Genomic DNA, 55,100 nt, shown 5'->3' with positions numbered 1-55,100 from the left:
GGGCGAGGTCGTCGGCACCGCCCGGATCGCCGCGATCATGGCGGTGAAGAAGACCTCCGACCTGATCCCGCTGTGCCACCCGCTGCCCATCGCCGGCGTGCAGGTCGACATCACCGGCTCCGACGACCGCGTGTTGATCGAGGTGTCGGTCCGAACGACCTCCCGCACCGGCGTCGAGATGGAGGCCCTGACCGGGGCGAGCGTCGCCGCGCTGACGGTGTACGACATGGTGAAGGCCGTCGACCGAGCGGCCGTGATCACGGACGTGCGCGTGCTCGAGAAGCACGGCGGACGCTCCGGGGACTGGAGCAACCGATGACCGCCGAGCCGACCAGGGGCCGGGCCGCCGTCGTCGTGGTGTCCACGCAGGCCGCCGCCGACCCCGAACTCGACCGCACCGGACCCGTCATCGCCGACTGGCTGCGCGAGCACGGGTTCACCACGAGCGAACCGATCATCGTCCCCGACGGCGGCGCGATCACCGAGACCGTCACCGCCGAACTCCTGGCCGACGCCCGGGTCGTCATCACCACCGGCGGCACCGGGGTCACCCCCACCGACCGGACCCCCGAGGCCGTGGCGAGCCTGATCGACCTCGAACTGCCCGGCATCACCGAGGAGATCCGTCGGCGCGGCCTCGCGGGTGCCGGCCCGACCGCGCTGCTCACCCGCGGGGTCGCCGGGGTCACGAACGCCGGCTGCCTGCTCGTCACCCTGCCCGGATCGCGCGGTGGGGTGTCCGACGGGCTCGCCGTGCTCGACGGAGTACTCACCCACGTGGTCGCCCAGGTGCACGGCGAGGGCCACGCCCCGCGGAGCGCCTCGTGAGCACCACCGAGTCCGCCGCACGGGTCGTGCTCGCCGACGTCGTCGACCGCGACATCAGTGTCGACGAGGTCGCAGCCGTGGTCGCCACCGAGCATGACGGCGCCGTGGTGACCTTCGCCGGCATCGTCCGAGACCACGACGATGGCAAGGGCGTCACCGCACTCGACTACGAGCGGCACCCCAGTGCCGACGAGGTCATCACCGAGGTCGCCCGGACCATCGCCGAGGACCACCCCGACGTCCGGATCGCCGTGCTGCACCGGGTCGGGGCGCTCGGCATCGGGGACGTCGCGCTCGCCGCAGCGGTGTCGTCGTCGCACCGGGCGCAGGCGTTCGCGGCGTGCGGTGCCCTGGTCGACCTGGTGAAGGAGCGCGTGCCGATCTGGAAGCACCAGCGGTTCACCGACGGGACGGACGAGTGGGTCGCGGCGCTGTGACATCTGCCGAACGGCCGAACGCCGGACTGACAGCGGTGGAACGCCGGTGGGTCGAGTCCGAGGAACGCGCTCGCGCCGTCTCGGCGAAGTCCCCGGGAGCTGTCCTGCAGGTCCGTTGGTTCGTCCTGGCGACCGTGCTGGTGTTGGTGGTGCTCGGCGTCGGGGCGATCGTCCTGCCCACCGGCTCCGACGCGCGCTTCGCCCTCTCGGCGGCGGTCGCCGCACTGGGCTTCGTGGCCGGTATCAGTGAGGCCGTGCAGGTCGGCATCCGCCGGAGACGGAACGGGGTGGCAGCTCGTCCTGCGCCGGTGCTCGCGCCGTTGCAGCAACGCGAACAGCGCGCGGTGACCGCGGCTGCGACCGGGCGGCGCGCTGCCCCCGCCGATCGGTTGATGATCGTGCGGGCTCGAGCCGTCGAACTGGCCGACGGCACCGGCCTCCAGCTGACCGTGGGACTCGTCGCCGTGTGGGCGGCGTTCGCGTTCTCCGGCGTCACGTTCTGGCCCGTCTACCTGGCGGGTGGCATCGCCGCCGCGGGGCAGTTCGCATGGACGGCACGGTCCGCGGTGCTCGCACGCCGGTACCTCGACGCTGACCCTGTGCACCTTCGCAACCACGACGCTCGTTCGGGGAATGGTGAGACTCCAAGCGGATCCATAGAATCGCGAACATGAGCGTCTTGCTGCCCGGGATCACCGTCATCCTGCTGGTCTTCGCCCTGATCGACATCCTGACGAAGACGGATGACCAGATCCGCGGCCTTCCGAAGATCGCGTGGGTGATCCTCGTGATCCTGGTCCCCGTCGTCGGCAGCATCGTCTGGTTCGCCATCGGCCACGACTGGGCTCCGGGCGAACGGAACCACGGTCGCTACATCGAGCCGACCCGCCACGAGGACCGCTACGCCACCCTCGGCGACGCCCGCAGTGCCCACGGCACGAAGCGCGTGACCGGCACCGAGCAGGAGCTCGCCGAGCTCGAGCGCGAGATCGAGTACTGGGAAGCGCAGGCCCGCTTGAAGCGCGCGAAGGAAGCCGCGGGCGAGGGCGATACCGCTCCCGCGAGCTGAGCCGGGCCTCCAGGCCGACGCACCGTGCGCGGTCCGTCGCCTGGTGCGAGGTTGCGCGCTCCGTGTGCCGCTACAAGCTCGCACCGAGCGGGCCACCTCGCACCACTCGAGCAAGCGCGCACCGTGCGACCAGAGCCGGTCGGCCAACCGCTCCAACCACCCGCCCCGCACCCACCACCCCGCCGCGCCACCTACCCTTGACGCGTGGCACATCTCCTCGGCGCCGAGAACCTGCATCTCGAGTTCCCCACCAAGGTCGTCTTCGACAACGTCACCCTCGGCATCGACGAGGGTGACCGGATCGGCGTCGTCGGCCGGAACGGCGACGGCAAGTCGACCCTCCTCGCACTGCTGTCCCAGCGCCTCGAGCCGGACGGCGGCCGCGTCACGCACCGCCGCGGGCTGACCATCGGCTACCTGGACCAGCGCGACATCCTGCCCGAGGGAGCGACCGTCGGCAGCACCGTCGTCGGCGACCTCGAGGAGCACGAGTGGGCCGGTGACCCGAAGATCCGCGACATCATCGGCGGTCTGGTCTCCGACATCCCGTGGGACGTCAGCGTCGACGAGCTGTCCGGTGGGCAGCGTCGCCGTGTGGCACTCGCGCGGCTGCTGGTCGGCGACTGGGACGTGTTGTTCCTGGACGAGCCGACCAACCACCTGGACGTCGAGGGCATCGAGTGGCTCGCCGGGCACATCAACCGCCGCTGGTCGTCGAACCAGGGTGGCATGGTCGTCGTGACCCACGACCGGTGGTTCCTCGACGCCGTGTCGACCGACACGTGGGAGGTCCACGACGGCGTCGTCGACCCCTTCGAAGGTGGCTACGCCGCGTACATCCTGCAGCGCGTCGAGCGTGACCGGCAGGCGGCCACGATCGAGCAGCGCCGCCAGAACCTGGCCCGCAAGGAGCTCGCGTGGCTCCGCCGCGGTGCCCCGGCCCGCACGAGCAAGCCGAAGTTCCGCATCGACGCGGCGAACGCCCTGATCGACGACGTCCCGCCGATCCGCGACACCGTCGCCCTGTCCCGCACCGCGACCGCGCGCCTCGGCAAGGACGTCGTCGACCTGCTCGACGTGAGCGTCTCGTTCGACGGCACGCAGATCCTCGACCGCATCGAGTGGCGTATCGCACCGGGGGAGCGGACCGGCATCCTCGGCCCGAACGGCGCCGGCAAGTCGACGCTGCTCAACCTGGTCTCCGGCCGGCTGCAGCCGACGAGCGGTCGGGTGAAGACCGGCAAGACGGTGCAGGTCGCGGTGCTCGACCAGCAGCTCGCCGACCTGCAGCAGTTCGCCGACGACCGTGTGCGCGAGGTCGTGGCCCGCAAGAAGACGAGCTACGTCGCCGACGGCAAGGAGATGACGCCGTCGCAGCTGCTCGAGCGGCTCGGCTTCACCTCGGAGCAGCTCTCCACGCCCGTCAAGGACCTGTCCGGTGGGCAGAAGCGGCGCCTGCAGCTCATGCTCATCCTGCTCGACGAGCCGAACGTGCTCATCCTCGACGAGCCCACGAACGACCTCGACACCGACATGCTCGCCGCCATGGAGGACCTGCTCGACACCTGGCCCGGCACCCTGCTGGTCGTCAGCCACGACCGGTACCTGCTCGAGCGCGTCACCGACCAGCAGTACGCCGTGCTCGGCGGGCACCTGCGCCACCTGCCCGGCGGCGTGGACGAGTACATGCGTCTGCGCGAGGCCGGCACCGGTGGCGGGACCGCCTCTGCGGCTGCCGCCGCGTCTGCCGGGAGGCCCGACACCGTCGGCGGGACCGGTTCGGCCGGTGCCGTGGCCGGGTCCACTGCCGCTGGTGCGTCCGCCCTGTCGGGCGCGGACCGGCGAACGGCCGAGAAGGAGATGTCGGCGCTCGACCGGAAGATCGCGAAGGTCGGCGCGGACCGCAAGAAGCTGCTCGACCAGTTCGCGACGCACGACCAGTCCGACTACGCCGGGCTCGGCGAACTGCAGTCGAAGCTCGGTGCGCTCGAGGCCGAGGTCGAGCAGCTCGAGGAGCGCTGGCTCGAGGTCGCGGAGCTGCTCGGGGTCTGAGCCGGGCTACTCGACGGACGCGGGGTCGACCGCGTCCTGGCTTGCGTCCGTCGGTGTCGCGTCCTCGGGCGCCCCACCGCCGGGGTTCGCCACGACCTCCCACAGGTGCCCGTCCGGGTCCTGGAAGAAGCCAGACCACATGCCCCACGGTCGCGTGTACGGCGGCTCGAGCATCGTGGCGCCGGCTGCCTGCGCCCGCTCGAGGAACGCCTCGGCCTCGGCCTGACTGCTCGTGAAGTGCCCGATCGTGCTGCTCGGTGCCGTGGCCAGCTGCACGCCGGAGTCCTTCGCCATGTCGTCACGCGCGTAGACGCTGACGATCAGCCCGTCGTCGAGGGTGAACATCGCCGTGGTGCCGCCGGCCTGCGCCTCGGTGGCCGGGTACTCGGTGCCGATGACGCCACTGCCCTCGATGCCGAGCAGCGCGCGGTAGAACTCGGCCGATCGAGCGACGTCGGCGACGGCGAGGGTGATGGCGTGCATGCGCCGCACGCTACGCCGGGTCCGCTCGGCCCGTGTGACGCTGTCGGTCAGTCCCCGAGGCCCAGGATGAGTCGGCGGAGCAGCCCGGCCAACTGGCCCTGCTCGTCGGCGGAGACCCCGGACAGGATGTCCCGCTCGGCGGCCAGCAGGTCCGCGATCGCCGCGTCCACCGCCACCCGGCCCTGGCTCGTCAGCGAGACGAGGATGCCGCGGCCGTCCTTCGGGTCGGTCCGTCGGCCCACGAACCCCCGTGCCGCCAGACGGTCCACCCGGTTCGTCATCGTGCCGCTCGACACCAGGGTCTGCTGCAGCAGGGTCTTCGGGCTCAGCTCGTAGGGCTCACCCGCTCGCCGCAGGGCCGACAGAACGTCGAACTCCCACGGCTCCATGTCGCTTGCGTCGAACGCCGTCCGCCGGGCACGGTCCAGGTGCCGGGCGAGCCGGTCCACGCGGGACAGCACCTCGAGCGGGCCGAAGTCGAGGTCGGCACGCTCACGACCCCACGCCGCGACGATGCGATCGACCTCGTCCTCATGCGGCATCCCTCCATCTTGGCCGAACCCGGAGCGGACAGCCAGCCTCGTGGGTCGTGGGAAGATGGAGGAGCACCCCCGGGTGCGTTCCGCCTTGGTGTAATGGCAGCACGACGGCCTTTGGTGCCGTTAGGTCCGGGTTCGAATCCTGGAGGCGGAGCGGAGATTGCGCGGGGTTGCCCTTCCCGATCGAGGTCGTCACTATAGTGATGCATGCGTCACGATAGTGACAGTGGTGCTTCGAGGTCAGGAGGGCATCGTGCAGCTGCAGAGCCCATTCGCGGCGTTGTCGAGCGGACTCGATGGTGACGTCTTGATGGTGCTGAGCGGTTTGTCGGACCGACCGTTCACGGTGTCCGCGATCCAGCGGCTCGTGCCGGGCAACCGTTCTCGGAACGGCGTGAAGAAGGTGCTTGACCGTCTGACGGAGCAGGGCATCGTTGTGTTCGACGACATCGGCGGCGTGAGCACGTACGCGCTCAACCGAGACCATCTCCTCGCGTCGGCGGTCCTCGAGGTGGCCGGAGCTCGTACCCGCTTCCTCGACAGGGTCCGCGGGGAGATCGCATCGATTCCGGTCCGCTACGCAGCGTTGTTCGGCTCGGCCGCGCGAGGTGCGATGCGACCGGACAGCGACATCGATCTGTTCTTCGCCGTGGATGCCGTTTCGCGGACGGAAGCTGAGGACCGCATCTACGACCTCACCGTTGCCGTTCATCGGTGGACCGGCAACCAGGTGAACCCCATCGTGTACGACGTCTCGGGGGTCACCTTCGATGACCCGCTCATCGGTTCCATCGCGAGTGAGGGCATTCCCCTCGTGGAAGACCGCCGATGGCTCCAAGCCCACCTCAGGAAGGCCGCACGTTGACTCCACCGAAACTGCCGTCGACCACTGACGGCGACGGCGCTTTCATGCGCGGTCGGCTCGAGAAGGCCAAGGGCTTCCTCGAGTCAGCCGAGACACTGTTCGAGTTCGGTGCCGAGGACGGGATCCTGAGTCCGACGTCTCCTCATGCCAACTCCTTCGTCGACCTGTGCGTCGACGCAGGGATCGCCGCGGCAGATGCCATCTGCATCGGCAAGACCGGAAGGTACAGCAGTGGGGCGAGCCACAACGACGGCGTCTCGATCCTGCGGGATGCGACGGACCGGCCGATCGCGAAGCACCTCGAGACGCTCGTTCGGGTCAAGAACAAGGCGGCCTACAGTGCGAGGTCAGTGGACGCATCGGACATCCACAATGCCGGTGCGGCCGCCCGCGCACTCGTTGCCGTCGCGGAGGATCTGGTCTGACAGCTCACCGTTCGATGCGGAACCAAAAGCAGCTTCCCTGTGGAGTGATATCGCTGTGAAGGTATAGTACTCGTGGGACGGCACTCGTCGCCCCACGAGCAGAGGACCACCCATGGCGACCACGCCGCACCACCGCCCACGCGTCCTGATCACCGGCGCGAGCATCGCCGGCCCCGCGCTGGCGTGGGGACTCGACCGATCGGGCTTCGACGTCACGCTGCTCGAGCGGTCACCGGAGCAGCGAACCACCGGCCAGAACATCGACGTCCGGGGGCTCGGGCGCGAGGTCCTCGAGCGCATGGGTCTCCGCGACACCGTGATGCAGCACCTCACCGGCGAAGCGGGCACCCGGTACGTGGACGAGCACGGCACCCCGTACGCCACGTTCCCGAAGACCGAGGGCCAGGACGGTCCGACTGCCGAGATCGAGATCCTGAGGGGCACGTTCGCCGGGATCCTCGTCGATGCGCTGCCGGACACGATCGACCGCCGCTACGGGGACTTCATCGCGGGCGCCGAGCAGGACGGCACCGGGGTGAACGTCCGCTACGACAGCGGCGCTCCGGAGCGGTTCGACCTGGTCGTCGTCGCCGAGGGCCGCAGCTCGCGCACCCGTCGGATCCTGTTCGCCGACGAGACGGAGTACCGCGACCACGGCGTCAGCATCGCCTACGGCACGCTCGACCGGATCGGCAGCGACACCGACCACTGGGACTGGTACACGGCGCCGCGTGGACGTGTCGCGTCGATCCGACCCGACAACGAGGGGACGATCCGGGCGAGTGTGTCGTTCGAGTCGGAGCCGATGGGCTTCGAGCAGCTCCCCGTCGACGTGCAGCTGCGGATCCTGCGCGAGCGCTTCCGGGGCGCAGGGTGGCAGACGGAGCGGATCCTCGACGGGTTCGGCGAGCGGTCCGACGAGTTCTACACGCAGCGGATGGAACAGGTCGTGGTGTCGCGATGGAGCAAAGGTCGGATCGCCCTGCTCGGTGACGCGGCCTGGGGCTCCGGGCCGACCGGCATGGGCACGACGCTGTCACTGGTCGGCGCGCACATCCTGGCCGGAGAGCTCGCACGGACGGTCGAGCCGGCCGTGGGCGCTGATCACGGGTACTCGATCCCGGACGCCTTCGCGCGCTACGAGGAGATGCTCCGCGGGTACGCCGACAGCGCCCAGGGGCTTCCCCCTGGCGGTGCGCGCCTGCTGCACCCGTCGTCGAAGGCGGGCGTCCGCGCGGTGCGGGCGGCGCTCCGGGTGGCGTCTTTCGGTCCGGTCCGCGGCTTCGCCCAGAAGTACCTGCTGACGAGCGAGAAGCACGTCCCCGTCCTGCCGCACTACCCGACACTGCAAGGGGCCCTGAAGGCGGCAGAATCGATCGCATGACCGACCTGCGCTCCCAGACCCTCGAGGCGCTCCGCCACTACGCCGTCCGGTACCAGGAGTCGGCGCTCCACTTCGCAGCATGGATGGAGCTGCCGACCTCGGACGGCGTCGCGCTGGGGGAGATCCTCTGGGCGGAGACCGAGGGCGAGCCGATGACGGGCACGCGGCTCGCCCGGAGGATCGGGATGACCTCGGGTGCGGCGAACGCGTTGGTCAACCGACTGGAGGAGCGTGGGTTGATCATGCGGAGCCGCGAGAGCGCGGACCGTCGGGTCGTCACTCTCCGCGTCACCGAGCTCACCCGGGAACGCAGCAGTGCGTTCCTCGGGTCACGTGCCGCGGAGCTCGACGAGGCGATCGGTTCGTACGACGACGACACGTTGACGGTGGTGCGCGACTTCCTGTTCCGCTTCGCCGCAGTCCTGCCGCAAGACGACACCGCTCCGTCGAAGCACTGACGGAACCGACCCGGTCAGCCGCTCGTCACCACGAACTCGGCGCGTAGTCCTTCAGGAAGACGCCGAACACGTCCTCGCCCGCTTCACCCCGGACGATCGGGTCGTAGACACGGGCTGCCCCGTCGACCAGGTCGAGCGGCGCGTGGAAGCCCTCTTCGGCGAGCCGGACCTTCGTGGGGTGCGGCCGCTCGTCGGTGATCCAGCCGGTGTCGACGCTCGTCATCAGGATGTTGTCGGTCTCGAACATCTCCTGCGCGCTCGTGCGGGTGAGCATGTTCACGGCGGCCTTCGCCATGTTCGTGTGCGGGTGACCCGGCCCCTTGTAGGCGCGGCCGAACACCCCTTCCATGGCGCTGACGTTCACCACGTAGGTGCGGCGTCCCGTGCTGGCGGCCATCGCGGGGCGGAGCTTCGAGATCAGGATGAACGGCGCCGTGGTGTTGGCCAGCTGGACCTCGAGCATCTCGAGCGGGTCGACCTCGTCGACCTGCTGGGTCCACGAGTTCTCGTCGTGCAGGTCGGGGACCAGGCCACCGGCGTCGATCGCGGTGCCCAGGGCGAGCCGCTCGAGCGAGCTCGAGCCCGGGGCCATGGCCTGTTCGGTCAGCTCGTCGGCACGGGCTGCGGCGGCCGCGAGGATCGGGTGCGCGGCAACTGAACGGGCGAGCGCCAGCGGGTGCTGGTCGTTCGTGTGCCCGAAGGTCACGAGTTCGGGCAGCGGTCCGTCGGGCAGCGGCGCGAGTTCCGCGTCGACGAGCGGCTGGTAGGCGCCGGTCGACCGGCGCACGGTCTGCGTGGCGTTGTTGATCAGGATGTCGAGGGGGCCGGAGGCGGCCACGTCCTCGGCGAGCCCGATCACCTGGGCGGGGTCGCGCAGGTCGATGCCGACGACCTTCAGACGGTCCATCCAGTCGGCGGAGTCGGGCAGGCTCGCGAACCGGCGCACCGCGTCGCGGGGGAACCGCGTGGTGATGGTGGTGTGGGCCCCGTCGCGCAGCAGCCGGAGCGCGATGTACATGCCGATCTTCGCGCGGCCACCGGTGAGCAGCGCCCGCTTGCCGGTCAGGTCCGTCCGGGCGTCGCGCTTCGCGTGGCTCATGCGGGCGCACGCCGGGCAGAGCTGGTGGTAGAACGCGTCGACGACCGTGTAGTGCTGCTTGCACATGTAGCAGGGGCGCGACTTCAGCAGCGTGCCCGCGGTGGTCGACGCGGTCGAGGCGCTGATCGGGACGCCGCGGGTCTCGTCGTCGATCCGGTCGGCGGCCCCGGTGGCGGTGGCGGCGATCACCCGGCGGTCGGCCTCGGCGATGACGCCGCGCTTCTCGAGCCGGTGCGCACGCTTGACGGCCTTGAACATCTTCGCCGTGGCCTGGCGGACCCGGATGAAGTCCGGGTGCGTCTCGTCGATCGACGGCAGCTGCTCGAGCACCCGGAGCGCGACGGTCAGGTCGTCGGGGTCGATGCCGCTGGGTTCGGGGTGCTCGGAGCTCACACGCGATCCTACGTCGGGAGGCAGCGCCGATCAGACGAGCTGCCGCTCCATGCACACGCTCGTCGGGTCGTCGACGTACGGGCCGAACCGGGGGATGTCCGCGTACCCGGCCTTCCGGTACAGCGCGATCGCCGCGGCCTGCGGCAGACCGGTCTCGAGCCGGACGGTGCCGATGCCGACCGCGCGGGCACGGTCGTGCAGGGCGTCGAGCAGCCGCGTCCCCACGCCGAGCCCACGCGCGGCGTCGCTCACGAACATGCGCTTGACCTCGCCGGTGCCGTCGCCGGCGTCGACGAGCGCCACCGTGCCGAGGGCGGTGCCGTCCTCGCGCGCCACCAGGAACGTGACGTCGGGCTGGTCCAGGTCGTCGACGTCGAGGGCGTGGTAGTTCTCGGCCGCGTACAGGCTCAGTCCGTAGTCGTCACCCTGCTGCAGCAGGTGCAGGACGTCGTCCTGCCGGGGGCTCTCGATCCGCACGGTCAGCACCGTCACACAGTAGCGAGGACGACGAGAACAGTGAGCGGACGAGGCCCCGGCCGACGGCGATCATGCGAGGAGTCCCTCGCTGACCGCCCACAGCCGCCTGGCATCGTCGGCGTCGAGCATCGCCGAGTTCGCGTCCGACGGGATGCGGTCCGCGGTCAGGGGCAGGACCCGGTCGTCGATCACGGCGACGTCGCTGTCCTTCAGGTAGACCCCGCCGACGCCGTCGAGCAGCGGGCTCGCGGCACCGAACACGAGTGTCGCTGCGCCCTGCTCGACGGTCTTCTTGCCGACCTCGGGGTCGATGACGGTCACCCCGTGGTCGTCGACCAGTCCCTGCTCCCGGTACGAAGCGATCTGCGAGGCGTCGTGCGGGCCGGGTCCGATGATGACGCCCGGGTGCGCGGCGAAGGCACGGATGCCTTGGCCGGCGTACCGGCGGTCGAGCTCCACCGTGAGCAGGACGTTGGCGCGCTTCGACTGGCCGTACGCGGTGACCGGGTCATACCCGTGTGCGAACGTCAGGTCGTCCCACCGGATCTGCCCGAACCGCGCCGCGCCGGAGGTGACGGTCAGGACCCGCGCACCACGGGCCTCCAGGAGGGCGGGGAGGAGCGCCCGCGTGAGCTGGAAGTGCCCGAGGTGCGTCGTCGAGAACGCCAGTTCGTTGCCGCGGCCGTCGAGCCGGCGGTCCGGGGTGAAGAGCATCGCGGCACTGTTCACGAGCATGTGCAGCGGGCGGCCGGAGGTCGACCAGCGCGCGGCGAAGGCGTCGACCGACGACGGGGCCGTGAGGTCGAGGGCCTCGACGTGGATGCCCGGGATGTCGGCGACGGCTGCGGATGCCCGGTCGACGTCACGGCAGGCGACGGTGACGTCGGCGCCGGCCGCCGCGAGGGCGCGGCTGGTCTCGCGGCCGAGGCGGCTGTGGCCGCCGGTCACGACGACGTTCCGGCCGGTCAGGTCGACGCCGTGCAGGACGTCGGCGGCGGTGGACGCGGCGGTGAAGCCGCTGGGCAGGGGGTGCTGGTCGGTGATCACGAGTGGTGCTCCTTCGATTCGATGCGGCCGACGGCGGTGGCAGGGCCGACGGCGTCGGCGATCGCCGACCACGCGTCGGGGTCGAGGCCGAGCGCGGTCCGGAGGAACGCCGTCGTGGTCTGGCGGACGAGGTCCACACGCTCGGGGCTCTCGTCCGTGGTGGCGGTCGACTCGTAGTCCTGGATCCCGCCGAGCAGGTGCTCGCCGCCGTGGAGTGTCACCAGGTGCCGCGCGCCGGGGCTCAGGTGGTAGACGTCGGTGAACCAGTCCGGGCCTCGCGTCGAGAGCTGGGACTGGTCGTGGTCGCCGGCGACGACGAGTGACGGGGTGTGCAGCTGGCTGAAGTCGGGGCTCATGAACGCGAAGTGCTCCTGCGCGAACGGCACGAGGTCGCCGCGCGCGATCCCGGTGGTGGACAGCAGGACCCCGGCGCGCACGCGGTGGTCGGTGCGGTCCTCGCCCGGCTGTCCGTCGGCGTCCAGGACGCGGGCCCCGAGCAGCATGCCCACGGACTGTCCGCCCCACGAGTGTCCGACCGCGGCGATGCGTGCGGTGTCGACGCGCCCGCTCAGGCCGGGGACCGCGTCGACGATCTGGTCGAGGTCGTCGAGCACGCGCTCGAGGTCGTCGACCCGCGTCCGCCAGATGGTCGGGTAGCGCGGGTCGTCGAGCGTCAGCCCGTAGGACTTCGCGTCGAGGAACGTCGGTTGGACGACGACGAAGCCGTTCGCGGTCCAGTGGTCGACCAGGGGGTCGCCACCGGTCATGGACTGGCCGAAGCCGTGGGCGAAGACGATGACGGGCAGGTCCGTGCCGGGTGTCGGTGCGGTGATCCGGACCTCGAGGTCCTGACCGCGCGCGGGTGCGGGAAGCGCGACGGGGCGCACGCTGATGACCTGTGGTCGGGGTGCTGTGGGTGCCATGTGGGCCTTTCCGGGATGCCGTGTCGCCCGCGGACGGAGCGACTGTCGTCCGAAACGGAGCGACGTTCCGGAACGATACGGAACAACGATCCGGATTACAAGGCGAAGGGGAGCACTGTTCCGCATTGCGTCGGTGTCGTGCGATGATCGAGGCATGAGCACCCCGTCGACCGACCCCGCGCCGCGTCGCCGTCGCGACGTGGAGCGCAACGAGCGCACGATCCTCGACGCCGCTGCCGGGGTCTTCGCCGCCTCGGGCGTCGGTGCACCGGTGCGCGAGGTCGCCACCGCCGCTGGGGTCGGAGTGGGCACGCTCTACCGGCACTTCCCGACCCGTTCGGACCTGGTCGTCGCCGTCTACCGGCACCAGATCGAGGCCCTGGTCGACGCGGGGCCGGCGCTGCTCGGCTCGGAGCCGACACCGTTCGCCGCCCTGCTGCGCTGGGTGCACCAGTTCGTCGACTTCCTCGGCACCAAGCACGGTCTGGCGCGCGTCTGGGAGGGCGACGCCGACGGCTTCACGGCGCTGCACACCCTGTTCGTCGACGAGCTCGTGCCCGTGCTCGGCCGACTGCTCGACGCCGCGCGGGCGTCCGGCGAGGTGGCCGCACCGACCCCGCCGTACCAGCTGCTCCGGGCCGTCGGTGACCTGGTGGCGTGGAGTCCCCAGGACCCCGACTACGACGTCCGGACGATCGTGACCCTCCTGGTCACCGGGCTGCGGCAGGCGCAGCCGACGGTGACCGACAGCGCGTAGCCGGCCACGTGCACCGGTCGCGACCGGCACCGGACTGGAGGCGCGGTGCGGGCCCGTCACGGGCCTCCCGTCCGGCATCGTGACCGTCTCGGGCCGTACCAGCGCCGTCGGAGCGCCCCGCTCAGCGTCGGCCCGGCTCCGCGGGGTCGTGCTCGGTGTCCTCGTGCTCCGGCAGCACGTCGACGTCGGTGACCGTGTACCCGAGGGGCACCTGGCCCAGCGCGAGCAGGAGCGCCGTCCGCCGGTCGTCGTGCTCGGTCTCGATCACCCGCCGCTCGGTCGGCACGACGACGAGCCGGACCCGGTGCGTCACGGGTGCCCCCACGCTGCGGTGCCGCGCAGGCGTCGCCCGGTGCGCTGACCACGTCGCCGACGCAGCAGCAGGTGCCGCACCGCGAGCAGGTGCGGGAACTCGACGAGCATCCCGACCACGATCGCCGTGGTGACCAGGGGCTGGTGGGGGAGCGCGGCGCTCGTCAGCCCGATCATCAGGGGCGCGTTGCGGGCCGCCGTCGTCATCGCGAGCAGTGCTGTCCTCGGGTACGACAGGGCGGCGAGGCGTGACGCGGACTCGGCGGCGACGTACATGACGGCGAAGAACACCACTGCGCACCCCAGCACGGCGACGAACACCGGCAGGTTCGCCAGCAGCAGCCGGATGTGCGAGGCGAAGAGGCCGGCGACCATCGCCCCGACGATCCACGGGATCGCCCGGCCGGGCAGCGCCGCGGCGCGGGCTCGAGTGCCGGTCGGCAGCAGTGCGGTGCCGAGGCGGATCGCCACGGCGATCGCGACGGGCAGGACGAACCACTGCAGCAGGGTGCCGACGGTTCCCACGGCATCGATGCCGGCGTTGCCGCCGAGGACCGTGATCCACACCGGGAACAGGAGCAGCTGGGTGACCATGTTGATCGGCAGCAGGGTCGCGCCCACGGCGGTGTCACCGTCGCTCAGGCGGGTGAACGCCAGGAACCAGTCGGTGCAGGGCGCCAGGAAGTACAGCATCACGCCGAGTTGGACGGCCGGGTGGCCGGGCAGGGCCACGCGGGTCAGCAGGAAGGCGACGAGCGGGGCGAGCAGGAAGTTCATGCTCCAGGCGATGCCGATGACCTTCCACGCGCCCGGTGTCCGGGGCAGGCGGTGGAGCGGGACGTCGACGAACAGGGCGACGACCAGGGTGATCACCAGCAGGTCCACCACGGAGCCCATGGCGTCACCGCTCGACGGCGAGACGCCGCCGATCACCGACCCGAGCAGGATGGCACCGCCGACGATCGCGGGGGTGGCCCAGAGTCGTGCACCGGCGGGGCGGGCGGGCCGCTGTGCCGGCATCAGCACGCGCATTCGACACCGCAGCAGCTCAGGTCGTCGGTGAGCATCCCGGCGTCGTCCCACTCCTGCAGCGCACCGCAGTCACGTCCGGCCCGTTCGCCGATGACGCGGGCGACGTGGGCGAACCGCTGCCGGAACTTGTACACGAAGCAGAACTGCAGCCCACCGTGCCGGAGCGCTGTGCCGGCCAGGAAGAGCCCGGGCGTGGTGGTCGACTCGTCGTCCTCGGTGAGCAGCGGCCACCCGTCCGCGCGGGTGTCGAACAGGCTCGCGGCCGGCCCGAGCCCCGGGCCGTACCCGGTGGCGAGGATCGGTGGTGCGTCCGCCACCAGGGCCGTTCGTCCGGCGACCCCGACGGAGAAACCGTCGCCGGACCGCTTGATGCCGGTGACCTGGCCGTCGTCGACCAGGGTGAGGCGTCCGCTGGCCCGCGCGACGGCGAGCCGCTGGCGGGTCCGCGGGGCGAGTCGGAACGAGGGGTCCGATCCGCTGCCGGCGTCCCAGGGGTGGGACGGGTCGACGACCGTCACCGTCGCCCCCTGTTCGACGTGATGGCACGCCAGGTCGATGCCGGACTCGAACCCGCCCACGACCACCACGTGCCCGGGCCGTGCCACCCAGGCTGCCTCGGCGGAGGCGTGCACTCCGAGCGACGTACCGGCGCAGCGGGGCAGGGTCGGGTCCGAGAACTCGCCGCCGGCCCAGACCACGTTCCGGGCGACGACGGGGCCGCGGCTGGTGGCCACGCGGAAGCCGTCGTCGTCCGGCTCGATGTGCTCGACCTCGGTGTCCGGCAGGGTCGGCAGGTGGAAGGCGGCGACGACGCCACGCAGGTACCGGGCGTACTCCGGCCCCGACGGGTAGTCCGTCGCCAGGCTGTAGGCGGGTGAGGTGCGCGGGTGGACCGCGTTGAGGTCGGTGGCCCCGAACCCGTTGCCGGTGAAGGACGGTGTCAGGAACCGCTGGTGCTCCGGCCATCGCTGGAACGTGTCCCCGACGACGCCGCGGTCGACGACGCCGAACAGCAGGCCGTCGACGGCGTGGAGCGCCAGGCCGGTGCCGATGCCGGCCGGTCCGGCTCCGACCACGAGGGCATCGAGGGTCTCGGTGGGGTGTGGTGCTGGCATGGGGTCGGTCTTCCCAGCAGCTGTGGCTGCGTCGGTGGAACGGCCACCGTGCTGTGACCGATGCGCACCATCTTAGTGAGAACCGTTATCAACATGCCATCGTGGCATCAGCCGACCGGCGACGAGTACAGCACCGCCAGGGCCGCCACCAGCCCGACGACCACGATGCCGAGGTCGAGGACGGCCAGGGTGACGAGTCGGGCCCGTTTCGGCCGGACGGCGGCTCGCACCACGACCATCGTCACGAGCAACAGGGCCACGAGCACCAGGGCGGGCCAGCCGATCGCCGGCGCCCGGATCGCCATGAGCACCATCACGGCGGCGACGATCACGGCCGTGACGGCGCCCCACACGAGCCAGTTCGAGCCCGAGGCCGTGCGGAGCGCGGGCTGGTCGCCGACGCGGGTGGGATCGGGGCGGCGGGGCTGTTCGTCGGACACGAGCCGGACGGTACGCGGCGGACCCTGCCCGTGCCCGCAGCCGCTCGGACACGAGCGGCGGCGCATACCACTCGGCCACGAGAGGATGGGGTGTGCACACCGCCGCGACCATCCTCGACGCCGTCGTCGCCCACGTCGACGCGACGGGGTTCGCCGCACACGGCATCCACGTGCGCACGCGGACCGGGGCGACGGACACCGACGACGTCGCCGAGCACCGCTGGACCCCCGACGTCCGACGCGAGGTCCACTCCGTCGCCAAGGGCGTCTGCGTCCTGGCCGCCGGCATCGCCGCCGACGACGGCCTGGTCGACGTCGACGAACCGATCGCCAGGTACCTGACCGGCACCGGCCTCGCCCTCGGCGACGGCGTCGACCGGGTCACCCTCCGCCACCTGCTCACCATGACCAGCGGGATCGACATGCCCTGGTCGGCGACCGAGCTGACGGACTGGCCGGACCTGGCTGCCGAGTTCCTGCGGCGACCGTCCCGCGGCCGGGTGTTCCAGTACGCGAACGCCAGCACCTACACGGCGATGCGCGTGCTCGAGACCCGGGTCGGCGACGTCGGTGCGTTCGTCTCCGAGCGGCTGTTCGCGCCGCTCGGCATCCAGGACGTCGATTGGCAACGCTGCCCGAACGGGTTCGTCGCCGGCGGTGAGGGGCTGGCGCTCCGCACCGAGGAACTCGCCCGCATCGGACGCCTGATCCGCGACGGCGGGATCATCGACGGACAGCGGATCGTCAGCGCGCGGTGGTGCGACGCGATGCACACCGACTGGGTGGAGCGCGAGGGCACCGGCCCCGGCTACGAGCGGTACGCCATGGCCGGGTGGGGTGGCCCCGGGCGGCTCTGGCGGCTGCACGGTGCGTACGGCCAGATGCTCCTGTTCGACCAGACCGAGGGCGACACCGGCACCGGCACCGTCGTCACCGTCACCGCCGACGACCACCCCGGCGCCGACGCGCTCGCCGCCTTCGTCGCCGACGAGCTGTCCCGGCAGGTCCCCCGCCCCTAGCGGTTCCGACGACCCGACCTGCACGTCCGAGCTCGCCCGGCGTGGGAGGATCGGTCAGTGCAGCAGCAACCCGTCGCGATCATCATCGCGGCCATGAGCGAAGAGGTCTCGGCCTTCGCCGACCTCTTCGGCGGTGTCCCCGTGCTCGACGGCCCCGTCGGTGGCCACGACCCGCACCAGCTGCTCGACATCGGCGGCGCCACGGTCGTCGTGCGCCGCAGCGGCATCGGCTTCACGAACGCCACGGCCGCGGTCGCCCACGGCTTCCACGACTTCGGTCCGGGCATCCCGGTGATCAGCGTCGGGACCGCCGGCGGGCTCATGCACGGTGTCGCCATCGGTGACGTCCTGGTCGGCGACCGGTACGTCAACCTCAACGCCGACGCCACGGCGTTCGGCTACGCCCTGGGCCAGGTCCCCGGCATGCCGACCGGCTACGCGCCGGACGCCCGGCTCGTCGAGCTCGCCATGGGGGCCGACATCGCGTGGCCACTGCGGTCGGCGACGATCGGGTCCAGCGAGGTCTTCGTCACCGAGGGCCGCGCCCGCACTCTCCGGGTCGCGTTCCCCGAGGTGGCCGCGGTCGACATGGAGTCGGCGGCGATCGCGCAGTTCGCCCACGTGCACGACATGCCGTTCGTGTCGGTCCGGTGCATCAGCGACCTCTGCGCGCCGGACGGTGCCGAGTTCCGTGAGCACCTGGACGACGCCGCGGCGCGCGCAGCGCGCGTGGTCCACGACCTGGTGCTCGGCCTGCGTTCCTGAGTCCGCCCGCGCGCTCCCTCAGCGCTCGATGACGCGCCACTCGCTGACGAACGTCGTGACGTCCTTCTCGTTCAGGTCTCGTTCCACGGTCTCGAGGAGCCGTTCGGCCTGATCCGCGTCTCCGGCTCGCGTCCGGAGGACCTCCGCGCCGTCGTCACGACGGCGGACGACCAGGTCGAAGCTCGGCAGGAAGTCCTCACCGGCACCGCCCATCGCGGCCAGGGCCAATGCCGCCGTGGTCCGGGCCAGACGCTTGAACGAGCTCTGCCGGGAGTCCTCCAGGGCCACCTGCAGGACCTCGCCGGCCCGAGTGCCGCCGCTCACGCGACGACTCCCACGGCACGGAGGCGTCGGACGGCGAGCCGGTCAGCAGCTCCGGGCGCTGCGCCGAGGGCGTGCGACGCGACCGTGACGTCGCCGTGACGGAGCAGGCAGACGCCGGCGTCCCGTGTCTGCCCGCTGTGCCAGATCAGCCCGTCGCGGTGCTCCCACGCCAGGAAGTCCGGCTCGATGCGTCCGATCCCCACGCCGAACCGCAGGAGGTCGGACATGGTCGACCAGATCCCGCCGGCCGGTGCGTAGGGACCTGATCCGATGGTCCAGGGTTCACGGGGGCGGCCCCGCCACGATCGGAGCAGCGTTCGTCGGTCGGGTGCCGGGTCGAGGGTGGCGCTGGTGATGCCGAGCGGAGCGAGGACCGTCCGCTCGACGACCGTGGACCATCTTTCCTGCGCGACGTGCTCGAGCAGCCGACCGAGCACCGCGTAGCCGAGGTTGGAGTAGTCCCGCTCACCCGGTGTCGTCGGGGTCTGGCGCAGCGCGCGCGTGATGTCCGCCTCGGACACGTCCGCGTACGGATCGCCGACGACCCCGGCCGACATGCCCTGGTGCACCCGGGGCAGGCCCGAGCGGTGTCGGATCAAGTCGTCGACCGTGTAGGTGGCGTCGTCGGGGACGTCCGGCAACAGGTCCCGGGCGGGGGTGTCCCGTGGGATGTCCCGTTCAGCGAGGAGGACGAGCACGGCGGCGGCGGTCACGGTCTTCGTGACGCTCGCCCACTCCACTAGCGCGTCCGCTTCGTAGTGATCTCCGAGGTCGGCGGTGACGTCGCCCCCTGCGTCGATGATCACGGCTCGGTTCGCAGCGGTCACGCTCGTACTCCTGATCTGGTCGTGTCGGGAACTGGTGTCGAACCCCGCACCCCGCTGGGGCCGAAGCGGAGCGGTCCGATGGATGAACGCGCTCGGACGAGCACGCGCTCGACGTGCCCACTCACGAAGACCAGGTCGCAGGCAACCATGATCGCAGCGAAGGCGGTCAAGCCCATGAAGAACGCGATGCTCAGGTGGAACGCGGTCATCATGAGCACGGCCGGGAGACGGCCTCGTCGGAAGATGATCAGCACCGGGAAGGCGATCGAGCTGAGGACGGTTCCGTACGCACCCAGGACGAGCAGCGTGTCGGAGGCGAAGAGCAGCTCCGTGACCCCCGGGAAGTAGAAGTCAGGCACTCGGAGGATCGAGTAGAGCGCCGTCCCGTCCTGCCAGAGCGGGCCCTGCACCTTGTAGAGGCCGGACATCAGGTAGACGACGCAGATCTGACCGGCGATGAGCAGGAGACCGGTGTTGTGCAGGGTCGAACGGACGAGTCCGGGTGTGCTGACCCGCGGCCGGATGTGCACGCCCAGTCGGGAAGTGCACTCGGTGAGCACCAGTGCGGGGACGACGATCATCTGCAGGTTGTCTCCCCCGTCCAGCAGCGCCGGGTTCTGGCCGTAGGTGGACCAGAGGAGCACGTAGTGGACCGCGATCGCCCAGCGGCCGCCGAAGCCGATGGTCACAGCGGCCGCGGCGAGGATCGCAGCGTGGAAGACGACCTCGAAGTACACCGGCGAGTCGGACAGCGAGTAGAGGTTGAAGGTGCCGAGCTCCCGCGTCGTCGCGGCGACGGCAGCGCTCCCGTAGACGCCGTCCGGCCCGAAGAAGAGGTGCCGTTGGCCGTAGTCGCGGAGGTAGTAGACGAGTGCCAGCACGCCGACGACGATCCGGAGGACGGCGAGGGCAGTGGCTGCTCGTGGAGCCGCGGTCATCCAGACGGTCAGTTGGACGAGTGCTCCTCGGATCGCGCTCACAGCTGCGTCCATCCCGAGTCGAAGTACGTCACGTCTCCTGTTGCGCTGAGGTCCCGCCTGCTCGACCAACCGGGGAGAACGTGGAACACGTAACGCAGCTCGACCGCGCGGACCGCATCGCCGCCGCAGGCGTCCGGTCGGACACCGACGCTGTACCTCGCGAGCATCATCTGAGCACGCTCCTGCGCCTCGGTCTCTTCAGCGGTTATCTCCTCCGCGGTCGTGGAGTCGAGGACACGCTCGTCTCCCTCGGCGCGGATGTCCTTGAGGATCGGGTCTTCCTTGAACCGTTCGAGGATCCCGTTCCCGATGATGCGGGACTCCCTGCTGGGGAAGACGCGCTGCCGTTGCAGCGCCGTGATCACCTCGGTCGTGACGTCTTCGAACTTGGTCTCTGATCCGTCCTCGCAGCGGAAGCGTGCGGCGAACCCACGTTCCTCGCTGAGGGGGTCCGGCGCGAACAGGCTCCAGTTCTGCGGGAAGTGGGGCAGCATGACGGTGCTCACCGGACCGGCGAACCGGAACGTCAGCGGGGTGGTCGGTCCGGCGAGCAAGAGCGCAGAGCCGACGAAGAGTGTGACCACTCCGAGGCTCAGCGCGACCGCAGCACCGCGCAGGCGGCGGCGCACAGGGCGGTTCTCCGGCTGATCGAGGTCAGTTGGCATTGGGGGTCTCCTTGGGGAGGCCGGGCGGCGAGCTCCATGCTCACCGCCCGGCGACTGCTCAACGGTCGAAGTACGCGTCCTGCAGTGCACTCGCGTCGGCGTTCACGGGCGTCGAGGCGAGGAAGCCGAGTCCCTGGAGGAACGACCCCTGACGTGCTGCCTGCGAGACCGCCTGCGGAGCCTTGGCAGCGGTGAACCCTCGCGCGAGTGCGGTGGCGACGGCGACCGGCGCAGCAGGCTGAGCACTGCTCTTGGCTGGCGTGCCGACCGACGCAGCCTGCGCGACGACCGACCGTTCTGCGGTGTCTGCCGCGGTTGCTGCTGAGGTTCCGATCGATCCCGCACCGATCACCACGGCCACGGCAACTCCTCCGAGGAGGACCCTGCGATTCTTGTTCTTCATCTCCGAGCTTTCCCTTCCGCCGTTTATCAGCGGTTCGAGCTCGGGGTGCCCACGCACGTGCACATGCTGCTTGCCCCCCAAGCAATGTACGGATTTTCAGAAAACATCCGAATGAACCGTAATCTAGCCATGCGCTGCACCAGAGGGCAAGAGGCAGATCGTCACTTGTTCAAACGGGAGCGACGATCGCGATGAGCGTGAGGAGGGGGACGATCCGCTCGGCGGGGATCGCGTAGCGAGACCGTCCCGCGGGCACGAGCCATCCGGCATCTGCCAAGAGGTGCACGTGGTGGTAGATCTGTCCCGTGGTACCCATGCCCGGTGCTGCGGCGAGGTCTGCGACGCGGTCCTCGCCGTTGTGCACGAGTTGGAGGATCCGGAGCCGGAGCGGATGGCCGAGTGCCGCCATGCCCGGTGCGAGGGAGTCCCACTGCAGCGCTTCCAGATCGCCAACCGCGGACCCGACCTGCCACTCCGTCTGGCGGTTGTCAGAGGTCGGCACCAGGCCGGCGTACACGACGGACGGCGATTCCGCCCGACGGAGCCCGTCGAGCACCCAGAACGTGGACGCGGTGTCGTCGTCACCCCGCCGGTCGGTTGCCAACGCCTCGAGCGCTGTCAGCCGTTCGTTGATGGCCGCGAGTGACGTCGCGACGTCGGGTGTCTCGCCGGTCATGAGGGGATCCTAGTTCGGCGTGGACGAGCACCCCGGTGCCGGAGGGGCGCGATCCGGCTCTCGGCACGACCGGTATTGCGTTCCACGGACGTTCCAGGGCGGATCGCGAACTCGGCTCCGAGGCCCTCGCTAGCCTCCATTTCGGGGGGCCGAGGAACCACGGTTAATCACACAGGGAGATCAGCCATGAGCGCCTACACGAGCGACGAGAACGTCGAACCAGCACGCATCACCACCTTCAAGCGCGTCCGCAAGCAGTGGCGTCGGACGGGTGAGGTCGGCTACACGCACAGCGGCAGCGACTTCTTCCGCGACGACGCGCCGGAAGCGGTCCAGCGGTAACCAGCGGCAGCCACGAAGTGCCCGTCAGGAGCGATCCTGGCGGGCACTTCTGCGTCAGCGACCGAGCTGGTCCCGCAGGTACGGCGCGGTCCGGCTCGTGGTCGACGCGGCAACCTCGGCCGGCGTGCCGGAGGCGACCACCTGGCCACCCTCGACACCGCCGGACGGGCCCATGTCGATGACGTGGTCGGCACTCGCGACGACGTCCATCGCGTGCTCCACCACGACGACGGTGTTGCCCGCGTCGGTCAGGCGGGCGAGCTGGGCGGTGAGCAGCTCGACGTCGGCCGGGTGCAGGCCGGTGGTGGGTTCGTCGAGCAGGTACAGGGTGTGGCCGGTCCGCGCACGCTGCAGTTCCGTGGCGAGCTTGATGCGCTGCGCCTCGCCGCCGGACAGCTCCGGAGCGGGCTGACCGAGGCGCAGGTAGCCGAGACCGACCTCGCGGAGGGTCTCGAGTCCGCGTCCGGCTGCCGGCAGGGACGCCAGGAACGGCGCCGCTTCGTCGACGGTCATGCCGAGGACGTCGGCGATGGACGCCCCGTTCCACCGGACCTCGAGCGTCTCGGCGGTGTAGCGGGAGCCGTGGCACTCGGGGCACGGGGCCCAGCTGCCGGGCAGGAAGAGCAGTTCGACGGACACCGACCCCTCGCCCTGGCAGACCTCGCACCGGCCGCCGGCGACGTTGAAGGAGAACCGCCCGGCACCCCAACCGCGGGCCTTCGCCTCGTCGGTCTGGGCGAAGGCGGCCCGGACCGCGTCGAACAGGCCGGTGTAGGTGGCGAGGTTCGAGCGGGGCGTCCGGCCGATCGGCTTCTGGTCGACCTGTACGACGCGGTCGACGAGCGGGTGCGACGTCGCGACGCCGGGCAGCACGCCACCGACGAGCGACGACTTGCCGGACCCGCTGACCCCGGTGACCGCGGTGAGGACACCGAGCGGCAGGTCGACGTCGAGCCCCCGGAGGTTGTGCAGGGTGAGGTCGCGGAGTTCGAGCGTGCCGATCGGGGTCCGGACGGCGCGGTCGGCGGTCGGCTGCCGGGGTTCCAGGAAGCGCCGGGTGACCGACGCCTCGACCTCGGCCAGGCCGGCGACCGGGCCGCTGTACAGGACGGTGCCGCCGCCGGTGCCCGCACGGGGACCGACGTCGACGATCCAGTCGGCTCGGCGCACGATGCTCATGTCGTGTTCGACGACGAAGACGCTGTTGCCGCCGGCACGCAGGTCGTCGAGGACGTCGACGAGGGACTCGGCATCGGCGGGGTGCAGCCCGGCGCTCGGTTCGTCGAGCACGTAGACGACACCGAACAGGCCGGAGCGCAGCTGCGTCGCGATCCGCAGTCGCTGGCTCTCACCGGGGGAGAGCGTCGGCGTGGCGCGGTCGAGCGCGAGGTAGCCGAGCCCCAGGCCGACCAGGACGTCGACGCGGGTCAGCAGGTCGCGGGAGATCGCCACGGCGACCTCGGTGTGCTCGCCGGACGACGCCCGTGACGTCGCCGCTGCCGCGTCGGTGATGCTGGCGATCGGGCGCAGGACGTCAGCCAGGCCGGTCAGCGGCAGGGCGTTCAGCTCGGCGATCGAGTGGCCGCCGATCGTGACCGCGAGGGCCGCACGGGTCAGACCCGTTCCGCCGCACAGCCCGCACGGGCCGGACTCGACGAACTGCAGCACCTTCTTGCGCTGCGTCTCGCTCTGCGAGTCGGCGAGGGTGTGCAGCACGAACTGGCGGGCGCTCCAGAACCGGCCCTTGTAGGGCTTCGCCACGCGGTCGCGCTTCGGCTGCACCTGCACGACGGGCTGTTCCTCGGTGAAGAGCAGCCAGTCACGGTCCTCACGCGACAGCTCACGCCACGGGCGCTCGATGTCGTAGCCGAGCACCGCGGTGACGTCCCGCAGGTTCTTGCCCTGCCACGCACCGGGCCACGCGGTGATCGCACCGTCGTGGATGCTCAACGACGGATCGTGCACGGCCGAGGCCTCGGTGACCTCGTGCGCGGTCCCGATGCCGTGGCACCGCGGGCAGGCTCCGGCGACGGTGTTCGGTGAGAAGGAGTCCGACTCGAGCCGGTCCGCGCCGGACGGGTAGGTACCGGCGCGCGAGTAGAGCATGCGCATCGAGTTCGACAGCGTGGTCATGGTGCCCACGGTGGAGCGGGAGCTCGGGGCGCCGCGACGCTGCTGCAGGGCGACGGCGGGCGGGAGTCCGGTGATCGAGTCGACGTGTGGGGTGGAGCCCTGCGCGATCAGGCGCCGTGCGTACGGGGCGACGGATTCGAGGAACCGGCGCTGGGCCTCGGCGAAGACGGTGCCGAAGGCGAGCGAGGACTTGCCGGACCCGGAGACGCCGGTGAACGCGACGATCCGGTCGCGGGGGATGTCCACGTCGACGTCGCGCAGGTTGTTCTCGCGGGCACCACGGACGCGGATGAAGTCGTCCGGCCCGGGTCGGTCGTCGGTCTTGGTCGAGCGAGGAGCGGGCATTCGCTCGATCGTAGGCTCGGCCACTGGGAGAAGCAGTGCCGCCGGCGGAACCGGGAACGACGAAGAGCCGCTCCGCCCTGATCGGCGGAGCGACTCTCCGTGTCGTGCGTGGTGCTGGTGTTGCGGTGTTGCGGGGGTGTTACTTGATCTGTGCGGTGATGGTGGCGGTGCCGACGAGGAGGCCGCGCTTGACGGCGTCGGTGCCGAAGGTCTTGTTCAGCAGGCCGGCGGCGTCTTCGCTGATGTGGACGGTGGTGCCGGTCAGGATGGCGTTGTCGCCCTCGAGCTGGAGGGGCTTGAGGGAGCCGCCGTGCAGCTCGAACAGGAACGCGTTGTTGACGGCGACCTTGCCGTTGACCAGGACGTCGCCGTAGAGCTTGGACGAGCCGGGGTTCACGACGAAGTTCTCGAGGGTGACGGTGGTGTCGCCGCCCTTGAGGGTCAGGCCGGAGTCGTCGTGGTTGAGCAGGCCCTGGACGTAGGGGCGGTAGTTGCCGTCGGGGGACCAGTAGGTGACCGATCCGGCGGTGATCGGGAACGACACGGACCCGTCGGCGAGCTTGGCGGTGCCGGAGACGCCGGGGGTGAGCTTGAGGGAGGTGAGGGCGTCGGTGAAGCCGGAGTCGAGCTTCACGGCGGTGGAGCCACCGAGGACCTCGGGCACCGAAGCGACCGGTGCGGGGATCTTCGACGACGACGAGGACACCGTGTGGATGGCGGGGGTCGCGGCCTGGGCGGAGGAGATGCCGAACGCGGCACCGCCCAGCACGAGGGCACCGGTGGTGGCGAGGGTGATGGAGGTCTTGAGGCTCTTACGCATCGTGATCAGTCCTTTGCTGTTGTCGCGCTCGGCGCGGCTGCTGTGTGCGCGCCGAACACACCCTGGTGCAGGGTGGAGAACCAGCGGTGTGCGGCTGGTGAGCGCTCCGGGTGGTTCCCGGTCGTTGCAGGTGATTCGGCACCCTCTGGCGAAGGGTTTGGACGGATCTGACGTCGTTACCGCTCTGTGACCTTTCGGCTGCTGCGGGTCAGGACGCCTTACCGGACGGGAGGCGCGGTGCCAGGCCGCCACGGGCCTCCCGTCCGTCGCGCAGTCGCGTCAGTGCTGCCCGCCGCGCAGGCGGCCGATGCCGAGCACGATGCCGACGACGACCATGCCGAGCACGAGGCCGGCCACGGCCGACACGGCCGTGTCGGCGATCCAGACGACGACGGGGCCGGCGGCATCGAGCGCGTGCTCGATCCCGTGCAGCAGGTCGTACGGTCCGTGCCAGATCGTCTCGGCCAGGTTCGCGATGACCAGGTGTCCGCCGACCCAGAGCATCGCGACGGTGCCGATGACGCTGATGACCCGGAAGACCATCGGCATCGCGCGGACGATCCTGGCACCGATCCGGCGGGTGCGGCGGACCGAGTTCTTCATCATCTGCAGGCCGATGTCGTCGACCTTGACGAGCAGCGCCACGGCGCCGTAGACGACCGCCGTCATGACCAGGCCGATCACGATCAGGGCGCCGAGCGTCGGCCAGAGCCCGAGGTCGGGGTCGAGGCCCGCCAGCGCGATGAGCATGATCTCGGTGCTCAGGATGAGGTCGGTGCGGATGGCGCCGAAGACGAGCTTCGGTTCGGTGACGGCCTCGTCGGACCCGCCCTCGTGGTGGACCCCGAACCACTCGGTCACCTTCTCGGCACCTTCGAAGCACAGGTAGGTGCCGCCGAGCAGCAGCAGCCAGGGCAGCACCCCGGGGGCGAACGCCGTCAGCAGCAGGGCCAGCGGAATGATGATGACGAACTTGTTGAACAGGCTGCCGAGGGCGATGCGCCCGACGACCGGCAGTTCGCGGGCGGGCTCCAGGCCCTGCACGTACTGGGGTGTGACGGCGGCGTCGTCGATGACGACCCCCGCGGTCTTCGCGCTGGCCTTGAGGGCTGCGGAGAGGATGTCGTCCACCACGGCGAGCAATCCGACTGACAATGTGTTCTCCACTCGTCTGACCTGTGACCGTGCACAGCGTAGTGGCCGCGGAGCATCCTGAACGCCAGCCGCGGGGCGTCCGTAGGCTCGCGACATGGCTGACTTCACCGCATCCCAGGCCGCCGTCGTCCGGATCGAGCGTTCCGAGCAGGGCCGCTGGGACCTCTCCGTGATCAGCGACGCCGGTGTCGCGATGGGCCACGGCGTCTACTTGTTCGACGCAGCGCACGACGACGCCGAGGACGAGCGGGCCGCGGCACTCGACTTCGTGCGCGAGTACGGCTTCCGGTTCGAGCCGGACGCCGTGCAGGCCGATGGCCCCGACGCCTTCTGGGCGCCGCTGCTGCCGTCCGACCAGCAGTAGGCGCTGCTGCGCGCGGGAGTCAGCGCGGGACTCAGCGCGCCGAGTCCTCGAACCCGATCAGCCAGGCGACCCCGAAGGCGTCACGGACGGTGCCGTCCCAGTCGCCCCACGGTCGCTGCTGCAGTGGGTCGACGACCGTGCCGCCCTCGGCGAGCTGGTCGAACCACCGGCGCAGGACGTCCGGTTCCGCGGCGCCGAGCAGTGAGAAGAGCAGCCCCGTCGCCGAGAACGGGGTGTCGCCCCCGCCCTCGCCCTCGCTCGCGTCCGCGGCGAACAGCTGCAGCTCGCCGGTGAGCTGGCCGTGCGCGACGGCGTCGGCCGGGCCGTCCGTGCGGGAGAAGTCCGCGTAGGTCGCGATCTGCACCTGGCCACCGAACACTCGCTGCCAGTGCTCGAGGGCCTGCCTGGCGGTGCCGGCGAACTGGAAGTACGGCGCGGGTCCGGTCGTGTGCATGCCCGGCAAGGTACTCCGGAGTGCGGACTGGGCGTTCGTCAGCCGAGCAGTGCCAGTGCGCGACGGCTGGGAGACGCCGTCGTCACGTCGAGACGCCTCCGGAAACGGGGGCGTCTCGACGACTTCCCGGCGTCGGGCGGACACGACGGCGTGTTCGCACCCGGCCACGGTGCGGACGGGAGGCCCGTGGGGACGCCGCCACGGGCCTCCCGTCCGGCACCGGGGCACGCGCACGGCGCGACGCTCCTTCCCACCGCGCCTGCGCTGGAAAGCGGAAACGGGCGTACCTGGCGGGAAGTTCCTGCCAGGTACGCCCTGCGCCCCCGCCTCAGGACGCGAGCGCGGCCATCTCGCGCACGACCGCACGGAGCCGGTCGGCGAGCTCGTCGTTGCTCCGCACGGTCTCGCGGTGCGCGACCTCGCTGAGTGCCGACATCACCAGGGTCACGGCGGTGCGGGCGGTCTGGGCGTCTGTGCGGGTGCCGACGACGCTGAGCAGGGACTGGCGCGACTCGGCCATCCACTGCATCACCATCGACGACATCTCCGGCCGGAGCACGAGCAGCTCCTTCATGCGCCTGCGGTCCTGCGAGAGCGGCACGGTCGCCGCGACCAGGGTGCACAGGTCGGCGACCAGGGCCCCGTCGGCCTCGGCGAACCAGGCCGCTGCGCGCTCCGGCACCTCGACCGAGTCGAGCCCGAGTGCCGCGTGCGCCTTCGACGAGAAGTAGTTGAAGAAGGTGCGGGGCGAGACGTCGGCGTCGGCGCAGATCTGCTCGACCGTCACGCCGTCGAGCCCGTGCGCGGACACGAGCGTCAGTGCCGCGTCGTGCAGCGCCTGCCGGGTCTGCTGCTTCTTCCGTTCACGCAGCGTGCACGGCTCCGTTGCCGCAGCCGCTGCCGGGGTGGTGATCACGTGGACTCCTGGTGGATCGATGTGGGTGGGAGGGGCGCCCGCCCGGAAAGGGGGCACGGGCGGACGCCCCGGTCGGTCACCGACGGTGCGTCGGCGCGGATCCGGTCGAACCCGAACCGGTCGGAACGGACCCGGTCATCGGGCCCGTGAACGAGCCGGCCTCGGCCGCTGCGGCGCCCGCCTCGGCCTCGAGCTGCGCCTCGGCGGACATGTCGGCCTGCTCCTGCAGCGCGGAACGCTGGCGCAGCGGCGGCACCCGGAAGAACCAGGTCAGCACGAACGCGAGCAGGATGACGCCGAGACCGACCCAGTAGATCGTCACGGACGAGGCGTTGAAGCCCGCCATGAACGGCCGGGTCAGGCGGCTGTCGGCACCGGTCAGGAACGAGGTGTCGTTCGTGCTGGTGGCGCTGTCGCTCGTGGTGTTGCCGTCGTCGATCTTCTTCGCGAGCTCGGGGGTGAGCTCGTCGACCCAGTAGGAGCGCTGCGCAGCGTTCGACCAGTCGACGGACACGGTGCCGTCCTGCACGCTGGCGTGCGCCTGGTCGGCGACCTGCTCGAGGGCGGACTGCTCGGCGGCCGGCGTGGCCGCGGCGACCTGCTGGTCGATCACGGTCTGCGCTGCCGCTGCGGGCACGGCACCCGCGGCGACCTGCTGCTGCACGGCCGCGGTGACCTGCTCGGTGACCGCGGCGTCGGCGGCCTGCTTCGCCTTGGCCGAGGCGGCGTCGAGCTGTGACTGCACGGTCTTCGTCAGCGGGGTGACGACGGGCGTCCAGATCTTGTCCATGGCGCCCTGGTTCGCCTTCGCGCTGGCGACGGTCGGGTTGAGCGCGGCGTCGAGTGCCGGACCGAGGTCCTTCTGGTTCGCGGTCGCGGTCAGGATGTTCGCCGGCATCACCGAGAACAGGATGGACAGCAGCACGGCGGTGCCGAGCGTGCCGCCGATCTGGCGGAAGAACGTGGCGGACGACGTGGCGACGCCCATGTCACGGGCCTCCACCGAGCCCTGCGACGCCAGGGTCAGCGACTGCATGACCGATCCGAGGCCGAGACCGATGAGGAACATGCCGATCATCAGGAACCAGAGCGGCTTGTCGATCGACATGAACGTCAGGACGACGTAGCCGGCGGAGACGAGCGCGGTGCCGATGACCGGGAAGATCCGGTAGCGGCCGACGCGGGCGACGATCTGACCCGAGGTGATCGAGGCGATCATCAGCCCACCGACGAGCGGCAGGGTCGCGAAGCCGGACTCGGTCGGGGTGAGCCCCACGACGATCTGCAGGTAGAGCGGGATCGTGAGCATCGCACCGAACATCGCGAAGCCGACAAGGAACCCGATGACGGTCGCCATCGAGAACGTGCCCGAGCGGAACAGCTTGAGCGGGATGATCGCCGCGTCGCCCATCTTCGACTCGATGAGCAGCAGACCGATCAGCCCGACGACACCGACGACGTAGCAGGCGATGGCGGCGGGGGAGCCCCAGCCCCAGATGCGGCCCTGTTCGGCGACGAGCAGGAGCGGCACGAGGGTGACGATGACGGCGGTCGCGCCCCACCAGTCGACCTTCGGCTTCGCGTCGCCGGCGCCGTGCACCTTCGGCAGGTGCAGGAACACGATGACCATGAGCAGCGCCGCGACACCGATCGGCACGTTGATCAACAGGACCCAGCGCCAGCCGGTGATCCACAGGATCTCGGAGGAACCGGCGAGCAGGCCACCGATGAGCGGGCCGATGACGGACGAGATGCCGAAGACGGCGAGGAAGTACCCCTGGTACTTGGCGCGCTCACGCGGGGCGAGGATGTCGCCCATGATCGCCAGCGGCAGCGACATCAGCGCACCGGCACCGATGCCCTGCACCGCGCGGAAGGCGGCGAGCATGAGCATCGAGGTGGACATCGACGACAGGACGGCGCCGAGGATGAAGACGACGATGCCGAAGATGTAGAGGGGACGGCGGCCGAAGATGTCGGAGAGCTTGCCGTAGATCGGCGTCGCGATCGTCGAGGTGATGAGGTACGCGGTGGTCACCCAGGCCTGCTGGTCGAGCCCGTGCAGGTCGTCGCCGATCGTGCGGATCGCCGTGCCGAACACCGTCTGGCCGAGCGAGGACAGGAACATGCCCGCCATCAGGCCGTAGATCACCAGGAGGATCTGACGGTGGGTCATCAGCGGCTGCTGGCCGGCGCCTCCGGAGGCCGCGGGGGCCTCGGCGGTGTGCCGACCGTGCTGCACCGAGACGGGTGCGGTGGCGGTCATCGAACTCCTTTTTCTGGCTGTGAAACTTTGCAGACCGCGCAACGATACATCTGTTGCTTCCGGCAAGCAACTAAATGTGCCCGCTACGCTGGGCGCGTGACCGACGACCGGCGTGCCGCAGAGCGACTCCTGCGATCCCAGCTCGACCGGCTGTGGGTCCGGCAGACCCTGCGCTCCTCGCTCATCGAGTCGCGCGGCGGGCTCGACCCGACCGCCCGCGTGATCCTGCGTGCCGTCGCCGGCCACGGCCCCGTCCGGGCGACCGCGATCGCCGACGCGACGGGGTTGTCCCGCCCGGTGATCAGCCGGCGGGTGGCCTCGCTGATCGAGGCCGAGCACCTGATCGGGTCACCCGATCCCGCGGACGGCCGCGCCACGCTCGTCACGCTCGCCCCCGCCGGCCGGCGGCTGCTCGACGAGCTGGACGCGGCCGGTGCCGAGGTCTTCGACGACCTGACGGGGGAGTTCGCCTCGGACGAGCTGCGCGCGCTCGCCGAGATGCTGACGCGGCTGAACGACCGTGCCGACACGGTCCTGGGGATCGGCACCACGCGCTCCTGACGTGACCGAGGGGACGGACAGGAGGCCCGTGGCGGCGCCGCCACGGGCCTCCCGTCCCTGCGGAGCGCGCATTCGAGATACCGTTGGTGGTATGAGCACGGACACCACCCCCACCACTGAGACCCTCGACGACGGGCCCGTGGTGACGTTCGCCGATCTCGGCCTGAGCGACGCTGTGCTCAAGGCCGTCAAGGACATCGGCTACGAGACCCCTTCCGCCATCCAGGAAGCCACCATCCCCACCCTCCTCGCCGGGCGCGACGTCGTCGGCCTGGCGCAGACCGGAACCGGCAAGACCGCCGCCTTCGCGCTGCCGATCCTGTCCCGCATGGAGTCCGGCAGCAAGAAGCCCCAGGCGCTCGTGCTGTCCCCGACGCGCGAGCTCGCCCTGCAGGTGTGCGAAGCGTTCGAGCAGTTCGCGTCCCACATGAAGAACGTCCACGTCCTGCCCGTCTACGGCGGCCAGGCCTACGGCGTGCAGCTCTCCGCCCTGCGCCGTGGCGTCGACGTCATCGTCGGCACCCCCGGCCGCATCATGGACCACCTGGCGAAGGGCACGCTCGACCTGTCCGAGCTGAAGTACCTGGTCCTCGACGAGGCCGACGAGATGCTCAAGATGGGCTTCGCCGAGGACGTCGAGACGATCCTCGCCGACACCCCGGACGACAAGCAGGTCGCCCTCTTCTCGGCGACGATGCCCGCGCAGATCCGCCGCATCTCGCAGCAGTACCTGACCGACCCGGCCGAGATCACCGTCAAGACCAAGACGAAGACCGCCGCGAACATCACGCAGCGCTACCTGATGGTCTCGTACCCGCAGAAGGTCGATGCGCTCACCCGCATCCTCGAGGTCGAGGACTTCGAGGGCATGATCATCTTCGTCCGCACCAAGAGCGAGACCGAGACCCTGGCCGAGAAGCTCCGTGCCCGCGGGTACGCCGCCGCCGCGATCAGCGGTGACGTCGCCCAGGCCCAGCGCGAGCGCACGGTCAACCAGCTGAAGTCGGGCAAGCTCGACATCCTGGTCGCCACCGACGTCGCCGCCCGTGGTCTCGACGTCGACCGCATCACGCACGTCGTGAACTTCGACATCCCCGTCGACATCGAGTCCTACGTGCACCGCATCGGTCGTACCGGTCGTGCCGGCCGCTCGGGTGACTCGATCAGCTTCGTCACCCCGCGTGAGCGTCGCCTGCTCGCCGCGATCGAGCGCCACACCAAGCAGCCGCTCACGCAGATGCAGCTGCCGACCATCGACGACGTCAACGAGACGCGCCTGACCCGCTTCGACGACGCCATCACCGCGGCGCTCGAGGACCAGGGCCGGATCGCGGCGTTCCGCGACGTCATCGCGCACTACGTCGAGCACCACGACGTCCCGTCGGACGACGTCGCTGCCGCCCTGGCCGTCGTGGCGCAGGGTGACTCGCCGCTGCTGCTCACCGCAGCCGACGACGCGCTCCGCTCGCAGATGGAGCGTGACGCCCGCCGCAGCGAGCGCGACGACCGTGGTGCCCGCGACGACCGCGGCGGCCGCAACGACCGCGGTGCCCGCGACGACCGTGGCGGCGACCGCGACCGTGGCGACCGCGCCCCGCGCCGTTCGCAGCCGATGTCCCCGTACCGCATCGAGGTCGGCCGTCGTCACCGCGTCGAGCCGCGCCAGATCGTCGGTGCGCTGGCCAACGAAGGCGGCCTGCGCCGCGACGACTTCGGTGCGATCCAGATCCGTCCGGACTTCTCGATCGTCGAGCTGCCGGCCGACATGGACCCCGGTGTGCTCGACCGCCTGACCGACACCCGGATCAGCGGCAAGCTCATCGAGATCCGTGCGGATCGCCGTGGTGGCGGACGCCGTGACGACCGCGACGAGCGTCCGGAGCGCAAGCCGCGCTACTGAGACGCGCCGCGTCCGAGACGCGACCCCTGTGGACGGGAGGCACGGTGCCAGCTGGCACCGTGCCTCCCGTCCGTCGTCGGTGCGCGTTCCGGGCCCGCGAGACGCCGTCGTGTCGCTTCCACGCCGCCGAGTCGGCGAGACGCCGCCGGATTCCGCGGCGTCTCGGGAACACGACGGCGTGTGCGGGGGTACCAGGCGGCATCTTGCGGTGCGGGGAACCGCACATCCCGCCCGCAACCGTTCCCCTGCGGTCGGCACGGTGCTGTGATACCCGGAGCCGTGACGCAGGGAGCCGCGGAGAAGGCAGGGGAACATCGTGTACCGAGCACTCATCACCGCGGTCGCCGCCGCGGCGCTCGTCTTCGGAGGTGTGGCGCCTGCGACGGCGCACACCTCCTGGTCGTCGGTGCCGGGAGCGCCGACCGCCGTCCGCGTCACCGGCGACGCGGACAGCGCCACGCTGACGTGGCGTGGCCCGAAGCACGGCGCGAAGGTGACGGGCTGGAAGGTCGCGGTCGCCGCCGTCGCGAACCGGCACGACCGTCAGGCCGACCGACTCCACCCGCGTGCCCGCTCCGACCGCTTCGACGAGCTCTCGCCCGCGACCACGTACCGGTTCTCGCTCCGTGCCCTCGGACACCGGGGGACCGGCCGCACGATCACGCTGCGCTGGACGGCACCACCCGCACCCGAGCCGGAGACGACGCAGTCGCTGTTCGGGCTCGACGGCAACGGTGACGTCGTGCGGTTCGCGGACTCCGGCAGCGGTGCGAAGACCGTCGTCGCGAGGGACGTCGAGGGCTTCGCCGCGAATGCCGACGGTGACGTGTTCACCCCGACGGCGGACGGCACTTCGATCCTGCTGCACCCGGCCGACGGCGGCGGGATCTCGATCATCGCGTCCGGCCTGCACCTGACCCCGGACCTGCGCTCCGATGCCGAGGGCAACCTGTACTGGGTGGACTCGGTGACCGGTGCGGTGCAGCAGTTGCCGGTCGGCACCTCGACCCAGAAGACCGTGCTCGACCTGGGTGGCAAAGCCGTCGGGAGCGATCAGCGTTTCTGGACGGTCACCCCGGACGGCAAGGTCGTCGTGCTCGGCGGAACGGTCAGCCAGCCGTACGTCAAGGGCACCGGCATCGCACCCCGCACGTTCACCGGGCCGAGCGGCATGATCGTCGGCTACCCCGCCGGTGTGCTCGCGGACTCGCAGGGCAACGTCTACGTCGACATCCGATCGACCGGTGCCGCCGGGTCGTGGATCTGGTACCAGCTCAAGCCCGGGGCGACCGAACTGACGAAGATCGAACCGCGGTACGCGTTCGACTACGCCGCCGCGAACGCCGATGGCTTCTCGCTCCTGCAGTCGGCGCAGTTCTGCCCCGCCCCGTCGGAGTACCGGCCGGGCGGGTGCACGATCGACCGCGGCATCCCGGACAAGCTCGTGGTGGGCAGCGGCGGGACGTCGACCGTGCCGGTGACCGGGCTGACCGCCGGGTCGCGTGGCGAGCACCTGGGTGCCGCCTCCGCCGACGGGGACGTGTTCGTCTCGATCGAGAGCGGCCCCTCGGTCGGGCTGTGGAAGGTCCCCGCCGCGGGTGGAGCTGCGCAGCAGCTCGACGTGGCGCAGTACTCGAGGCTGCTGGTGATCTGACCGGCGGTGCGAGGCGGAAGGGGGTGGGACGCAATGGAGCGTCCTACCCCCTTCCGTGTGTGGCTCGCGGTCAGGCCACGCCGGCGGCCGTGCGGCGGCACACCTCGTCCCACGGGGTCGGCTCGATGCCGAAGCGGGTGCGGCTCTCGGCGTCGTCGACCACGTACGGCGCGGTCCACTGGTAGGTCAGGTCGGCCAGCTCGCGCATCATCGGCGACACGAGCCCGCCGACGCGGAACAGGGCCGCGGGCATCCGGCGTACCGGCACCGCGGGCTTCCCCGTCGCCGCGAGGACGTCGGTGAGGGCCTGGCGCTGCGTTCGCGGTGCGTTGCTCGGCACCATCCACGTGCGGCCGTGGGCGCTCTCGTCCTCGGCGGCGGCCACGAGGGTCCGGGCGACGTCGAGCACGTCGGTGAAGGTGTGCGGCAGGTCTGTGCGGCCGACCATCCACACCGCCCGGCCCCGCAGTGCCGCCGGCAGCACGCGCGTGACGTGCCCGTTCGCGCCGATCCCGGGCCCCAGGTAGTCCGAGGCGCGGACCTCGACGGCGCGGATCCGGCCCGCGTCGTGCGCGGCGAGGGCGTCGGCCCACATCCGCGCCCGGAGCACGCCCTTGCGGTCCGTGGCCGCGTCGGGCAGTCCGGCGCGCATGTGTCCGTCGACCGGGCCGTACGGGTACAGGTTCCCGGTGATGGCGTACGTCGCACCGGTCCGTTCGGCCGCGGTGAGCAGCGCTGCGGCGAGCGGGGGCCAGGTGCGTTCCCACTGCGTGTAGTCGCCGGGGTTCGCGCAGTTGTACAGGACGGCCGCTCCCTCGGCGGCGCGGGTGAGCGCGTCGGCGTCGGAGGCGTCGAGCGCGAGGTGCTCGACCCCGGCGACGCCGGTGCTGCGCCCGGAGCGGGAGACGACGGTGACGCGGTCGCCCCGGGCGTTCACGAGTCCGGCGACGTGGCGGCCGACCGGGCCGGCGCCGATCACGATGTGGTGGGACATGGTCTCCTGCTTCCTGGTCGATGCGAGAGCAGTGCTCTCGGAAGCGAGCATGACCGCTCCTGCGGGGAAAAGCAAGAGCACTGCTCTCCTTTGTGTGCGCTGCTCTCTCGTGCCAGGATCGACGGATGGCACCCACCGCCCGAGCGCTCGCACGGCAGACGGTCACGGCCGACATCCTGGCCGCGGCACGCACCCGTCTGACCGACGAAGGTCCGGCGGCCCTGAGCCTGCGTGCCGTCGCCCGTGACGTCGGGATGGTCTCGTCAGCCGTGTACCGGTACTTCCCGAGCCGCGACGACCTGCTGACCGCCCTGCTCATCACCGACTACGACGAGCTCGGTGCCGCGGTCGAGGCCGCCGGTGCGGCAGCCGGACCCGATGCCGGGGCGCGCTGGGTCGCGATGTGCCGGGCGATCCGTGACTGGTCGATCGCGCACCCGGGGGACTTCGCGTTGCTCTTCGGCTCGCCGGTACCGGGCTACGCCGCGCCGCGCGAGACGGTCGCACCCGCGACACGGACGACGCTCGCCCTGGTGCGCGTGGTCGCGGACGCCGTCGGCTCCGGTGCGCCCGGTGCGTCGGGTGCGTCGGGCGGATCGGGTACGTCGGGCTCGCCCGTCACGTCGACGCCGGGGACGGCCGGGAGGCCCGGATCACCCACTGCGCCCACGGCGGCTCCCGGGGTGGCCGGTCCCGCCGTCGCGGACGGGGTCGCCACCCTGCGCTCGTTCGGCATCACCCTGCCCGACGAGGTCCTGGTCCGGACGCTGATGGCCTGGACGACGGTGTTCGGGACGATCTCGTTCGAGCTCTTCGGGCACTTCGTGGGGTCCGTGTCCGACGGTGCGGCGTACTTCGACCAGGTCATCGCACGCCTGGCCGACGACCTGGGGTTCACCGCCGTCTTCTGAGACGCCGTGTCCCCAGATCGGGTGAGCAACCTGACAGACTCCCCACCCGTGCGGTAGACAGGTCGTCACGCCCAGGTCGTGCCCGACGACCGAAGCGGACGACCGGCACGGTGGCCCCCGGGTCAGCTGCCGGACGGAACCACTCTCGGGCGTGCGCTGCGGCCGGGGCCCGCGGATCAGGAGGCATGCTTGCGACGCAGCACGTGCGACGGCACCACGGTCGGGGCGACCCGGTGACCGCGCTCGACGTCAGCCGACAGGACCGCCGCCGACTCACCACCGGAACGGCCCGCCGGCGCCTGGTCACCGTGCGGACCGTGGCGCTCCTGGCGTCCCTCGCCGGGGTGAACTACATCGTGTGGCGCTGGGCGGCCTCGGTGAACTGGCACTCGTGGTGGATCGCGGTGCCGCTGATCCTCGCCGAGACCTACAGCGTCATCGACTCGCTGCTCTTCGCGCTCGGGGCCTGGCGGCTCCGGGAGCGCGGCGAACCGCCGGCGAAGCCGTCCACCGACGTCACCGTCGACGTCTTCATCACGACCTACAACGAGCCGGTCGACCTGGTGGAGCGCACCGCCCGCGCGGCGAAGGCGATCACGCACCCGCACACCACCTGGATCCTCGACGACGGCAACCGCCCCGAGATGCGCGCGGCGGCCGAAGCGCTCGGCATCGGCGTCATCACGCGCGGCGCCGACTGGGTGGACCGGCCACGGCACGCGAAGGCCGGCAACCTCAACAACGCCCTGCTCGCGACCCAGGGCGAGTTCCTGCTCATCCTCGACGCCGACCAGGTGCCGGACCCGGCGATCCTCGACCGCACCCTCGGCTACTTCAAGGACCCGCAGATGGCGCTCGTGCAGACGCCGCAGTGGTTCGAGAACGTCCCCGCTGCCGACCCCCTCGGCAGCCAGGCGCCGCTCTTCTACGGCCCGATCCAGCAGTCGAAGGATGGCTGGAACGCCGCGTTCTTCTGCGGGTCGAACGCGATCCTGCGGCGTGAGGCACTCATGCAGCTCGGCATCTCGCGCTACGTGGCCGAGGTCGAGGCGTCCGTGCAGCGCACCCTCGCCACCTCGCGCAAGCTCCTCGCCCGTTCCCGCGAGACCGAGACCGACCCGCGCGTGCTCGATGCCCTCGACGACGCCGAGGGCGTGGTCGACCGCGCACGCGAGCAGGTCCGGTCCGGCGAACCCCTGGGCGACGTGACCTACGCGTTCCAGCGGGGGATCGACGCCATCGCGTTCCGGTTCGCCGCCGCCGACCTCGAATCGGTGCGGAACGACCTGCAGGAGCTCGCGGCGATGTCCACCGACGCGAACACCTTCGCCGGACTCGACGACGCCGCCCTCGACGTGCTCGGGCGGCGCGAGGCCTCGCCGGTCGCCGCCATCGAGTCGATCGCCGTGCTCGCCCGTGCCCTCGACGTCAACCGTGACGACGAGGCCCAGCCGATCATGCCGCTGGCGACGATCTCGGTGACCGAGGACATGGCCACCGCGATGCGCCTGCACGGCCTCGGCTGGAAGTCGGCGTACCACGACGAGATCCTGGCGACTGGCCTGGCCCCCGAGGACCTGCCGACGATGCTCGTGCAGCGACTGCGCTGGGCGCAGGGCACCATGCAGGTGTTCTTCCGTGAGAACCCCCTGGTGCAGAAGGGGCTGTCGTGGGGGCAGCGGCTCATGTACTTCTCGACGATGTGGAGCTACCTGTCGGGGTTCGCCGCGATCGTCTACATCGCGGCGCCGGTGCTCTGCCTGTCGTTCGGGGTCGTGCCCGTGCAGGCCTACAGCGTCGACTTCTTCGCCCGGCTCATCCCGTTCCTGGTGTGCAACCAGCTGCTGTTCTGGGTGGTGGCCGCCGGCAGACCGACCTGGCGCGGGCAGCAGTACTCGCTCGCCCTGTTCCCGATCTGGATCGAGTCGGTGACCAGCGCCTTCCAGAACGTCTTCCGGGGCAAGCCGCTCGGGTTCCGCGTCACCCCGAAGGTGCGCGACGAGACCGAGCAGAAGCCGCGGTGGGACCTGGTCAAGCCGCAGCTCTGGGCGATGGGTGCCCTGGTCGCCGCCCTGGTGATGATCGTCATCCGGTACCTGACCGGTCAGGCCGAGGGGATCGCGCCGCTCGTCAACACCGCGTGGGTCGTCTTCGACCTGTTCATCTTCAGCATCGTCATCCGCGCGGTCCGGTACCGCGGCCCGGCCACCCCCGCACAGTCCGAACACGAGTCGAGCACCGCCGGAGGGCCCCTGTGAGCACCGAGACCACGTTCGAGGTCGCCGCGACGCCCGACTCCCTCAACGAGGTGCAGGACCGCTTCGCCGCGTGGTGGGACGGGCTCGGCATCGACGACGTGCGGCTCCGCTTCGCACTCGAGACCGCCCTGGCCGAGGTCGCCGCGAACATCGTCGAGCACACCGTCCGCGCCGACCGGGGGACCGGGCGCCGGTACTCCGTGCGCCTCCAGGCCACCGACCAGGCCCTGACCGCGGTGCTGACCGACAACGGGATGCCCGTCGACATCGACCTGAGCGCCGTCACCATGGCCGACGTCGAGCAGGAGAGCGGGCGTGGGCTGGCGCTCGCGATCGCCGCGCTCGACCGGCTCGAGCACCGGCACGAGTCCGGCCACAACGTCTGGATCCTCGCGTGCGACCGGTGAAGCAGCAGGTGGCCCGCGCCCTCGCCCTCCTCGTCACGATCGCCACGCTCCTGCTCGGTGGTGCGCTGCCCGCGTCCGCGGCGTCCGCGGCGTCGGCGTCACCCGTGCAGCGGGCCGCCGCCGTCGAGCCGGCGGGGGGCTCGACGTGGTTCGGCCCCGACCTCGACTGGGCGAGTGACTCGCCCGAGGGCTACGAGGGACGGCTCGGCGCGACGCCGTCGATGTACGGCGTCTCCGTCGACTACCCGCTCGACGGCCCGGCCAAGCAGGAACTCCTCCGGTCGGCGCGCGCGGCGGCGACCCAGGGTGCGGTGCTCGTCGTGAGCCTCGAACCCGACCGCAGGCTGCGGTCGCTCGACGCCGGGGACGCACGCGCCGTCAACTCCGTGTTCGAGGACCTGCACGACCAGTACGACACCCAGGTGCTCGTCCGGTTCGCACCGCAGATGAACGGCACGTGGGTCCGGTGGGGGCAGCAGCCGACCGAGTTCGTCCGGGCGTTCCGGGCGCTCGCCACGACCGTGCACGCGGGCGCGTCGGACGCGCTCATGGTGTGGTCCCCGGGGTACGGTGCCGGCTACCCGTTCGGCGAGTCCGCCGGGCGGCTGCGGGACCTGTCGGTGATCGACGTCGCGAAGGCGGACACCAACGGCGACGGACAGCTCACCGGTGCCGACGACCCGTACGGCCCCTACTGGCCGGGGGCCGAGGCCGTCGACTGGGTCGGGCTGTCGATGTTCTCGTACGGCAAGGGCGACCCGACCGAGGCCGCCGGTCGTGCCGTGCCACTCACCCGCAGCGGTGAGGTCGAGTCGCGGTTCGACGAGGACTGGGGCTACGACCAACCCCAGTCGGAGACGTTCTACGACCGGTTCGCGGTGGCCGACGACCGCCCGATGCTGCTCGACACCGGAGCCCTGTACAACCGGGAGCTGCAGGGCGACGCCGAGCTCCAGGTCAAGCGGAGCTGGTGGCGGCAGGTGCTCGCCGCCGTGCCGGAGCGTCCGCTGATCCGGGGCATGACCGTGCTCGAGGCGGAGCGCCGCGAGCCCGAAGCCGGCAACCGCGTGGCCGACTGGCGACTCACCGCGGACCCGGACGTCGCGAAGGCCTTCCGCGCCGACCTCGAGCGGTCCGGGGACTTCGCCTTCGGACCGGTCACCGACCGCGTCACCGTGCAGCAGGGCAACGCCGCGATCTCGCAGGAGTACGAGACCGGCGGCGACCAGATGGCGTGGATCGTCTGGCTGGCCGCGGGCCTGGCGATCGTCTTCCTGCTGAGCGGGGTCTTCGGGCGGCTGCTGCCGAGCTGGCGCTACCCCGACGACGGCAAGCCCGGCCGTGACCTGCGCCTCGACCTGTTCCGCGGGTTCATCATCCTCGCCGTGGTGATCACCCACATCGAGATCGGCGGACCGTACTCGTACCTGACGCTGCACGCCGTCGGGGCGATCACCGGCGCCGAGATGTTCGTGTTCCTGTCCGGCATGGTGCTCGGCATGACGTACCCGTTCGCCGTGAAGAAGTTCGGCGAGTGGGCTGCGGCGATCGGGGCGTGGAAGCGCGCACGCAAGCAGTACGTCGTCACGCTCGTGGTGATCGCCGTCGTGTTCGTGCTGAGCTTCGTGCCGTTCCTGAACACCGACGCCATCACGACCTTCACCGACCGGGGCACCGGCCTCGGTGGGGTCGACGCCGAGGGACGCGTCTACGACCTGTACCCGAACGTCATGCAGCTGCTCGCGTACCCGCCGCCCTGGTACGCGATCCGGCAGTTCCTGCTGCTCGAGATGGGGCCGTGGCCGTTCAACATCATGGGGCTGTTCGTGGTGCTGAGCCTGTTCATCCCGGCGTTCATCTGGGTGATCCGCCGCGGGTTCTGGTGGGCGCTCCTCGCCGCCAGCTGGGCGCTCTACGTGTTCCAGGCGCTCAACCCGGACTTCCGCCCGCTGAACTCGCAGTTCGAGGCGGTGTTCCCCCTGTTCACCTGGCAGGTCGTGTTCACCCACGGGCTCGTGCTCGGGTACTACCGGCGGCAGATCGTCGGCGCGCTCACCGGGCGTCTCGGCAAGGTCCTGGTCGGCATCGCGGTCGGCGGGTACGCGGCGTTCCTGGTCTACGTCTGGGCCGGTGACCACTTCGGGTTCACCCCGGTGCCGTTCCCGGCCGAGATGTACCAGTCGCTGTACAACACGGCGTACCAGCGGGTGGACCTGCAGTGGGGCCGCCTGGCGGACATCGCGTTCTTCGCGGTCGTGTCCTACGCGATCCTCACGGTGTTCTGGAAGCCCATCGCCGCCGCCATCGGCTGGCTCTGGATCCCGCTCGGGCAGGCGAGCCTGTACGTGTTCGTCTGGCAGGTGTTCTTCGCCCTGGCGATCGCGTCGATCCCCGGTGTGCCGTGGGGCGACTTCTGGATCGGGTTCGTGGTGCACACGGCGCTGATCCTGCTGGCCTGGTACATGGTCCGCAAGAAGTTCCTGTTCTCCGTCATCCCGCGCTGATCGCGCGCTCCTACGGACGGGAGGCCCGTGGCGGTGTCGCCACGGGCCTCCCGTCCGTCCTGCGGTCGCGTCTCAGGACGCGGGCAGGCGCGCACGGAGCGCGCCACGGACCGACTGCCACGCCGCCAGGCGGTCGCGGACCGCGTCGTCCTGCTCGGCGGCCAGGGCGTCCCGGTGTGCCTGCTCGAGCACCTCGTCGATGACGACCCGGCGCCCGCTGCGCGCCGACGTGATCGCGGCGTCGACCATCGTGAGGCTCATGACGTTGCCGTGCACCTCGCCGTCCGGCACCTCGCCGGAGCGGACGGCCCGGACGAAGGACGCCAGCGACCCGGCGATCTCGTGTCCCACCGACGGTGCCGTGACCGGGGACCCCGGTGTGCCGTCGAGGTCGCTCGACGGGTCGTGGTCGCCGTCCCAGAGTGCCGTGCCGGCGGCTCCGGAGGCGCGCCAGTCGCCGTTCCACGAGGTCTCCGCACCCGGCGCACACCAGGAGCCGTCGTAGACGTAGCGGACGTCGTCCTCGAACGTGAAGACGGCGGCGGCGGCCGCGTCGCCCCGGTACCAGGACCACGACGGGTTCCACGACTCGCAGTACACCGACACCGGATCGCGCTCGAGCACGTACCGCGCCGAGTCGAAGGCGTGGATGGCCATGTCGAGCAGCAGGACGTCGTCCATCTCCTCGCGGAAGCCACCGAAGTGCGGTGCCTTCGCGAACCGGGTGCTCAGCCCGCCCACGACACCGAGGTCGCGGACGTGCTGCCGGAACGCGACGAGCTGGTCGTTGTAGCGGCGGGACTGCGACACCATGAACAGCTTGCCGGTGGCCTCGGCGGCTGCCGCGAGCGACAGCGCCTCGGCGACGGTCTGCGCGGCGGGCTTCTCGCCGAGCACGGGGAGCCCGGCACGGAGCGCCTGCATGGTGACCGGGTGGTGCGCGACCGGCACGGTGATGTCGAGCACGGCCTCGGCCCCGGTCTCGGCGGCCAGCGTGGTCAGGTCCGTGCCGACCGGGATCGACGGGTCGCCGGCGTGTGCGGCGCCGGCACGCGCGGCGTCGAGGTCGAGGTCGACGATGCCGACCAGCTCGACCTCTGGGTCGGCGGCGACGGTGGCGAGCCAGGCCCGCCCCATCCCGCCGGCGCCGATCTGCAGGACGCGCAAGGGGCTCACGCCTGCGCCCCGTCGCGCTCGGCAGCGGGCGCACTGGCTGCCGGCTCGGTGACCGCGGGCTCGGCGGCCGCCGGGGCGGCCGTCTCCGGCTCGGCGTCGTCGAACGGGCCGCGGTAGTGCTGCCCGTCGAAGTACTCGCCCAGGTCGTAGCGGCGGAGCGTCGGCATCTCGCGCTCGCGCTCCGGCCGTGCCCACTCGGCGCCGTTCGCGATCACCCGGCGGACGTCCGGGTGGTGGTAGACGGGGAAGTCCTGGTCACCGGGGGAGAAGTAGAAGATCTTCCCCAGGCCGCGGCGGTACGTCATGCCGCTCCGGAACACCTCGCCGCCCGTGAAGCCCGAGATGAACACGAGCTCGTCGGGCGTCGGGACGTCGAAGTACTCGCCGTACATCTCCTGCTCGGGGATGACGATCGGGTTCGGCACCCCGCGGGTGATCGGGTGCTGGGGGTTGACGGTCCAGACGAGCTCCTGGTCGTGCTCGCTGCGCCACCGCAGGGTGCAGGTGGTGCCCATGAGCTTGCCGAAGATCTTCGACCAGTGGCCGGAGTGCAGCACGAGCAGCCCCATGCCGGAGAGCACGTGCCGGTGCACCCGGTCGACCACGGCGTCGTCGACGTCCTGGTGTGCGGCGTGCCCCCACCAGGTGAGCACGTCGGTGTCCGCCAGGACCTCGTCGGTGAGGCCGTGCTCCGGTTCCTGCATGGTGGCGGTCCGGACGACGGCCTCGGGCAGGTGCTCGCGGATGCCGTCCGCGATCGCGCCGTGCATGCCGTCGGGGTACCGCTCGGCGACGTGCTGCTCGACCTGCTCGTGGACGTTCTCGCCCCAGACGGTGATGCGGAGCGGGGTGGTGGTCATGGTGTGTGCCTTTCTGGCTGGGATGCGTGGCGGCTTCGGTCCGGTGCCGTCACTTGACGGCACCGCCGAGGGCACCGGCGGAGATGTACTTCTGCGCGAAGATCAGCAGGACGGCGGCGGGCAGGGACGCCAGCACCGAGGTCGCCATGACGGGACCCCAGTCGGTGACGTTCGAGCCGATGTAGTTGTAGATGCCGAGCGTGATCGGTCGGACCGCGGTCGTCGACGTCAGGGTCAGTGCGATGAGGAAGTCGCCCCACGCGCCGAGGAACGTGAAGAGCGCCGCGGTGACGATGGCGTTCCGGCTGATCGGCACGACGATCGACACGAACGCCCGGAAGTCGCTGGCGCCGTCGACGAGTGCCGCCTCGACCAGGCTCGGTGGGATCGACTCCATGAACGCCCGCATGAGCAGGATGGCGAAGGGCACCTGGACCGCGCTGTCGGCCAGGATCAGCCCGACGTAGCTGTTGAGCAGCCCGATGTTGTTGAACAGCGTGTACAGCGCGTTCGCGATGACGATCGCCGGGATCATCTGCGTGATCAGCAGCACGAGCAGGAACACCCGGCCGCCGCGCATCCGGAACCGTGCGAGCCCGTACGCGGCCGGTGTCGCGATGGCGAGCGTCAGCAGGACGGTGCCGAGTCCGATGATCATGCTCGAGACGAAGTTCTGCCCCTGCTGGGCGAACGCGGCCTGGTAGCCGGCGAAGGTGGGGGAGAACGGGAACCACGTGGCCGTGGCGGCCCCGGACGTCGCCTGCAGGCTGGTGTTCACCATCCAGTAGACGGGGAACACCATGATCGCGAGGAACACGCAGCCGAGGATCGTGAACGGGATCCCCTTCGCCGAACCGCGTGGCCGGGGGGCACGGGCGCTCTTGGTGGTGATCGCGCGGGTGGCGGTGACGGTCTGGTTCGCGAGTCCGACGCTCATTCGTCGACCGCCTTCCGTGAGATCGCGATGTAGACCATCGCGAAGACGAACGAGACGACGATGAGCACGTTGCTGACCGCGGCTCCGATGCCGAACTGGAAGTTGATGAACGACTGGTGGTAGGCGTTCGTGGCCAGGGTCTGGGTCGAGTTGGCCGGGCCGCCGCCGGTCAGGCCGAGGATGATGTCCACGACCTTCAACGTGTAGACGACCCCGAGCACGATCACGACGCTGACCACCGACCGGATGCTCGGCCAGGTGATGTACCAGAACGCCTTGAACCCGGTGGCGCCGTCGAGCGAGCCGGCCTCGTAGAGTTCCGGCGGCACGGACTGCAGACCGCTGTACAGGATCGTCGTGTTGAACGGGATGCCGAGCCAGACGTTGACGCCGATCACGGCGATGAGCGCCAGGCTCGGGCTGACCAGCCACGGCACGGGGGCGATGCCGACCACACCGAGGAGCTGGTTGAGCGCGCCGCTGTCCTGGTCGAGCAGCCACTTCCACACCGCGCTGGACGCGATGAGCGGCAGCAGCCACGGCAGGAGCAGCAGTCCCCGCAGGAAGCCCGACAGCGGGAAGTGCCGGCGGAAGAACAGCGCCAGGCTCAGCCCGATGACGAACTGCAGGATGATCGAGCCCGCCGTGAACAGCGCGGTGTTCACGAGGCTCGTCGTGAACACCGAGCTCTGGAACACCGAGATGTAGTTGGCGAGTCCCACCCAGGGGGCCTCGCCGGTGAAGAATGTCGCCGTCGTGTAGTCCTGGAAGGACATGACGATGTTCTTCACCACCGGGTAGCCGAAGAAGACGGCCACGAAGACCGCCGCTGGCACCACGAAGAGCCATCGGGTCACGCCGGATCGGAACCGGGCTCGTCGTTGCCCGGGTCGGGGTGTCGTCACGGGCGGGATCGTCCGTGGTCGTGTCTGTGTCGAGGCGCTCACGCCGGGGTCCTTTCCTAGTCGCCGGAGGGAGCCGACCGGTCGGCCGGCTCCCCGTGGACTACTGCTCTTGGGACTGCGCCTGCTTGAGCGCTGCCTCGGGGCTGGCCTTGCCGGTGAGGGCGAGCTGGACGGCGGTGTAGATCTTCGTGGCGGCCTTGGGCCAGTCGGGTCCGAGCTCACCGGTGCGAGCGCGGGCGGTCTGCACCGTGGTCACGAAGGACGCGACCTGCGGGTGGTCCTTCGCCCACGCGGCGCCGGCCTCGAGGTTCGTCGGCACGTTGCCGCTCACCTCGGACAGGGCCTTCTGCATCTTCTGCGTGTGCAGGCAGCCGACGAACTTGCCGGCGAGCTGCATCTTGTCCTTGTCACCGGTCTGCGGGACGGTGAACGCCTCGCCGCCGAGCGGTGCGACCGTGGCCTCGCCGGTGCGTGTCGGGATCGGGACGCTGTCGAACTCGAGGCTCTTCTTCTCGTTGAGCGCCGGCAGCTGCCAGGGGCCGTTGATCATCATCGCGGCCTTGCCGGCCAGGAACTGGTTGTTGACGTCCGCCTGGGCCCAGTTGATCGAGCTCTTGGACATCGAGCCGTCGTCCTGCAGGTCCTCGACGAGCTGCAGGGCCTGGGTGGCGTCCGCGGTGGCGATGTCCTTCTCGTCACCACCGTTCGACCAGAAGAACGGCAGGAACTGCCAGGTGCCCTCGTACGTGTTGATGTTGCTCATCGCGAAGCCGTAGGTCGAACCCTTGGTGAGCTGCTTCGCGGCGGCCTTGAGCTCGTCCCACGTCTTGGGCGGCTGGACACCGGCGTCCGCCAGCAGCTTCTTGTTGTAGTAGAGCGCGATGGAGTTCGTGTTCGACTGCAGGCCGTAGAGCTTGCCCTTGTAGGTGCTCGCCGCCTTCACGCCGGGGACGTCGCCGTCGGCGTCGAGCCCGTAGGCCGACAGGTCGGACAGCGCACCAGACGACGCGATCTGCTGCACGTCGGGGTTGTCGAGCATGAGGACGTCGGGCAGCGTCTTCGACGACGCCTGCTGCAGCACCTTCGAGATCAGGCCGGCGCCGGCGACGTGGTTGATCGTGACCGTCGCGCCGACTTCCTTGGCGCACTGCTTGTAGACCGGGTTGTAGTTCGCGTCGTAGTAGTCCTCGATCGTCAGGGCCTTGCTGCCGCCCGACGAGGCCGATCCGGAGCCGGAGCACCCGGACAGGACCAGGGGGACCGTGGCGAGCACGGCGACGGCGCCGACGAGGGCGCGGGTCCGGCGCGACTGGGAGGGGAATCTTTGCTTCATTGCAGAGCTCTTCTCTTGACGGATGCTGGGACAGGCACGCATCGACGAGGCCGCTGACGTCATCGTCGCTGTGCTCCTGGGGCGAGAAGCTAACAGATAAGCGCTTCACCTGTAAAGCGCTTTTCTGACACGGCGAGCGCTAGGATCAGCGGCATGGCCACGATGCAGCAGGTCGCCGATCGGGCGGGGGTCTCGATCGCCACCGTGTCCTTCGTGGTGAACGGGACGAAGTACGTGACCCCCGGAACCACGGCGCGGGTGCGGACCGCGATGCGCGAGCTGAAGTTCCGTGGCAACGTCGTCGCCCGTGCGCTCGCGAGCCGACGCACCCGGATCATCGCGCTGCTGTTCCCGACCACCGGCAACCGCTTCAGCCCGACCACCTCGCAGTTCTTCATGAGCGCGGCGGAGCGTGCGTCCGAGCGGGGGTACCACCTCGTGCTCTGGCCCGTGGACCCCGCCGGCGACGACCTGGACGACCTCGTGTCGGGCGGACTCGTGGACGGCGTCATCCTGATGGAGGTGCGGATGGACGACCCCCGCGTCGCCGTCCTCACCGACCTCGACGTGCCGTTCACCCTGATCGGCCGGACCCGCGACAGCAGCGGGCTGCCCTTCGTCGACATCGACTTCGAGACGACGATCGAGGACAGCCTCGACCACCTCCAGGCCCTCGGGCACCGGCGGTTCGGGCTCGTCCTCGAGGACCTCGAGGGCACCCCGATGGCCGGCTACGCACCGCACCTGCGCGTCGAGTCGACGTTCCGGCAGGCGATGGTCGAGCGCGGACTGACCGGGACGATCGTCACGGCGGGGCCCGGCAGTGACGGCGGCCGGCAGGCCGCGAGTGACCTGCTCGCGGCGGACCCCGACGTCACCGCCGTGCTCGTGATGAAGGACGACTCGTCCGCCGGCGTCCTGGTCGGGCTGTACACCGCCGGGCGGCGGGTCCCCGAGGACGTCTCGGTGCTCAGCATCGCGTCGTCCGAGGCGAACGCGGACCAGCACTACCCGCGGCTGTCGACGATGGTCGCCCCCGGCCCGGAGCTCGGCGTGCGGGCCGCCGACGCCCTCATCGAGCAGCTCGACGGCACCTCGGAGGACCTGCCGCACTTCCTGCTGCCGTGCACGCTGCGGATCGCCGAGTCCACGGCCCCCGCCCCGGCCTGACCACCCGCCGGTCCGGAGGCGCGGGTCGTCCCTGCCACGCGCCTCCAGGCCGTCGCCCCCGGCCCCACGGAGCCACCAGCGAAAGCGACAGATCCCTGCGGACAGCCCAGGCTCCGCCTGGTTGTGTGGATGCACAGGTTCGCAGCACCACACGTCGAGGAGGACGGATGGCCATCGACCGGAGGACGTTCATGCTCGGGGGAGCGGGGGTGCTGCTGCTCGCCGGCTGCTCCACCCGACCCGAGCGCACGCGGGTCGAGGACTGGCCCACCGAACCGCCCGAGGGCGAGGCGACGATCAGCTGGTGGGCCGGCCAGGTCGCCTCGAAGGACGGGGGTGACCTGCGTCGTCGGCTCATCGCGGAGTTCCAGAAGGAGCACCCGAACATCCGGGTCCGGATCGTCAGTGCCCCGAGCGACACCGACACGAACCGCACCAGCCTGACGACCCAGATCGCGGCGGGCAGCAGCACGCCGGACGTCTACCTGGGTGACGTCGCGTGGCCCGGGCAGTTCGCGAAGAACAAGCTCGCGACCCCGGTGAACCAGCTCGTCGGTGAGGACTTCTTCGACCAGTTCCCCGAGGGGCTCCGGCTCGCGGCGAGCGTCGACGGCACGTACTACATGTTCCCGCTGTACATCGACGAGTCGTTCTTCCTGTACCGGAAGGACCTGCTCGCGAAGCACTCCCTGCAGGTGCCGGCGTCGTGGGAGGCAGTGCGCGAGACCGCCGCGAAGCTCGTCGACACCGGTGACGTCAGCTACGGGTTCGCGTTCCAGGGCGACGTGTACGAGGGGCTGACCTGCAACGTCACCGAGTTCGTCGCGGATGCTGGTGGGTCGTTGCTCAACGACGACCTGACCAAGCCCGAGACGACGAGCTCCGAGACGAAGCGCGCCTTCGAGTTCATGCGCTCACTGATCACCGAGGGGGCGTCGCCGCGGGCCACCCTGACGTACCAGGAGCAGGACACCAACGACGCGTTCTCTGGCGGCCGTGCGGCGTTCCTCCGCAACTGGTCGTACGCGTGGGGGATCGCGAACGGTCCGGACAGCCGGGTCGCCGGCAAGGTGGGTCTGGCCGCCCGGCCGACGTTCGACGGCATGGACGAGCACCACTCGACGATCGGCGGGTGGGGGAACTACATCAACCCGCACACGCAGGAGCCCGCGGCGGCACTGACGTTCGCGCGCTGGATGTCGAGCGAGACCGCGCAGCAGTTCCTGACCCGCGAGGGCGGCGTCCTGCCGGCGCGGAGCGCCTCGCTCGTCAGCGAGGACGCGAAGCGCCAGGAGCGTCCCACCTACGACACGGCGGCGGGCATCACGCTCGTGCCCCGCCCGACCTCGACCGCCTACTACCCGAAGGTGTCGCAGGGCATCTACCAGAACGGCAACAGCATCCTCGGTGGGCAGGCGTCCGTCGACGGCGGCACCAGTGCGATGGCCTCCGCCATCTCGCTGGCGCTGCAGGGAGCAGCGCTGTGAGCGCCGGCACCGCGACACGGCCGGCACGGCCTGGAGGCACGGGGCGCGTCGATCCGCCGCCCCGGCCGACGGGGCGGTCGCGTCTCGACCGCATCCGCTCGCGGGGTGCGTGGGGCTTCGCGGCCCCGGCGCTCCTGGTGGTCGCCGCGGTCACGATCTTCCCGGTCGTGTACTCGGTCGTCCTGAGCTTCGCGGACGTCGAGGTCGGCTACGAGGGCTTCACCATCCAGTCGTTCGGGTTCGACAACTACGCGGCCCTGCTGCAGAGCGCCGACTGGTACCGGGCGCTCGGGTTCACGGTGCTCTACACGGTGGTGACGGTCTCGGTCGAGCTCGTGCTCGGCATGCTCGTCGCGCTGGTGCTCGAGCGGCTCGGGGCCACCCGCGGCTGGATGCTCGCGCTCATGCTCATCCCGTGGTCGCTCGTCACCATCGTCAACGCGCAGCTGTGGAAGTACATCTACGACAGCACCTACGGCGTCGCGACGTGGTTCTTCGGTCTGTTCGGGGACGCCCCGGTGATCCTCGGTGAACCGGTGCCCGCGATCACCGGGCTGATGGTCGCGGACATCTGGAAGACGACGCCGTTCGTCGCGATCATCCTGCTCGCCGGGCTGGTGCAGATCTCCGAGGACCACTACGAGGCCGCCGAGCTCGACGGGGCGAGCACCTGGCAGACGTTCTGGCGTGTGGTGCTGCCGCAGCTCACCCCGACCCTGACGATCGCGGTGCTGTTCCGCATCCTGCAGGCGTTCGGCGTCTTCGACCTGCCGTTCGTGCTGACGAACGGCGGACCGGGCACCGCCACCCAGTCGCTCGCGATCATGGGCTACAAGGTGCTCTTCCAGGACATCAACATCGGTCCGGGCGCCGCGATCGCGACCTCGACCGCGATCATCGTCGCGGCCGGGTGTCTGCTGTTCCTCCGGGCGTTCCGGAACCAGGCGAAGGGAGGGGACGACTGATGCCCCGTCAACGTGTGCGCAAGGGCTGGCGGAAGTGGGTCAACACCGTGAACGTCAGCGGTGTCGTCATCGCGGTGCTCACGGCACTGCCGCTGTACTGGCTCGTCACGACGTCGCTCAAGCCGGCGTCCGAGATCGGGCAGTCGCCGCCCACCGTGTGGCCGCAGTCGTTCACCTTCGACAACTTCGTGGTGGCCTTCCGTGACAACGCGCTCGGCCAGTACATGGTGAACAGCGTCATCGTGTCGGTGTCGACCACGGTGATCGTGCTCGCGCTGGCGTTCCTGGCCGGGTACGCGCTGGCCGGCCGGTTCATCCGGGGCCGCACGGCGATCATGACCTCGTTGCTCATGCTGTCGGTGTTCCCGGCGATCGCGGTGCTGACGCCGCTGTACCTGCTCGAACGCAACCTCGGGCTGCTCAACTCGTACCCGGGTCTGATCGTGCCGTACGTCGCGTTCAACCTGCCGTTCGCCATCTGGATCATGCGGAACTACCTGCAGGGGATCCCGTCGACGATCGAGGAGGCGTCCGAGATCGACGGGGCCGGGGCGTGGCGCACCGTGCTGAGCGTGATCCTGCCGATGGCCAAGCCGGGCCTGTTCACGGTCGGCGTCTTCACCTTCACGGCATCGTGGAGCGAGTTCCTGATGGCGCTGACCTTCAACAGCGAGAACTCGTTCCGGACGATCCCGGTCGGCATCGCGCTCTTCGGGACGCAGTTCACGGTGCCGTTCGCGCAGATCTTCGCCGCGAGCGTGGCCGCCACGGTGCCGATCGTGATCCTGGTGCTCGTGTTCCGCCGCTCGATCGTGTCCGGTCTGACCTCCGGCGCCGTCAAGGGGTGACGGGTGTCCGGCATGCGGAGATAGGTAGAGAACTTACCTAGCTGCGCATGCTGGACATTCGTCCGAGCGTCGCGCTGACCGCCCGTACCCTGCCGTCAGGGGCTCGGTGCGCCGAGATCGACGGCTGCGACGATGCGGTCGATGATCCGCACGAACCTGGCCCGCTCCCGTTCCGAGAAGGAGGCCATCAGGTCGTGCAGGTGCTTGTTCGTGCCGTCCATCGCGCGCGTGTAGTCGCGGCGGGCGGCATCGGTCAGCTCGATGTACCGGCTCCGGCCGTCGTCGGGGTTCGGGACGCGACTGAGGTGTCCGCTGTGCTCGAGTCGGTCCACCATGCCGGTGACCGCCGGGCCGGTGAGTCCCAGGTGCTTCGACAGGTCCTTCACGCGCACGGTCCGGCCCGCTGCTTCGGCGCGGGACACGAACTGCAGCAGCGTCAGGTCGCCGCCGGAGACGCCGAGTTCGTCGCGCAGCCGCCCGCGGAGTTCGGAGACCGCGGCCTCGAGCCGGGTCAGCGCTGCGTCGAGGTCGACATCGCTCACGACAGCGCCCCCTCTGCACGGGTCTCGTCCGGGTCACGATACGCCGCAGTCACCACCCCAGCGTATCCACATAGCGCGGTTCGTGGAACGGTCCGGGTGGCGGCGTCGGGAGCAGGGCGCCGTGGCTGACCCCGTCCCGGACCCGCAGGGTGCCGACCGGGCCGGCGAACCGGTGCGGTTCGAGGTCGCCGGCGGGGACCCCTACGCCGCCGAGCGCGACCTCGCCGCCGTCCACGGTGCCGATCGGTGGTCCGTCCGGCGCATCGACGACGACTTCTCGTACCGGTACACGGCCGTCGGCGACTCCGAGGTGAGCATCCGGCGTTCGCGGCTCCGCGGTGCCGTGCGTGGCTCGGTGCCCGTCGGGGCGGACTACGTCGTGACGTGGATCACGAGCGGCACCGCGTCGCTCGACTCCGGGCGTGCGCGGATGCAGCTGCGCCGCGACGTCCCCGTGCTCCTGCCGCCCGAGGACGACTTCGTGTTCACGGCCGAGGACCACGACCAGCGGCTGGTGCACTTCGGGCGTGACTACGTGCACCGCGTCGCGTACGAGCACCTGGAGGTCGAGACGGCGCCGCTGCGGTTCGACCCGACCCGGGTACCGGAGCCCGACACCGCGGAGCGCTGGCAGGAGGCGCTCGTGGCGTTGTCGCGTGCCCTGCGAGCCGAGGGGCCCGACTCCGACGCGTGGCACGAGGCCAAGCGGTCGGCCGCCACCGCGTTCCTGGACACGTTCCCGCCGCAGGCCGACGACCTGCCCGCGGTGCTCGGTCTCCCCCGGAACGCCCGGCTGCGGGCCGCGGTGGAGTACATCCACGCCCATGCCGCCGAGCCGGTCACCGTCCAGGAGCTGTCCGAGGTCGCCGGCCTGAGCGTGCGGTCGGTGCAGGAGTCGTTCCGCCGGGTCTTCGACGTGTCGCCGCTGACCTACCTGCGCGAGGTCCGGCTCGACCGGGTCCGCGGCGAACTGCTCGAGCTCGACCCGCAGGCCGGGGTCGTCGGTGACGTCGCCCGACGGTGGGGGTTCGCCCACCTCGGCCGGTTCTCGGCGGCGTACGCGGCCCGGTTCGGCGAGTACCCGAAGCAGACCCTGCGCCGCTGACGACGACGGGTGCTCAGCGGCCTGCCGTGGGTCGCGGCGCCGGGCCGGTGCTCGCCCGCACCCGCAGGGTCGTGGGGAGCCGGACGTGGTCCGTGGTCGGCTCGCCACGGAGCATGGTCAGGAGCATCTGCACGGCGTGCGACCCGAGCTCGTCGAGCGGCTGCGACACCGTGGTGAGCGGCGGGGTCGTGGTGGAGGCCTGCGGCACGTCGTCGAAGCCCACGACGGACAGGTCCTGGGGAACGCGGAGCCCGACCTCGGCCGCGGCGCGGAGCACACCGATCGCCGACGAGTCGTTCGCCGCGAACACCGCGGTGGGGCGGTCGTCGAGGGCCAGGAGTTCCCGGGTGACGGCCGCGGACTGGTCCTCCTGGTAGCCGCCGTCGCGCAGCAGGCACTCGTCGACGGTGATGCCGGCGGCGGTCAGGGCGGAACGGTAGCCGGCGGCACGGAGCTGGGCGGACGCCAGGTCGGCGCGACCCTGCAGGTGCGCGATGCGGGTGTGCCCGAGCGCGAGCAGGTGCTCGACGGCCTGGACGGCTCCGGCTTCGTTGTCGGCGTCGACGGTGGCGTGGCCCTCCGGCCCGGTGTGGGGGTCGATCGCCACGACGGGGATCGAGGAGCTCGACAGGGCCGTGGTCGGGGTGACCACGATCGCGCCGTCGATCAGGGTGCCGGACAGTCGGGACAGCGACCGGCGTTCCCAGCCGGGTCGGTCGGCGCCGGTCATCAGGCCGGCGTAGGCGAGCAGTTCGTAGCCGGTGCCGGTGGCCGCCCGCGAGATGCCTCGGAGCAGCTCGGTCGAGAACGGCTCGAACTCGGGCACCAGGATGCCGACGACCCCGGTCCGCGAACTGCGCAGGCTCCGGGCGACCAGCGAGGTCTCGTACCCCAGGTCCTCGACCACCTGCTGCACGCGGAGCATGGTGGCGGCGGCGACACCGTCGCGCTGGTTGATCACCTTGGAGACCGTCGGGATCGAGACCCCGGCCGCTCGTGCCACGTCGCCGATCGTCACCCGGCCGGCACCGGGACGCGCGCCGAGTGCCGAGTCCATGTGCACACCGTACCGCTGCGACACCCTGCGATCGGTTAAGAAAACGTTATCGATATCGATTGACACCGCCCCCGAGCAGCAGGCATGCTCTCCGCAGCGGCAGTCGATGTCGCGCCATGTCAACGACGACACTTCAGGAGTTCCACGATGACGAGGAAGATCCGTGCCGCGGCAGCCATCGCGCTGATCGGGGCGACCGCACTGGTGGCCAGCGGGTGCTCGGCGGGCAGCGATGCCTCCGAGGACGGCGGGAAGGTCACGATGACCTTCTGGCACAACTCGACGACAGGACCGGGCAAGGCCTACTGGGCCTCGACGGTCAAGGCGTTCGAGGAGAAGTACCCGAACGTCACCATCAAGACCCAGGCGATCCAGAACGAGGACCTGGACGGCAAGCTCCAGACCGCCCTCAACTCCGGCGACGCCCCCGACGTGTTCCTGCAGCGTGGCGGCGGCAAGATGGACGCCATGATCGCCGCCGGGCAGCTCATGGATATCTCCGACTCCATCAGCGCCGACGCGAAGAAGTCCATCAGCGCGGGCACGTTCGCCGGCTACGAGAAGGACGGCAAGACCTACGCCATGCCCGGCGCGGTGCTCCCCGAGGGCATCTGGTACTCGAAGGACCTGTTCAAGGAAGCCGGCATCGAGGGCACGCCCACGACCATGGACGAGCTGAACGACGCGATCACGAAGCTCAAGGCCAAGGACATCGACCCGGTCGCCGTCGGCGCGAAGGACGCCTGGCCGGCCGCCCACTGGTACTACAACTTCGCACTCCGCGAGTGCAGCCAGAAGACGCTCGAGGACGCGGCGAAGTCCCTGAAGTTCGACAACGCCTGCTGGACGAAGGCCGGCGAGCAGCTCGAGGACTTCAACGCCACCAAGCCCTTCAACAACGGCTTCCTGACCACCGCGGCACAGCAGGGTGCCGGCA

The 55,100-nt window shown here is 70.6% G+C and carries 58 protein-coding genes, 1 tRNA gene and 1 pseudogene (2 of these 60 running past the window's edge); 30 read left to right on the top strand and 30 right to left on the bottom strand.

Translation table 11 applies throughout. The annotated features are described in order from the left end of the window. The 7 genes and pseudogenes from moaC to ITJ50_RS08570 form a co-directional block, all read left to right on the top strand. Positions 1 to 319, top strand: partial view of a cyclic pyranopterin monophosphate synthase MoaC gene (gene moaC, locus ITJ50_RS08595; RefSeq protein WP_194590307.1) — the 3' portion only. The gene continues 209 nt to the left of window position 1, outside the view; the window shows 319 of its 528 coding nt (coding positions 210–528); its start codon lies off the left edge, out of view; its stop codon occupies positions 317 to 319. Continuing rightward, positions 316 to 828 carry a MogA/MoaB family molybdenum cofactor biosynthesis protein gene (locus tag ITJ50_RS08590; RefSeq protein WP_194590306.1) on the top strand — a complete coding sequence of 171 codons (513 nt, stop codon included), beginning with the start codon at positions 316 to 318 and terminating at the stop codon, positions 826 to 828. The genes moaC and ITJ50_RS08590 overlap by 4 nt, the downstream gene beginning before the upstream one ends. After that, positions 825 to 1,265, top strand: coding sequence for a molybdenum cofactor biosynthesis protein MoaE (locus tag ITJ50_RS08585; RefSeq protein WP_194590305.1), 441 nt, complete (start codon positions 825 to 827; stop codon positions 1,263 to 1,265). Before ITJ50_RS08590 ends, ITJ50_RS08585 begins: the two co-directional genes overlap by 4 nt. Further along, on the top strand, positions 1,262 to 1,939 hold the full coding sequence (locus tag ITJ50_RS08580) for a hypothetical protein (protein ID WP_139179725.1): 678 nt from the start codon (positions 1,262 to 1,264) through the stop codon (positions 1,937 to 1,939). Before ITJ50_RS08585 ends, ITJ50_RS08580 begins: the two co-directional genes overlap by 4 nt. Beyond that, positions 1,936 to 2,334: a PLDc N-terminal domain-containing protein gene (locus ITJ50_RS08575; protein ID WP_017886167.1), complete on the top strand. Its 399-nt coding sequence runs from the start codon at positions 1,936 to 1,938 to the stop codon at positions 2,332 to 2,334. The genes ITJ50_RS08580 and ITJ50_RS08575 overlap by 4 nt, the downstream gene beginning before the upstream one ends. 204 nt (positions 2,335 to 2,538) lie before the next feature. Continuing rightward, a pseudogene (locus ITJ50_RS17995) lies at positions 2,539 to 3,007 on the top strand (ATP-binding cassette domain-containing protein); the annotation flags it as partial. Positions 3,008 to 3,063: 56 nt separating this feature from the next. Further along, positions 3,064 to 4,386: an ABC-F family ATP-binding cassette domain-containing protein gene (locus ITJ50_RS08570; protein WP_411910164.1), complete on the top strand. Its 1,323-nt coding sequence runs from the start codon at positions 3,064 to 3,066 to the stop codon at positions 4,384 to 4,386. Positions 4,387 to 4,392: 6 nt separating this feature from the next. On the opposite strand, the gene ITJ50_RS08565 is transcribed toward ITJ50_RS08570, so the two are convergent. Together ITJ50_RS08565 and ITJ50_RS08560 are read right to left on the bottom strand one after the other, a co-directional pair. Further along, positions 4,393 to 4,869: a VOC family protein gene (locus ITJ50_RS08565; RefSeq protein WP_194590304.1), complete on the bottom strand. Its 477-nt coding sequence runs from the start codon at positions 4,867 to 4,869 to the stop codon at positions 4,393 to 4,395. A gap of 47 nt (positions 4,870 to 4,916) precedes the next feature. Then, positions 4,917 to 5,411, bottom strand: a complete 495-nt coding sequence (locus tag ITJ50_RS08560) for a MarR family winged helix-turn-helix transcriptional regulator (RefSeq protein WP_017886164.1) — start codon at positions 5,409 to 5,411, stop codon at positions 4,917 to 4,919. Positions 5,412 to 5,490: 79 nt separating this feature from the next. Here ITJ50_RS08560 and ITJ50_RS08555 point away from each other — a divergent pair. From ITJ50_RS08555 to ITJ50_RS08535, 5 genes are all read left to right on the top strand, one after another. Further along, a tRNA-Gln gene (locus tag ITJ50_RS08555) sits at positions 5,491 to 5,562 on the top strand. 99 nt (positions 5,563 to 5,661) lie between these two features. Next, entirely contained in the window at positions 5,662 to 6,273 is a 612-nt protein-coding gene (locus tag ITJ50_RS08550; RefSeq protein ID WP_194590303.1) for a nucleotidyltransferase family protein, read from the top strand. Positions 6,274 to 6,317: 44 nt separating this feature from the next. After that, positions 6,318 to 6,698 (top strand): hypothetical protein, encoded by a 381-nt coding sequence (locus tag ITJ50_RS08545; protein WP_042537795.1) that lies wholly within the window; start codon positions 6,318 to 6,320, stop codon positions 6,696 to 6,698. A 112-nt stretch (positions 6,699 to 6,810) separates the two neighbouring features. Further along, a complete protein-coding gene (locus ITJ50_RS08540; protein ID WP_194590302.1) occupies positions 6,811 to 8,082 on the top strand; it encodes an FAD-dependent monooxygenase in 1,272 nt (423 codons plus the stop codon). Next, on the top strand, positions 8,079 to 8,540 hold the full coding sequence (locus ITJ50_RS08535) for a MarR family winged helix-turn-helix transcriptional regulator (protein ID WP_205123965.1): 462 nt from the start codon (positions 8,079 to 8,081) through the stop codon (positions 8,538 to 8,540). The genes ITJ50_RS08540 and ITJ50_RS08535 overlap by 4 nt, the downstream gene beginning before the upstream one ends. 25 nt (positions 8,541 to 8,565) lie before the next feature. Here the strand turns inward: ITJ50_RS08535 and ITJ50_RS08530 are convergent, their stop codons facing one another. Genes ITJ50_RS08530 through ITJ50_RS08515 form a run of 4 tightly spaced genes read right to left on the bottom strand, consistent with a single transcriptional unit; the run spans position 8,566 to position 12,479 of the window. Beyond that, positions 8,566 to 10,032, bottom strand: a complete 1,467-nt coding sequence (locus ITJ50_RS08530) for an SDR family oxidoreductase (protein WP_017886157.1) — start codon at positions 10,030 to 10,032, stop codon at positions 8,566 to 8,568. A 30-nt stretch (positions 10,033 to 10,062) separates the two neighbouring features. Beyond that, the gene (locus ITJ50_RS08525; protein WP_240048629.1) at positions 10,063 to 10,518 is read right to left on the bottom strand and encodes a GNAT family N-acetyltransferase; all 456 of its coding nucleotides are present in this window, start codon (positions 10,516 to 10,518) and stop codon (positions 10,063 to 10,065) included. 60 nt (positions 10,519 to 10,578) lie between these two features. Continuing rightward, a complete protein-coding gene (locus tag ITJ50_RS08520; protein ID WP_140448375.1) occupies positions 10,579 to 11,556 on the bottom strand; it encodes an SDR family NAD(P)-dependent oxidoreductase in 978 nt (325 codons plus the stop codon). Further along, on the bottom strand, positions 11,553 to 12,479 hold the full coding sequence (locus tag ITJ50_RS08515; protein ID WP_071251558.1) for an alpha/beta hydrolase family protein: 927 nt from the start codon (positions 12,477 to 12,479) through the stop codon (positions 11,553 to 11,555). The genes ITJ50_RS08520 and ITJ50_RS08515 overlap by 4 nt, the downstream gene beginning before the upstream one ends. Positions 12,480 to 12,633: 154 nt before the next feature. On the opposite strand from ITJ50_RS08515, the gene ITJ50_RS08510 reads away from it, so the two are divergent. Further along, positions 12,634 to 13,236 carry a TetR/AcrR family transcriptional regulator gene (locus ITJ50_RS08510; protein ID WP_017886153.1) on the top strand — a complete coding sequence of 201 codons (603 nt, stop codon included), beginning with the start codon at positions 12,634 to 12,636 and terminating at the stop codon, positions 13,234 to 13,236. Between the two features lie 121 nt (positions 13,237 to 13,357). Here ITJ50_RS08510 and ITJ50_RS08505 read toward each other — a convergent pair whose 3' ends face one another. From ITJ50_RS08505 to ITJ50_RS08490, 4 genes are all read right to left on the bottom strand, one after another. Beyond that, a complete protein-coding gene (locus tag ITJ50_RS08505) occupies positions 13,358 to 13,549 on the bottom strand; it encodes a hypothetical protein (protein ID WP_017886152.1) in 192 nt (63 codons plus the stop codon). Further along, positions 13,546 to 14,568, bottom strand: coding sequence for an arsenic resistance protein (locus tag ITJ50_RS08500; RefSeq protein ID WP_194590301.1), 1,023 nt, complete (start codon positions 14,566 to 14,568; stop codon positions 13,546 to 13,548). Before ITJ50_RS08500 ends, ITJ50_RS08505 begins: the two co-directional genes overlap by 4 nt. Further along, entirely contained in the window at positions 14,568 to 15,695 is a 1,128-nt protein-coding gene (locus ITJ50_RS08495) for an NAD(P)/FAD-dependent oxidoreductase (protein WP_194590300.1), read from the bottom strand. Before ITJ50_RS08495 ends, ITJ50_RS08500 begins: the two co-directional genes overlap by 1 nt. A 107-nt stretch (positions 15,696 to 15,802) precedes the next feature. Then, the gene (locus ITJ50_RS08490; protein ID WP_194590299.1) at positions 15,803 to 16,135 is read right to left on the bottom strand and encodes a hypothetical protein; all 333 of its coding nucleotides are present in this window, start codon (positions 16,133 to 16,135) and stop codon (positions 15,803 to 15,805) included. Between the two features lie 92 nt (positions 16,136 to 16,227). Between ITJ50_RS08490 and ITJ50_RS08485 the strand changes: the two genes are divergently transcribed. Together ITJ50_RS08485 and mtnN are read left to right on the top strand one after the other, a co-directional pair. Continuing rightward, positions 16,228 to 17,154: a serine hydrolase domain-containing protein gene (locus ITJ50_RS08485; protein ID WP_194590298.1), complete on the top strand. Its 927-nt coding sequence runs from the start codon at positions 16,228 to 16,230 to the stop codon at positions 17,152 to 17,154. Positions 17,155 to 17,211: 57 nt separating this feature from the next. Next, the gene (gene mtnN, locus ITJ50_RS08480) at positions 17,212 to 17,919 is read left to right on the top strand and encodes a 5'-methylthioadenosine/S-adenosylhomocysteine nucleosidase (protein ID WP_082509451.1); all 708 of its coding nucleotides are present in this window, start codon (positions 17,212 to 17,214) and stop codon (positions 17,917 to 17,919) included. An 18-nt stretch (positions 17,920 to 17,937) separates the two neighbouring features. Here the strand turns inward: mtnN and ITJ50_RS08475 are convergent, their stop codons facing one another. From ITJ50_RS08475 to ITJ50_RS08450, 6 genes are all read right to left on the bottom strand, one after another. Beyond that, positions 17,938 to 18,243, bottom strand: a complete 306-nt coding sequence (locus ITJ50_RS08475) for a hypothetical protein (RefSeq protein ID WP_042537783.1) — start codon at positions 18,241 to 18,243, stop codon at positions 17,938 to 17,940. Next, positions 18,240 to 19,070, bottom strand: coding sequence for a serine hydrolase domain-containing protein (locus tag ITJ50_RS08470; RefSeq protein ID WP_071251561.1), 831 nt, complete (start codon positions 19,068 to 19,070; stop codon positions 18,240 to 18,242). Before ITJ50_RS08470 ends, ITJ50_RS08475 begins: the two co-directional genes overlap by 4 nt. Continuing rightward, positions 19,067 to 20,050, bottom strand: a complete 984-nt coding sequence (locus ITJ50_RS08465) for an HTTM domain-containing protein (RefSeq protein WP_194590297.1) — start codon at positions 20,048 to 20,050, stop codon at positions 19,067 to 19,069. The genes ITJ50_RS08470 and ITJ50_RS08465 overlap by 4 nt, the downstream gene beginning before the upstream one ends. Further along, positions 20,047 to 20,715: a DUF5819 family protein gene (locus ITJ50_RS08460; protein ID WP_156155286.1), complete on the bottom strand. Its 669-nt coding sequence runs from the start codon at positions 20,713 to 20,715 to the stop codon at positions 20,047 to 20,049. The genes ITJ50_RS08465 and ITJ50_RS08460 overlap by 4 nt, the downstream gene beginning before the upstream one ends. A gap of 58 nt (positions 20,716 to 20,773) precedes the next feature. After that, a complete protein-coding gene (locus tag ITJ50_RS08455; RefSeq protein ID WP_194590296.1) occupies positions 20,774 to 21,175 on the bottom strand; it encodes a hypothetical protein in 402 nt (133 codons plus the stop codon). 112 nt (positions 21,176 to 21,287) lie between these two features. Further along, positions 21,288 to 21,794: an ArsR/SmtB family transcription factor gene (locus ITJ50_RS08450; protein WP_052481672.1), complete on the bottom strand. Its 507-nt coding sequence runs from the start codon at positions 21,792 to 21,794 to the stop codon at positions 21,288 to 21,290. Positions 21,795 to 21,980: 186 nt separating this feature from the next. On the opposite strand from ITJ50_RS08450, the gene ITJ50_RS08445 reads away from it, so the two are divergent. Continuing rightward, positions 21,981 to 22,136 carry a hypothetical protein gene (locus ITJ50_RS08445; protein ID WP_155896774.1) on the top strand — a complete coding sequence of 52 codons (156 nt, stop codon included), beginning with the start codon at positions 21,981 to 21,983 and terminating at the stop codon, positions 22,134 to 22,136. Positions 22,137 to 22,190: 54 nt separating this feature from the next. On the opposite strand, the gene ITJ50_RS08440 is transcribed toward ITJ50_RS08445, so the two are convergent. The 3 genes from ITJ50_RS08440 to ITJ50_RS08430 form a co-directional block, all read right to left on the bottom strand. After that, positions 22,191 to 24,614, bottom strand: a complete 2,424-nt coding sequence (locus ITJ50_RS08440) for an excinuclease ABC subunit UvrA (protein WP_194590295.1) — start codon at positions 24,612 to 24,614, stop codon at positions 22,191 to 22,193. Positions 24,615 to 24,753: 139 nt separating this feature from the next. Further along, positions 24,754 to 25,434: a hypothetical protein gene (locus tag ITJ50_RS08435; protein ID WP_042537774.1), complete on the bottom strand. Its 681-nt coding sequence runs from the start codon at positions 25,432 to 25,434 to the stop codon at positions 24,754 to 24,756. A gap of 279 nt (positions 25,435 to 25,713) precedes the next feature. Further along, positions 25,714 to 26,589, bottom strand: coding sequence for a DUF808 domain-containing protein (locus tag ITJ50_RS08430; RefSeq protein ID WP_042537898.1), 876 nt, complete (start codon positions 26,587 to 26,589; stop codon positions 25,714 to 25,716). 94 nt (positions 26,590 to 26,683) lie between these two features. On the opposite strand from ITJ50_RS08430, the gene ITJ50_RS08425 reads away from it, so the two are divergent. Beyond that, the gene (locus tag ITJ50_RS08425) at positions 26,684 to 26,953 is read left to right on the top strand and encodes a hypothetical protein (RefSeq protein WP_042537772.1); all 270 of its coding nucleotides are present in this window, start codon (positions 26,684 to 26,686) and stop codon (positions 26,951 to 26,953) included. Positions 26,954 to 26,984: 31 nt separating this feature from the next. On the opposite strand, the gene ITJ50_RS08420 is transcribed toward ITJ50_RS08425, so the two are convergent. The 3 genes from ITJ50_RS08420 to ITJ50_RS08410 form a co-directional block, all read right to left on the bottom strand. Beyond that, positions 26,985 to 27,407: a VOC family protein gene (locus ITJ50_RS08420; RefSeq protein ID WP_194590294.1), complete on the bottom strand. Its 423-nt coding sequence runs from the start codon at positions 27,405 to 27,407 to the stop codon at positions 26,985 to 26,987. A 328-nt stretch (positions 27,408 to 27,735) separates the two neighbouring features. After that, positions 27,736 to 28,323 (bottom strand): TetR/AcrR family transcriptional regulator, encoded by a 588-nt coding sequence (locus ITJ50_RS08415; RefSeq protein WP_056072745.1) that lies wholly within the window; start codon positions 28,321 to 28,323, stop codon positions 27,736 to 27,738. Between the two features lie 76 nt (positions 28,324 to 28,399). Continuing rightward, positions 28,400 to 30,589 (bottom strand): MDR family MFS transporter, encoded by a 2,190-nt coding sequence (locus ITJ50_RS08410; RefSeq protein ID WP_194590293.1) that lies wholly within the window; start codon positions 30,587 to 30,589, stop codon positions 28,400 to 28,402. A 96-nt stretch (positions 30,590 to 30,685) separates the two neighbouring features. On the opposite strand from ITJ50_RS08410, the gene ITJ50_RS08405 reads away from it, so the two are divergent. The 3 genes from ITJ50_RS08405 to ITJ50_RS08395 all read left to right on the top strand — a co-directional run bounded on the left by ITJ50_RS08405 (position 30,686) and on the right by ITJ50_RS08395 (position 34,704). After that, positions 30,686 to 31,150, top strand: a complete 465-nt coding sequence (locus tag ITJ50_RS08405; protein WP_042537769.1) for a MarR family winged helix-turn-helix transcriptional regulator — start codon at positions 30,686 to 30,688, stop codon at positions 31,148 to 31,150. Positions 31,151 to 31,241: 91 nt separating this feature from the next. After that, the gene (locus ITJ50_RS08400; protein WP_017886812.1) at positions 31,242 to 33,050 is read left to right on the top strand and encodes a DEAD/DEAH box helicase; all 1,809 of its coding nucleotides are present in this window, start codon (positions 31,242 to 31,244) and stop codon (positions 33,048 to 33,050) included. Between the two features lie 316 nt (positions 33,051 to 33,366). After that, positions 33,367 to 34,704: a fibronectin type III domain-containing protein gene (locus ITJ50_RS08395; protein ID WP_194590292.1), complete on the top strand. Its 1,338-nt coding sequence runs from the start codon at positions 33,367 to 33,369 to the stop codon at positions 34,702 to 34,704. A gap of 70 nt (positions 34,705 to 34,774) precedes the next feature. Here ITJ50_RS08395 and ITJ50_RS08390 read toward each other — a convergent pair whose 3' ends face one another. Beyond that, a complete protein-coding gene (locus ITJ50_RS08390) occupies positions 34,775 to 35,698 on the bottom strand; it encodes an NAD-dependent epimerase/dehydratase family protein (protein ID WP_228499437.1) in 924 nt (307 codons plus the stop codon). 125 nt (positions 35,699 to 35,823) lie between these two features. Between ITJ50_RS08390 and ITJ50_RS08385 the strand changes: the two genes are divergently transcribed. From ITJ50_RS08385 to opgC, 4 genes are all read left to right on the top strand, one after another. Beyond that, positions 35,824 to 36,609 carry a TetR/AcrR family transcriptional regulator gene (locus ITJ50_RS08385; RefSeq protein ID WP_194590290.1) on the top strand — a complete coding sequence of 262 codons (786 nt, stop codon included), beginning with the start codon at positions 35,824 to 35,826 and terminating at the stop codon, positions 36,607 to 36,609. 185 nt (positions 36,610 to 36,794) lie between these two features. Further along, positions 36,795 to 38,867: a glycosyltransferase gene (locus tag ITJ50_RS08380; RefSeq protein WP_017886808.1), complete on the top strand. Its 2,073-nt coding sequence runs from the start codon at positions 36,795 to 36,797 to the stop codon at positions 38,865 to 38,867. Beyond that, positions 38,864 to 39,274 (top strand): ATP-binding protein, encoded by a 411-nt coding sequence (locus ITJ50_RS08375; protein ID WP_017886807.1) that lies wholly within the window; start codon positions 38,864 to 38,866, stop codon positions 39,272 to 39,274. Before ITJ50_RS08380 ends, ITJ50_RS08375 begins: the two co-directional genes overlap by 4 nt. Next, on the top strand, positions 39,271 to 41,778 hold the full coding sequence (gene opgC, locus ITJ50_RS17820) for an OpgC domain-containing protein (protein WP_194590289.1): 2,508 nt from the start codon (positions 39,271 to 39,273) through the stop codon (positions 41,776 to 41,778). Before ITJ50_RS08375 ends, opgC begins: the two co-directional genes overlap by 4 nt. Before the next feature lie 72 nt (positions 41,779 to 41,850). Here opgC and ITJ50_RS08365 read toward each other — a convergent pair whose 3' ends face one another. The 5 genes from ITJ50_RS08365 to ITJ50_RS08345 all read right to left on the bottom strand — a co-directional run bounded on the left by ITJ50_RS08365 (position 41,851) and on the right by ITJ50_RS08345 (position 46,989). Next, entirely contained in the window at positions 41,851 to 42,945 is a 1,095-nt protein-coding gene (locus ITJ50_RS08365; protein WP_159558167.1) for a Gfo/Idh/MocA family protein, read from the bottom strand. A 5-nt stretch (positions 42,946 to 42,950) separates the two neighbouring features. Then, positions 42,951 to 43,814, bottom strand: a complete 864-nt coding sequence (locus ITJ50_RS08360) for a ThuA domain-containing protein (protein ID WP_017886804.1) — start codon at positions 43,812 to 43,814, stop codon at positions 42,951 to 42,953. 49 nt (positions 43,815 to 43,863) lie between these two features. Then, on the bottom strand, positions 43,864 to 44,751 hold the full coding sequence (locus ITJ50_RS08355) for a carbohydrate ABC transporter permease (RefSeq protein ID WP_017886803.1): 888 nt from the start codon (positions 44,749 to 44,751) through the stop codon (positions 43,864 to 43,866). After that, positions 44,748 to 45,608: a carbohydrate ABC transporter permease gene (locus tag ITJ50_RS08350; protein ID WP_017886802.1), complete on the bottom strand. Its 861-nt coding sequence runs from the start codon at positions 45,606 to 45,608 to the stop codon at positions 44,748 to 44,750. The genes ITJ50_RS08355 and ITJ50_RS08350 overlap by 4 nt, the downstream gene beginning before the upstream one ends. Before the next feature lie 148 nt (positions 45,609 to 45,756). After that, positions 45,757 to 46,989 carry a sugar ABC transporter substrate-binding protein gene (locus ITJ50_RS08345; RefSeq protein ID WP_140448391.1) on the bottom strand — a complete coding sequence of 411 codons (1,233 nt, stop codon included), beginning with the start codon at positions 46,987 to 46,989 and terminating at the stop codon, positions 45,757 to 45,759. Between the two features lie 153 nt (positions 46,990 to 47,142). Here ITJ50_RS08345 and ITJ50_RS08340 point away from each other — a divergent pair, with 153 nt between their 5' ends. From ITJ50_RS08340 to ITJ50_RS08325, 4 genes are all read left to right on the top strand, one after another. After that, a complete protein-coding gene (locus ITJ50_RS08340; protein WP_175470758.1) occupies positions 47,143 to 48,159 on the top strand; it encodes a LacI family DNA-binding transcriptional regulator in 1,017 nt (338 codons plus the stop codon). Between the two features lie 167 nt (positions 48,160 to 48,326). Further along, the gene (locus tag ITJ50_RS08335; protein ID WP_194590288.1) at positions 48,327 to 49,646 is read left to right on the top strand and encodes an ABC transporter substrate-binding protein; all 1,320 of its coding nucleotides are present in this window, start codon (positions 48,327 to 48,329) and stop codon (positions 49,644 to 49,646) included. Continuing rightward, positions 49,643 to 50,611: a carbohydrate ABC transporter permease gene (locus tag ITJ50_RS17815; protein WP_175470757.1), complete on the top strand. Its 969-nt coding sequence runs from the start codon at positions 49,643 to 49,645 to the stop codon at positions 50,609 to 50,611. The genes ITJ50_RS08335 and ITJ50_RS17815 overlap by 4 nt, the downstream gene beginning before the upstream one ends. Further along, the gene (locus ITJ50_RS08325; RefSeq protein WP_027464448.1) at positions 50,611 to 51,459 is read left to right on the top strand and encodes a carbohydrate ABC transporter permease; all 849 of its coding nucleotides are present in this window, start codon (positions 50,611 to 50,613) and stop codon (positions 51,457 to 51,459) included. Before ITJ50_RS17815 ends, ITJ50_RS08325 begins: the two co-directional genes overlap by 1 nt. 95 nt (positions 51,460 to 51,554) lie before the next feature. Here the strand turns inward: ITJ50_RS08325 and ITJ50_RS08320 are convergent, their stop codons facing one another. Then, positions 51,555 to 52,001 carry a MarR family winged helix-turn-helix transcriptional regulator gene (locus ITJ50_RS08320; RefSeq protein WP_017886796.1) on the bottom strand — a complete coding sequence of 149 codons (447 nt, stop codon included), beginning with the start codon at positions 51,999 to 52,001 and terminating at the stop codon, positions 51,555 to 51,557. 121 nt (positions 52,002 to 52,122) lie between these two features. On the opposite strand from ITJ50_RS08320, the gene ITJ50_RS08315 reads away from it, so the two are divergent. Beyond that, positions 52,123 to 53,106 carry an AraC family transcriptional regulator gene (locus ITJ50_RS08315; protein WP_159557455.1) on the top strand — a complete coding sequence of 328 codons (984 nt, stop codon included), beginning with the start codon at positions 52,123 to 52,125 and terminating at the stop codon, positions 53,104 to 53,106. 13 nt (positions 53,107 to 53,119) lie between these two features. Here the strand turns inward: ITJ50_RS08315 and ITJ50_RS08310 are convergent, their stop codons facing one another. After that, positions 53,120 to 54,163: a LacI family DNA-binding transcriptional regulator gene (locus tag ITJ50_RS08310; protein WP_042537884.1), complete on the bottom strand. Its 1,044-nt coding sequence runs from the start codon at positions 54,161 to 54,163 to the stop codon at positions 53,120 to 53,122. Positions 54,164 to 54,310: 147 nt separating this feature from the next. Here ITJ50_RS08310 and ITJ50_RS08305 point away from each other — a divergent pair, with 147 nt between their 5' ends. After that, positions 54,311 to 55,100 carry the 5' portion of an ABC transporter substrate-binding protein gene (locus ITJ50_RS08305; protein WP_017886793.1) on the top strand. 506 nt of this gene lie beyond the right edge of the window, so the window shows 790 of its 1,296 coding nt (coding positions 1–790); the start codon lies at positions 54,311 to 54,313; the stop codon falls past the right edge of the window.

Origin of the sequence: Curtobacterium sp. VKM Ac-2889 (genome assembly GCF_015350855.1) — a bacterium.
GTDB lineage: Bacteria > Actinomycetota > Actinomycetes > Actinomycetales > Microbacteriaceae > Curtobacterium > Curtobacterium poinsettiae.
The sequence above is the reverse complement of the archived record's forward strand: the minus strand, read 5'-3'. Positions and strand labels throughout refer to the sequence as shown.

What these genes read in the sequence shown, in the direction of transcription:
- ITJ50_RS08590 (WP_194590306.1), top strand. Translation starts at nt 316, where the DNA reads ATGACCGCCGAGCCGACCAGGGGCCGGGCCGCCGTCGTCGTGGTGTCC.
- ITJ50_RS08570 (WP_411910164.1), top strand. Translation starts at nt 3,064, where the DNA reads ATGGTCGTCGTGACCCACGACCGGTGGTTCCTCGACGCCGTGTCGACC.
- ITJ50_RS08495 (WP_194590300.1), bottom strand. Translation starts at nt 15,695, where the DNA reads ATGCCAGCACCACACCCCACCGAGACCCTCGATGCCCTCGTGGTCGGA.
- ITJ50_RS08335 (WP_194590288.1), top strand. Translation starts at nt 48,327, where the DNA reads ATGGCCATCGACCGGAGGACGTTCATGCTCGGGGGAGCGGGGGTGCTG.
- ITJ50_RS08340 (WP_175470758.1), top strand. Translation starts at nt 47,143, where the DNA reads ATGGCCACGATGCAGCAGGTCGCCGATCGGGCGGGGGTCTCGATCGCC.
- ITJ50_RS08450 (WP_052481672.1), bottom strand. Translation starts at nt 21,794, where the DNA reads ATGACCGGCGAGACACCCGACGTCGCGACGTCACTCGCGGCCATCAAC.
- ITJ50_RS08420 (WP_194590294.1), bottom strand. Translation starts at nt 27,407, where the DNA reads ATGCACACGACCGGACCCGCGCCGTACTTCCAGTTCGCCGGCACCGCC.
- ITJ50_RS08510 (WP_017886153.1), top strand. Translation starts at nt 12,634, where the DNA reads ATGAGCACCCCGTCGACCGACCCCGCGCCGCGTCGCCGTCGCGACGTG.
- ITJ50_RS08545 (WP_042537795.1), top strand. Translation starts at nt 6,318, where the DNA reads ATGCGCGGTCGGCTCGAGAAGGCCAAGGGCTTCCTCGAGTCAGCCGAG.
- ITJ50_RS08400 (WP_017886812.1), top strand. Translation starts at nt 31,242, where the DNA reads ATGAGCACGGACACCACCCCCACCACTGAGACCCTCGACGACGGGCCC.
- ITJ50_RS08345 (WP_140448391.1), bottom strand. Translation starts at nt 46,989, where the DNA reads ATGAAGCAAAGATTCCCCTCCCAGTCGCGCCGGACCCGCGCCCTCGTC.
- ITJ50_RS08445 (WP_155896774.1), top strand. Translation starts at nt 21,981, where the DNA reads ATGAGCGCCTACACGAGCGACGAGAACGTCGAACCAGCACGCATCACC.
- ITJ50_RS08390 (WP_228499437.1), bottom strand. Translation starts at nt 35,698, where the DNA reads ATGTCCCACCACATCGTGATCGGCGCCGGCCCGGTCGGCCGCCACGTC.
- ITJ50_RS08575 (WP_017886167.1), top strand. Translation starts at nt 1,936, where the DNA reads ATGAGCGTCTTGCTGCCCGGGATCACCGTCATCCTGCTGGTCTTCGCC.
- ITJ50_RS08425 (WP_042537772.1), top strand. Translation starts at nt 26,684, where the DNA reads ATGGCTGACTTCACCGCATCCCAGGCCGCCGTCGTCCGGATCGAGCGT.
- ITJ50_RS08310 (WP_042537884.1), bottom strand. Translation starts at nt 54,163, where the DNA reads ATGGACTCGGCACTCGGCGCGCGTCCCGGTGCCGGCCGGGTGACGATC.
- ITJ50_RS08560 (WP_017886164.1), bottom strand. Translation starts at nt 5,411, where the DNA reads ATGCCGCATGAGGACGAGGTCGATCGCATCGTCGCGGCGTGGGGTCGT.
- ITJ50_RS08355 (WP_017886803.1), bottom strand. Translation starts at nt 44,751, where the DNA reads ATGAGCGTCGGACTCGCGAACCAGACCGTCACCGCCACCCGCGCGATC.
- ITJ50_RS08515 (WP_071251558.1), bottom strand. Translation starts at nt 12,479, where the DNA reads ATGGCACCCACAGCACCCCGACCACAGGTCATCAGCGTGCGCCCCGTC.
- ITJ50_RS08410 (WP_194590293.1), bottom strand. Translation starts at nt 30,589, where the DNA reads ATGACCGCCACCGCACCCGTCTCGGTGCAGCACGGTCGGCACACCGCC.
- ITJ50_RS08565 (WP_194590304.1), bottom strand. Translation starts at nt 4,869, where the DNA reads ATGCACGCCATCACCCTCGCCGTCGCCGACGTCGCTCGATCGGCCGAG.
- ITJ50_RS08385 (WP_194590290.1), top strand. Translation starts at nt 35,824, where the DNA reads ATGGCACCCACCGCCCGAGCGCTCGCACGGCAGACGGTCACGGCCGAC.
- ITJ50_RS08325 (WP_027464448.1), top strand. Translation starts at nt 50,611, where the DNA reads ATGCCCCGTCAACGTGTGCGCAAGGGCTGGCGGAAGTGGGTCAACACC.
- ITJ50_RS08435 (WP_042537774.1), bottom strand. Translation starts at nt 25,434, where the DNA reads ATGCGTAAGAGCCTCAAGACCTCCATCACCCTCGCCACCACCGGTGCC.
- ITJ50_RS08360 (WP_017886804.1), bottom strand. Translation starts at nt 43,814, where the DNA reads ATGACCACCACCCCGCTCCGCATCACCGTCTGGGGCGAGAACGTCCAC.
- ITJ50_RS08460 (WP_156155286.1), bottom strand. Translation starts at nt 20,715, where the DNA reads ATGCCAACTGACCTCGATCAGCCGGAGAACCGCCCTGTGCGCCGCCGC.
- ITJ50_RS08540 (WP_194590302.1), top strand. Translation starts at nt 6,811, where the DNA reads ATGGCGACCACGCCGCACCACCGCCCACGCGTCCTGATCACCGGCGCG.
- ITJ50_RS08535 (WP_205123965.1), top strand. Translation starts at nt 8,079, where the DNA reads ATGACCGACCTGCGCTCCCAGACCCTCGAGGCGCTCCGCCACTACGCC.
- ITJ50_RS08440 (WP_194590295.1), bottom strand. Translation starts at nt 24,614, where the DNA reads ATGCCCGCTCCTCGCTCGACCAAGACCGACGACCGACCCGGGCCGGAC.
- ITJ50_RS08380 (WP_017886808.1), top strand. Translation starts at nt 36,795, where the DNA reads ATGCTTGCGACGCAGCACGTGCGACGGCACCACGGTCGGGGCGACCCG.
- ITJ50_RS08500 (WP_194590301.1), bottom strand. Translation starts at nt 14,568, where the DNA reads ATGCCGGCACAGCGGCCCGCCCGCCCCGCCGGTGCACGACTCTGGGCC.